The organism is Gottfriedia luciferensis (genome assembly GCF_002156865.1).
Lineage (GTDB): Bacteria > Bacillota > Bacilli > Bacillales > Bacillaceae_G > Gottfriedia > Gottfriedia luciferensis.
Window position 1 is genome coordinate 345,776 of sequence record NZ_NCTA01000001.1, and the last position, 57,671, is coordinate 403,446.

Sequence of the window (57,671 nt, forward strand, 5' to 3'; positions counted from 1 at the left end):
TTATCTAAACTATAAATAGATTTTACTAAATTTGTAACTGTATCAGACGTTGATGTGACTTCATTATTTACGTTTAAACTTACAACAGCGAAAGCATATCTTGGCTGCTCATAAGGAAAATAACCAGCAAACCATTTATTTTGTTCGACAATTTTCCCGTCTACTACTTTTGTTTCCGCTGTTCCACTTTTTCCAGCTAGAGTATATGGTAAACGATCATATCGCTTTCCAGTTCCTTTTGCATCTGTTACTACGCCACGAAGTAACTCTCTTAATTGTTGCATTGAATCAGGTGTTAGATAATCATCGTATAGTGTCTGGTCTGGAAATTTAAACATTTCTGTACCATTTTTATATAACACAGAATCGACAACTTTTACTTGCATTGGACTACCACCTCTTGCAATTGTAGCCATCATATTTGCAACAGCTAATGGACTAACCTTCACATCCTGTTGCCCTATCGATGTATTTAATAATTTATCGCTCAAATAATTACCTACGAAATAGGTTGGTTTCCCTTCATTTTGAAATTGACTAAAACTAGCTTCATGATAAACTGAACCGGTCCAACCTACAGGTCCATCTAACCCTAGCTTTTTGGCATATGTTTCAAACATATCTTTATTTTTTAAAGTTAAACTCTTACCTAATTGCCCGAATGTGTAATTACAACTTTCATAGAAACTTTGTTGAAATGTTAAATTACCTTTTCGCTTTTTGGCATCGTCTTCATATTTACCAACTAAGTTTTTATTACAATTAAACTGTTGGTTTTTCTGAAGTATCCCTTGATCAATAGCTGCAGCTGCTACTACAGTTTTAAATACTGAGCCTGGTGTACTTGCTAGTAATGCATAGTTAGTTGCAGAATTATCATTTTTTGAGAATAGCGTTTGGAAATTCATATTAGGGCGACTAACCATTGCTAAAAGTTTATTTGTCTTCACATCAATTAGGACAGCTGCACCTTTTTGTAGCTTAGCTTGATCTACAGCCTGTTCTACTATTTGCTGTAAATCTTTATCTAATGTCGTTGACAATGAAACCGGATAAAATGGGTTACTAGGTTTCGCGTACTTTACTTCATTTCCAAACATTGGCTTTCCTAGATTATCAACATGAAGCATTAAATTAGAAGTACCATCAGACTTTAAGAAATCCTCAAATTGAGCCTCTAAGCCGATAACCCCAAATTCCTTAGGTTTAAAATCTCGATCACTTTCAAATTGCTTTTCATACTGCTCTTTATTTTCTCTAGCAATTCCTATTAAATGTTCTGCTAATTGTTTGTCGTCTTTATCTTGAGATAACATCGAAATCAATCCAGATACATGTAAATTATTTATTTGATCAATTTTTTCAGAAGTTAATGGTGTTTTTATCCCCTCTAAAGTAAAAGGTTCCTTCTTACCAATAAACTGGTATTTAATCGTTGCAACCGGCACACCTGTAATTGATGATAATTTTTCAATTGGCCAATCAATACTTTTTAAAAAAGGAAACAGTATGACTTTCGGCGTGTATGCAGCACTTAATAACTTACCATTCCGGTCCAGTATTTTTCCGCGACCATTGTCAATCCGAAATTGAAATGTTCTTTGTGCAACACTTCGTTCAATTAAATTAACTTTCTGTGGACCAAAATTTTTCTGATGTAGTACTCCAATATCTAAACATCTGTATAAGATTAAGGAAAATAATAACGAAAATATTGTCAATATGGCTTTTATCCGTCTATGCATATAAAAAAACACCTCATCTACAGTGTAGACGGGGTGTTCTTTTTTCAAACTATTAAATTGTTAAACAAATCAAATTATTTAACAGCAATAATTCTTACTTGCATATCTCCACCTGGAGTACTAACAGTTACTTCTTCTCCAACTGTTTTTCCTAAAAGACTTTTTGCGATCGGTGAGTCATTTGAAATTTTCCCTTCAAATGGATCAGCTTCAGCACTACCTACAATTGTATAAGTCTCTTCATCACCAGCAGGTAATTCTAAGAAAGTTACTGATTTACCTAAAGTTACAGTATCTGATGCTTCGTTACTTTCTGTAATAATTTCAGCATTACGAATCATATTTTCTAAAGTTGTAATACGACCCTCAACAAATGCTTGCTCATCTTTTGCAGCATCGTATTCAGAGTTCTCTGAAAGGTCACCGAAGCTACGAGCAATTTTAATACGCTCTACAACTTCAGCACGCTTAACTGTTTTTAAGTTTTCTAATTCTTGTTCTAATTTTTCTTTCCCAGCTAAAGTCATAGGGAATTTTTTTTCGTTAGCCATTTTGTACACTCCTTTTAGTATCCACCGTTTCTTTATGTAGAATTTCTAAATTACTGTTTATACACAATTTAATTGTACAAACAGTGTATGAGAATAAACAATGAATCATTCAAGTTTTGAAAACGCATTCTTTTATATAGAAAGATGAAGAAGTAACTGCTTCTCCATCTTTCCAATTATATTTATTAAGAATTAATTCTCATATGAACGTATTATAATACACTTACTCTTTCAAGTATAGTCTGAATTTTTGTAGCCATTAAATCAATCGCAACAAAGTTTTGACCACCTTCTGGGATAATAATATCAGCGAACTTCTTAGATGGTTCACAAAATTGATTATGCATTGGACGTACAACATTTACATATTGTTCTACAACAGAATCAACTGTTCTACCACGTTCTTTGATATCTCTTTGTATTCTTCGAAGAATTCGTAAGTCAGCATCCGTATCTACGAAAATTTTAATATCCATTAAATCACGTAATCGCTCATCTTCTAATACTAAAATACCTTCTAAAATAATTACTTCTTTTGGTTCTACAGGGATTGTTTCTGAAGATCTTGTATGAATTGTATAATCATATACAGGTTTTTCGATTGCTTTGTATTGCAATAAATCATTAATATGCTCTATAAACAAATCATTATCAAATGCTAATGGATGATCATAATTCGTTTTTAATCTTTCCTCCATTGGCAAATGAGCTTGATCTCTATAGTAAGAATCTTGTTGAATCAGTAAAATTGAATGACCCTTAAATTGATCATAAATTGCCTTTGTTACAGAAGTTTTACCAGAGCCAGTCCCTCCAGCAATTCCAATTACAATGGGCTTATTCCCCATACTTCAATCCCTCTTTCTTATCAAACTAACTTTTTTCTCATCATGTTATAAGGATATACCTTTTGATCTACTTTAATCTTTACAATCTCTAATGGATGTCTTGCCGCATCTACTTCTGTTCCTTCTTCATTAACAATTACACCAACTGTTTGTTTGAAGTTTTCAATCTCAGGTCCAAAGAACTCAATCTGGTCACCTGGTTTGAAGTAGTTACGCTGTTGAATTGTTGCGATTCCTGTTTGCTCATCATAGTCTAATACAAGACCAGCAAAATCATACGTTGTTTTTTTGCTATGATTTCCATACATTTGCTCTTTCATTCCTGGGAAGCCTTCAAAGAATGAAGAAGCTGTATCACGATTAGCACATTTATCTAACTCTTCTACCCATTCCTCTTTAAATTCAAAGTTATCTGGATCTGCACAATATGCATCAATAATTTTGCGATAAACAGATACTACCGTTGCAACGTAGTGAATTGACTTCATTCGACCTTCAATTTTTAGACTATCTACACCCATTTCAATAAACTTTGGAATTGAACGTAATAAATTTAAATCTTTAGGGCTCATTGCAAATGGAGCATCTTCTTCTTCAAATAATGCATTTTCTAATGCATCTGGATTTTGAGATTCAGTTTGAACTAAATCATAATCCCAACGACATGATTGACAGCATCCACCACGGTTTGAATCACGTGCAGTCATATGATTACTCAAAGTACAACGACCTGAGTAAGCAATGCACATAGCTCCATGTATAAATGTTTCAATTTCTACGTCTACTTTTTCTTTAATCTCTTTAATTTCTTCATAGCTTGTCTCACGTGCTAATACTAGTCGGTGTAAGCCTTCTTCCTTCCAGTATTGAGCAGCACGGTAATTTGAAAGTGATTGTTGTGTACTTAAGTGTACTTCTAATTTTGGAGCAGCTTCTTTACAAGTTTCAATAATATAAGGGTCAGCAACGATAATACCTGTTACGCCAGCTGCTTCAATCCCTTGTAAATACTCAACTAAACCGTCCATGTTTTCATTGTGAGCAAAAATATTAGTTGTTACATAAATTTTCGCGTTAAATTTATTTGCAAATTCTACTCCTTCAGCCATTTCTTCTAAAGAGAAGTTATCTGCATTGGAACGTAAACCGAACTCTCTACCACCAATAAATACAGCATCTGCACCATATCTTACTGCAATTTTTAATTTCTCTAAATTACCAGCTGGTGCTAAAAGTTCAGGTTTTTTCACGATTACACGTTTGCCGTCAACTATTTTATCTAATTGTCCAATTGCCATCATTTTTCCTCCTCTTAAATTCAGGATTGAGGATCAAGGTTCTAGGAAATGAGCTTTTTAATGGCTCCTCCTAATCTCTGTCCTATCTCTCCTGCTCTACCTGCTCTACCTGCTTTTCCTAATCTTCCTGCTCTTCCTGCCCTTAATATACCGTTTCCTTAAAGAAGAATCCTGTATCCAGTGGTCTGTTTACTGGTTGGATTGCTTCGATTTTATCGTAAAGTTCATCTTTGATTTCTTCGTAAGCTTCACGGTCTTCTACACAAAGGTCAATAGCTTGTCTGTATAGTTTTGTTACTTCAATGATATATTCTGAAGATTTTAAGACACCGTCAATTTTGAATGAATCGATTCCTGCGTCAACTAATTCTTCTAATTCATTAATAATACAAATATCATTTGGGCTCATAATATGAGTTCCGTTTTGATCCTCAAAAATTGGATATTTGTTATTACGTTCATGGTCAACTAAGAACATATTTTCTTCATATTTCTTTTGTTGAACGATTTCTAAATTCTTCCCTTGGTATTCAAAATAGTTACCTACAAGAGATCGTTTTGATTGGAACATACAAGTCATTCCATGAACTTGTACTTCGATTTCTACGTTCGAGTTTTCTTTAATTTCATTAACAGCTTCAAAGCTTAGTTCTCTAGCTAGGACTGCACGTTTAGATCCTCGTTTACCCCAGTAATTACAAGTAAACCAGTTTGTAGCTGTTGTTTCTGTGTTCCAATGTAATAGCATATTTGGGGCTACTTTACGTACTGACATAAGAACTGCAGGGTCACCGAAAACAATAGCATCTACATTTGCATCTCTTAAAAATGCAATGTAATCTTCTATTTCATCAAGAATCTCGTTATGATACACACCGTTCATAGCAACATAAACTTTTACATTTTTTTTATGTGCAATTTCTACTGCTTCTTTTACAGCTTCACGATTAAATTCGCCAGCTAAGCGCAATCCAAAACGTTGTTCACCAATCATAATTGCATCTGCACCAGCATCAGCTAATTTATCTATATCATTTAGGTTTGTTGGCGTAACTAATAATTCAGGCTTACTCATTATTAACTCCCCTTTTCTTACTAATAGCAACTCCATCACCAATCGGTATAATTGTCGAATCATACTTAGGGTGATTCATTAACCATTCATTGTAATTTTGAATCTTTTTTATTAATGCTCGCTTGCGACGATCATCAACAATATCTGCACTTTCAGCAACTTGACCTTTAAATAAAACATTATCCGAAATAATTACCCCTCTATCTGATAATAAAGGTTCATATAATTCAAAGAATCGTTTGTATTGGCCTTTTGCTGCATCGATAAAAATAACATCAAATTGACTGTTCTCAGGCAACTTATCTTTTAAAAGTAAGGCATCTCCTTCTAAAAGTAGAATTCGATCACTGTAATCACTACGTTCAATAAACTCTTTCGCTTGACGAATTCTCTCAGCATTTCGCTCCATTGTAACAATCTTCACATTTGGAAACTCTTTTGCCATTCGTATACTGGAATAGCCTATTGCACTTCCAATCTCAAGAATCGAAGTTGGCTGTATTAAATAAAGTAATCCAAGCATAAACTCCATGCCTGCTTTATCCATTATAGGAACATGATGCTCGAGTGCATATGTTTCCATTTCTTCTATAAAAGGTTCTCTATGTTTATAAAAATTCGCCAAATATTGACGAACTAAAACGTCATTCATTGCTTATAAAGCCTCCAATAGAAATACAACCTTGTATAAAAAACAAGGTGTAAGTAAAATTTCCTGTATCTGATATTTTTTAGACCCGTAATATTCTAACATAAAAAAAAGACCCTTGGCTAGTACCAAGAATTGTTACAAGATTTTCACTAATTACAGATTTTCAAAATTCCTCAGTGAACTTTTATACTCAACTGAGGAATTTAATGATTTTTGGAAGGTAGAACACTCGACGTGGTTGCCAATTTTATGAATAACCGATTAGCGCTGCAACGCCTCTTCCTTCGCCTATAAGGCTCGCCAATGGACGAGTTTTTTATACCTTCAAGTATTTCCAACTTCTTATTTTATATGCTTTTCTTTTTCAGTATTGTGCTGTTCTAATGTTTTTGTAAAGATTACTTTACCTGTTTTATCAGCTAAGAAATATAAATAATCTGATTTAGCAGGCTCAAGAGCAGCTATTATACTATCAACACCAGCACTTGCAATTGGTCCAACAGGTAATCCTTTAATATAATAAGTATTATAAGGCGATTTAACTTTTAAATCCTTATATAATACTCGTTCTTTATGTTTTCCTAATGCATAAAGGACTGTAGGATCGGTTTGTAAAGGCATTCCGATTTTAAGTCGATTATAAAATACACTTGAAATCAACTTTCGATCTGTTGTACCTGTAGCTTCTTCTTCTATTAACGAGGCCATCGTTAACGTTTGATGAGGAGTTAGCTTTAAATTACTCATTTCTTCTTTATACTGGTCCAAAACTTTAACAGTCTCATTTAACATTGGTGTAATAATTTGCTCTAAACTTGGTGTAAAATCCCCATACATATAAGTCGAAGGATATAAGTAGCCCTCTAATGGATAGCGAATGCCAGGTTTAAACATTTCATTCGTTAATAATTGAGGAAACTTTTTTTGTAGCCCCTGGATAAATGTTTTATCATTCATCTGTTTTAATACAGTTGCTTCATCTAAATTAAATTCTTTTGCAATAATCGCTGCTATTTCTTTTATTTGAGTTCCTTCAGGGATCATTACGTCCTTAACAGCTACTTGATATTTACCTCCTACTTGTAGGTGGTTTACAATCGTTACAACTCCTTGAGTTTCACTAAAATGATAGTTCCCTGATTTTAGACTAGCGTTATTATGCAACTTCACATAAAGTTTAAAAATTGATGTATTTTTAATTAAGTTTTTCTCTTTAAATATGGATGCTATATCATCAACTGAGCTTCCTACAGGTATCGTTACTAATTTAATTTGTTTGTTTGATGAATTTACGGGCTTTAACATAGATTTGTACGATACAAAAACTGCTCCAACTACTACAGCTAAAGCAATCAAAAGGTAGATAAAAATACGCATCCCTCTGCCTTTTTTATTTGAGTTCTTGAAGCCACTCTTATCAAAATCAGTAAAGTTCAAATTACCAACCTCCTTTTCCACGTAATAGTATACTACAAATATGTGGACAATCGGCAAATTTCTACATAAAAAATGCTAAACACTATTATTTAGCGTTTAGCATCTTATAAAGTCGATCGTCTTATTCGCCTTCTTCTTCGTCAAAGAATGTATTTAATACTTCTTCAACCATTTCCCATTCTTCATCAGATTCGATTGGATATAATTCTCCATCTTCTCCGTCTTCTGCAGGAATAAAGCTAGAAGCATGATAGATTGGATCTCCATCTTCGTCAAACTCTTGTCCTACTGGGCTGTAAATTACATATGATTTACCATAATCATCTGATTCAAAAGTCATGATAATATTGCAAAGAATCTCATTACCTTCTTCATCAATGATTGTAATTTGTCTGTCTTCACCGTGTTCCATTTATTTCACCTCAATTAATTTAATTCTTTTATGTATAAGTATAAAAGTGAATAGTGGATGAGCCAATTGTGGTCATGTACTATTACAGCATGTACCCAAAATTGGCCAAACTCCACTTTTCTTATATCACTTTATACTATCTAAGTAATTTTGTAAAATAACTACTGCCGCCATTTTGTCGATGACTTGTTTTCTTTTCTTACGACTAACATCAGCAGAAATTAATAATCTTTCAGCTGCCATAGTCGAAAGTCTTTCATCCCATAGTATAACCGGAAGATTGAATTCTTCTTCAATCATTTTTGCAAAACGCTTGCAAGCTTCACCGCGTTCGCCGATACTTCCGTTCATATTTTTAGGTAAACCTACTATAATTTTGTCAATTTCATAGCTGTCGATGATTTCTTTTAGTCGGTCTAGTCCAAATTTTTGGCGTTCTTCATTAATTCTAACTGTCTCAATTCCTTGAGCCGTCCAACCAAATGCATCACTTACAGCTACGCCGATTGTTTTTGTTCCTACATCTAGCCCAAGTGCTCTCATTAATTATTCTCCACGATGTTGTTGTAAGTAAGATTTTACTAATTCCTCAATGATTTCATCACGCTCAAGTTTTTTCATCATACTTCTAGCGTCATTATGACGAGGAATGTAAGCAGGATCACCTGATAATAAGTATCCTACTATTTGATTAATTGGATTGTAGCCTTTTTCTTGCAACGCGTCATGAACCTTTAACAATACTTCATTAACTCGTATATCTTGACCTTCATCTTGCAAACTAAACTTCATCGTTTTATCAAATGAATCCATACAAAGCACCCCACTTATCCGTATATTTTTAGCTAATTTCATTCTACCACTTTTATTTCGCTGTTACGAATTAACTAAAAATATTTATATCTGTTATTGTACACGATTTTTGTTTTATTTTGAAATCGTGTTCATCCATTTTTCAACAAAAGCTACAGCTTCATCTAATTTTGAAGGATCTTTACCACCAGCTTGAGCCATATCTGGACGGCCTCCGCCTCCTCCGCCACAAATTGAAGCAGCTTCTTTTATTAGATTTCCTGCATGGTAACCTTGACCTACTAGATCTTTTGTAACACCAGCAATTAAGTTTACTTTCCCTTCATTAGCTGATCCAAGTAAAACAACAACAGATCCAATTTTATTTTTTAGGTCATCAACCATCGTACGAAGGCTGTTCATATCTGCTCCATTTACTTTAGCAGCAATGAATTTTACTCCATTTACTTCTTTTACATTATTACTAATATTTCCTGCTTCAATGTTACTTAATTTTGAAGAAAGTGATTCATTTTCTTTTTGTGCTTGTTTTAAATCTGATTGTAAGATTTCAATTCGAGCAACAACGTCTTTAGGATTAGATTTTAGTAAGCTAGCAGCATCTTTAAGTTGCCCTATTTGTTCTTGCATATATTCATAAGCTGCTTTACCAGTAACTGCTTCAATACGTCTTGTACCTGCTCCAATTCCTGTTTCAGAAATAATTTTAAATGTGCCAATCGATGCAGTGTTATCGACGTGACATCCACCACATAGCTCAAGACTATAATCACCAACTTGAACAACTCTTACTACATCTCCGTATTTTTCACCGAATAATGCCATAGCTCCCATTGCTTTTGCTTCAGCAATCGCTTTTTCTGAGATTTGTACCGGAATACTTTCCCAAATTTTTTCGTTTACTATTTTCTCGATTGTTTCTAACTCATCTGCAGTTACTTGACCGAAATGAGAGAAGTCAAAACGAAGACGTTCTTGGTTTACTAACGAACCTGCTTGGTTTACATGAGTTCCCAAAGTATCTTTTAATGCTTGATGTAATAAGTGTGTAGCAGTATGGTTTTTTACAATACTTGAACGGTTTGCTTTATTAATAGTTGATGTTACTTTATCTCCAACAGATAATGCACCTTCTACAACCTTCACGCGGTGTAAATTTTGTCCGTTTGGAGCTTTCTGAACATCAAGTACTTCAACTTTCAGACCTGAAGCAATTAATAATCCGCGGTCTGCAATTTGGCCCCCACTTTCAGCATAGAAAGGAGTTACATCAAGTATTAAATGAGCTTCTTCACCATTAGCCACATCTTCAACTTTTTCTCCGTCCTTAACTAATGCAAGTACAGTCGATTCTACAGATCCTTCACTATATCCAACGAATGTAGATGCTTCTTTAATTTCACGAAGTGCTTCACTTTGAACTTGCATTGAATCAACATCTTGACGAGCAGAACGAGCACGCTCACGTTGTTTTTCCATTTCAACTTCGAAGCCATCATGGTCAACTGTTAAGCCTTCTTCTTCTGCATATTCTTCTGTTAATTCAATTGGGAATCCATAAGTATCATATAAACGGAAAACGTCTTCACCTTTAATGACTGTGCTTCCCTTTGCTTTTGCATCCTTCATAACAGTTGTAAGAAGTGTTAATCCTTCATGTAATGTTTCGTGGAAACGCTCTTCCTCATTTTTAATTACTTTTTGAATGAAAGGAATTTTCTCTTTTACATTTGGATAATAGCTTTCCATAATTTCTGCTACTACAGGTACTAGTTCAAACATAAACGGACGTTCAACACCTAGCTTTTTAGCAAAACGGACAGCTCGACGGATTAAACGACGTAAAACATATCCACGGCCTTCATTCGAAGGAAGTGCACCATCTGCAACCGCAAATGAAACAGTACGAATATGGTCAGCAATTACTTTAAAAGCTGTGTCCTTATCTAAATCACCATTACGATATTTTTCACCAGAGATTGTTTCAACTACATTAATAATCGGCATAAATAAATCCGTGTCAAAGTTTGTATCTACCTCTTGTAGTACACTTGCCATACGCTCTAAGCCCATTCCAGTATCAATGTTTTTGCTCGGTAGCTCAGGATACTCTTTACGGTCTAAACCTTCTTTTGAGTTGAATTGAGAGAATACAATATTCCAAATTTCTAAATAGCGATCATTTTCTAGATCTTCTTTTAATAATTTAATACCAATGTTTTCAGGATCGTATTTTGTTCCACGATCATAGAAAATTTCTGTACAAGGTCCACATGGTCCTTCACCAATTTCCCAGAAGTTACCTTCTAAAAGAATAATATGTTCAGGATCTAAACCTAATTGAATCCATAAATCATACGTTGCTTTATCTTCAGGATAAACTGTTACATATAGTTTTTCTTTTTCAAAGCCAAACCATTCAGGTGATGTTAATAATTCCCATCCCCATGTTACAGCTTCTTCACGGAAATAATCTCCAATTGAGAAGTTACCTAACATTTCGAAAAACGTATGGTGACGAGCGGTTTTACCAACATTCTCGATATCATTTGTACGGATCGATTTTTGTGAATTTGTTATTCTTGGATTTTCTGGAATCACACGACCATCAAAATATTTTTTTAAAGTCGCAACACCACTATTAATCCATAATAATGTTGGATCATCTATTGGAACTAAAGAAGCACTTGGTTCAATAGAATGACCTTTTTCTTTAAAGAAGTCTAAGTACATTTGGCGAATTTGAGCAGCAGTTAGCTTTTTCATTTATTTAACCTCCATTGATTAATTAATTATTTCATAAAATGTTTTGAAAACAAAAAAATCCCGTCCCTAAAACAGGGACGAGATGTACTCGCGATACCACCCTGATTATGAATAGAAAGCATTTTGCTTAGGCATTAATTGCCTCAAAGTCTATTCATCACCTCAAGAGACCGTAACGTGGTCAGACGTCAGTGATTAGCTGCATTCAGGAGTAGCTTTTCTGTCACCCTTCATTAAAGTTTCTTTCAGCCTAGGAAACTTCTCTCTTTAACAAATGATTAAATGGACTGTGACATACTTTTTCCTTCAAAATTTTGCAAATATTATTGTATGAAAAAATAGTATCATTGTAAAAATTGAAAGTCAAGTTGAGAGATGTTCTTTTCTGTTATTGAAATAACGAATAACTGAGATGATCACAACTAGAACAGGAACTGCTATTAACAATCCGATAAAACCGGCTATTTCACCTGCTACTAAAAGCGAAAACATTATGATAACTGGATGGGTATGAATCGACTTTCCAATGATCAAAGGAGATAGTACATTCCCCTCTATTAATTGCAAAACAATTAAAATAAAACCGACACGAATTAATAAACTTGTTCCTTCTGAAGCTGCTAGAAACAAAGTAGGTAAAGCTCCTATTATTGGTCCAAAATAAGGAATAATATCAGTAATCCCTATAATAACACCTAACACTAGGGCATATTTCATTCGAACGATCCATAAAAAAATTGTTGCTAAAACGAAAAGTAAAAAACAAACGAGTATTTGACCTCGAATATATTTACCAAATGTATTATCCAATTCTTTCGCTAACCCTTTTGTTTCATCCCGCCATTTAAAAGGAATGATTTTCCAAAACATATTCGTTAATACTTTATAGTCTTTTAAAAAGTAAAATACGATAAAAGGAATGATAAAGATTGAAATGATATTATTTACTAGTTTTTTCATCCATTCCCCAGACCGATTAATTAATGATAATACAGATTTCTCAGCTCCATTTATCATTAAGTCAATCCGATTATGCAAAAAAATTGGCATTCTTGAAGTTTTCCGGTCAATTTTAGTTAAAAAATTATCATATAATGCCGTCACCTTAGGGAAAGATTTTAAAATATCTTCCCATTGTTGTTTAAAAATAGGGAATAGCAAATATAACCCTAAAGCAATTCCTCCAAAAAATAATAAATAAATTAATAAAATTGCATACACTCGCTTTAGCCCTTTTTTATGAATGTATTCAATTGCTGGGTGTAATAAATATGCAATAACTAATCCAATTAAAAATGGAACCGTCGATTTTATAACACCGATAATAATATGTAAGTAAACCGGTTTTAAATAATAAAATACGATTCCAACTAATCCAATTAACAAGATTAAACATAAACGATAAATCCACTTTAATTTTAATCCGTCCATAAAAAAACCTCCATACTGGTAATAGTATGGAGATTTCTAACTAAATTATGTGAGGTGTGAAAAATTTTGCAAAATCTTCACGCTTTACAACGTTTAATACACAATTAACACCAGTTTCATTTTCAATAATGGCAAGCTCTTTTGGAAACTCGTTCTCAACCCCTATAGTGAAATAAGGTAATTTTTCCTGTGCACGTATCGATCTAGCGTTTGATGCTTTTGCACCTGCGAATACATAATCCATAGCCAACTCATTAAAAGCTATTTTTAGAATTTCAATTTTAGAAGCTTCATTATAGCCTTTTCCCCAAAAAGGAACGCCAATCCAAGTCCCGATATGACAAATCCTATCTCCTCGATCAAGATGTTTTAAACACGTAATTCCAACTACTTCATCTTGCTCATTCAAAATTATTCGATTAACTACCTTACACTCTATTTCCTGTTGCACAATATAATTAATAAATCCAATCGTATCCTCAATACGATCCACTTTAATACCCAAAACATCTTTTACACCTGGATCAGATGATAACTTAAAAACCTGTTCTGCGTATTTTAAATCATTTTTAACAAGTTTGACTCTTACTCCCATCTTTACCATCTCATTTCCATCTTTTTAAATAATAGTAAAGAGGTTAAACTATAATTTCAACACTTTTTCAAATATTGCAAAACTTAAACCCTTAATAACTAAAAAACACATGCCCTTTGTTCATTTCCACTACATAATGCATGCTTAGGAGCAGGAACAAGGAAATGCAGGATCAAGGGGAAAGTGAAAAGAAAAGATATTAAAAGACTTTAGAGTATTTTAGTGAGTTCCTATATTTAATATATTCCCTATCTGCTTTTCCTGCTTTTCCTGCTTTTCCTGTTTTTCCCTGCCTTTAACATAGGAGTCGAGCATCCTTCCGTTCCAATAAACTTCTTGTTCAATAAAAGTATTCATAAAAAAACGATTTAAATATTCTTTGCTTAGAACAAATGATTAATCAGTTTAAACAACGAATTCCAAAAAGCATTGTCTTTTAAGATTTGAATTCATTTTCTGAAAATTAGTATTTAATAGTTTAAACTTATAAAAAGATGATCTAAGTAATGATTTGAGTTTGACGAAGTTATAAATATTGCTCAAAACATATTATTAGAACATCAAAAAATACTAACTTTATCATCAATAAAGTTCTTTATATTGACGGTATATATTTCAACACTCTGACACGAAGTAACGAAGAAAGCGAGCGTTTAGCGGGCAATCTAAAAGCACATGCCCTTTGGACATGTGCTTTTAAGTACCTTTTAAAGCATTCTTTTTAATGACTTTCTCATACGCTTCATATTTTTTGGAGAAAGCCATTTGTTATCGTACATTAATTTCATTGCAAGTGCACCTGCACCTAAACCTAAACCTAATAAAGAGCTTTTTCTAGCCATTAACAACCCACTCCTACATACTAAGTTTTCGATCCTCTTCGTCAAATAAATCATCTAACGAACTTAACGTACCATCTTCTTCGACTTGGTGAGTGTAAATCATCCCTTTATTAATTGTCAGTTCGATATAACATCCCCAGCAATAATATTGATTCACACCTATTTTCCCTAAGTCTTTGCTATGACAATTTGGACAAACCACAATGCTCGCTCCTTTAACCTAAAAAAGGCAATATTTCTATGCATTGTGACCAAATTTTCATAAAAATATACGTAAGTACAGGAATCGTCTTGCACTATGTATTATTAGTCAATTACATGAAATCATAAGGTGAAAGATTTGGTAATTCATCTGACAACTGAAAAGGTAAGTCATCATTAAATAGTACTTCCTCATTTTCGATTCCTTTTAACTTCATACATAAGGTTGTTTGTCTTTGTCCATCATCTGTACGACCAATACCTTGAATAAAGGCATCTTGTTCACCGCACATAATTAAAAACTTTTTACTTCTTGTCACTGCAGTATAAATTAAATTTCTTCGAAGCATTCGATAATAACTTTTTACAATTGGAAGCACAATAATATCAAATTCACTTCCTTGTGACTTATGGATTGAACAACAATAAGCAAGGGTTAATTGAGAAAAATCGGGTCTAGTGTAGGTTACTTCATTCCCATCGAATGATACGATAATGATGTCTTGTTGCTCTACATTTTCTTTTGCAAAAAATATATTAACAATCTCACCCATATCGCCGTTAAAAACATTATTTTCAGGAACGTTCACTAATTGAAGTACTTTATCACCTGTTCTGAAGGTTGTTTCTCCAAAATTCATTTCACGTTGCTTTTCTTTTTTCGGATTAAAGACTTCCTGCAAACCTTCATTTAATGCATCAATCCCCGCTGGACCACGATACATTGGAGCAAGTACTTGTATATCTCGTACTGGAAAACCCTTTTTATTCGCGTTTTCACATACTTTTTTGACTACTTCAACTACTTGTTGACTTGAGCAACCGATAAATGAACGATCCTTTCTTTGCTCAAATAAGTCCTCTGAAATTGTTCCATCTTTTATATAGTGAGCTAATGTTATGATAGACGAATCTTCGGATTGACGATAAATGTCTTTTAGTCTAACTGTTGGAACAGTACCAGAGTTTAATAAATCCTTTAAAACTTGACCTGGACCTACTGAAGGAAGCTGATCTTCATCTCCTACAAAAATAACTTGGCAACCTTCTGGTATACTCTTTAATAACTGATTTCCTAACCAAACATCGACCATTGAAAACTCATCAATGATAAGTAATTTTCCGTTTAACGGGTTTTCTTCATGATGACTAAACTCACCTTCTCTTGTCCAGCCAAGTAAACGATGAATTGTCACTGCTGGTAACCCTGTAGCTTCACTCATTCGTTTTGCTGCTCTACCTGTTGGTGCAGCCAGCAAATATGGAAATGGATCATCCTTTGGATATGCGTGTTGATCTAAAGACAAATCATGAATTGTTGAAAATAAATTAACGATTCCTTTAATTACAGTTGTTTTCCCTGTTCCCGGTCCACCCGTTAAAACCATCATAGGTGATTCCATCGCCTTTTTAATTGCATCAGCTTGAGAAGGAGCATACTTTACATTCATTTTGGCTTCTAATTCTTCTAGCTCTTTAGAAAATCTATTTTCTGTCATTTCTCCTAAATCAGGCGCATTACTTAACAATTTCTGAATAGCTTTTACAATACCTTTTTCAGCATAATAAAGTGCAGCTAAATAAATCCGGTCATCTTCAACTACTAATTTCCCATCTGCTACTAATCGGTTCATTTCCCGAGAAATGTCGACTGCTTCGACAAGCTCTTTATCCTGTTTCATTAGTAATTGTCTTGTTTCATCAATAAATTGATCTTGAGTAATGTAAACATGGCCATCTTGCATCGACAAATGCTCTAATATATAAATACAACCCGCACGAATTCGATCAGGATGATTCCCTGTAATTCCAATTGCCCGACCAATTTCATCTGCTCTTCCAAAGCCTATTCCAACAACATCCTCAATCAATTTAAATGGATTCGTTCGAATTACATCTAAAGTCGATTCATTGTAGGTTTTATAAATTTTTATCGATAAAGCCGTTCCAATACCATAGCTACTTAAGAAGCTCATTACTTTTTCAAGACCTTGGTGAGATAAGATTGTTTCGTAAATTTCTTTAGCTTTTGATTTTGCAAGTTGTGGAACACCATCTAAGCTATCTGGATTATCCAATATTTTATTGATTGCCGATCCACCTAAATGTTCAACAATTTTTTCAGCTGTTTTCTTACCGATTCCTTTAAATAAATCCGAGGATAAATACTGAATTACACCTTTTTTAGTAGAAGGAAGTTCTTTCTCAAACGATGCAATTTGAAATTGTTTACCATACCTTGGATGTTCTTTTACAATCCCTTTAAAAGTATAAGTCTCATCTTCATTCATTCTTGGAATATTTCCAGTTATGGTCATTTCTTGCTCACAATTCGATAAATTTGTATCGACTACTTTTACTTTGGCAACAGTATAAAAGTTTTCTGCATTATAAAAGATGATTGTTGTAACATGACCTTTAATATAAGGTGTCTCATCGACAAACAATTCCATTTCACTTTGTGTTTGCATTTTTCCACCTCCCGCACTTACTAATCAGTTTCTTACATTCATTCTTCTTCTTTATTTTCAATTACTTTTAAAGCATGCATTGCAAGCATATGATCATCTTGACTTTCAATCGCTTTATGAAAATGTTCTTTAGCAATGTTAACTTGATCATTAAACATTGCAATAATTCCTAAATTGTAATGTGCATCAGCGTGTTGATCATCTAACTCTAATACTTTTTCAAGATTACTTTTAGCTTCATCTAGCATCTCTAATTTAGCTAAACATAAACCGTATTGAAATAATGCATCGATATCCGAGTTATCTAATTCAATTGCACGTTGGAAAAACGGAAGTGCAAATCGATCTTCGCCATTATTTACACAACATAAACCAATCATGAAATGAACATCACTATCATTCATTCCAAGTTTCACACAATGTTGAAAATGTTTTTTTGCTAAATCAAATTTTCCATCTTCAAAATATACTGTTCCAACTGCATAATGTGCAGCTGCTAATTCTGGATCAATTTCTAAAGCCTTTTCAAAAAATCGGCAAGCTCGTTCTACATCTCCCATTGTTAGTAAAAGCTGCCCAAAATTAACATAGGCTAATGAATTCGTTGGATTTTCTTCAATTTCTTTTGTTAAATAATTAGCTGCTTCTTCTAAATTTCCTTCTTGTAGGGCTGCTACCCCAAGTTCAAAATGATTCATTTATTACACCTCTATGTATTTTCTTTAGCTCTTTAAATTTTGCTTTATTAAATTAAGTTTATCAACTCTCCGATAGTTCAGAAATAACCTAGATTTCACAAATAGAGAACGGCCTAAAGTTAAACCATATCATTAACACTATCACACCACAGAATACATTTCAAAGAAACGTTTTTTCAAATTTTCTCTTCATATACCTAATCATTTAATTCAAAAAATAAACCCCAACCATAATGGAAGGGGTAAGTAAGTTTATCTTAAATAAGTTAGTTCTTTACCATCAATAAAAGCACGATCGATTGTGCCTCCACCTAAACAATCAGTGCCATCATAAAATACAACAGCTTGTCCTGGAGTAATTGCACGTATTTTCTCATGACAAAGAATTCTAACAGATTGATCATCTAATATTTGAACAGTTACTTCATTATCTTCAGATCGATAACGGAATTTAGCAGTGCATGTAAATGAGCCTTCTTTTGGTTTCTCTGAAGTCCAGCTAATATCAGAAGCAAGCACTTCGTTACTATAAAGAAGTTCATTATGAAAACCTTGTTCAACTAGTAAAACATTATTTTCTAAATCTTTTCCTACTACGAACCAAGGGTCACCGTTTCCGCCAATTCCAAGACCGTGACGTTGACCAATTGTATAATACATAAGTCCGTCATGTTTCCCTTTAACTTCCCCGTTCATTGTTCTCATTTCACCTGGTTGAGCTGGTAAATAATTACTTAGGAATTCTTTAAAGTTACGTTCACCAATGAAGCAAATACCAGTACTGTCCTTTTTCTTAGCAGTTGCTAGATCCGCTTCTTCTGCAATTTTTCGTATTTCAGGCTTCAAATAGCCTCCAAGTGGAAACATTACTTTAGATAGTTGTTCTTGGCCAAGCTGATTTAAGAAATAAGTTTGGTCCTTATTACTATCAATTCCACGTAACATTTTATATTCACCGTCACGATACTCAACCCCAGCATAATGACCAGTTGCAACATAATCCGCTCCAAGTGTCATTGCATGTTCAAGAAAAGCTTTAAATTTGATTTCTTTATTACACATTACATCTGGATTTGGTGTTCTACCTTTTTTATACTCATCTAAAAAATAAGTAAACACTTTATCCCAATATTGTTTTTCAAAATTCACTGCATAATACGGAATACCGATTTGATTACATACTGCAATTACATCTTCATAATCTTCAGTTGCTGTACATACACCATTTTCATCTGTGTCATCCCAGTTTTTCATAAAAATTCCAATGACATCATATCCTTGTTGCTTTAACAAATATGCTGTTACAGATGAATCTACACCACCTGACATCCCTACTACTACGCGAGTGTCTTTTGGATCTTTTTTATTCATATTGTCACCCTCGCATTTTTGAAAATTTATATTTTAACTAATCGTTTTACGATTGAAGATACACGCTCTCCAAGTACGCGTATTTGTTCGTCAGTATTTCCATAGCCAAAGCTAAAACGCACCGAAGAACGTAATTTAGGAGAATCAATTCCAAACATTTCAACTAATACATGAGATGGGTCAATACTCCCAGCTGTACACGCAGATCCACTTGATGCTGCAATGCCAGATAAATCAAGATTGACTAAAAACGATTCAATTGAAATATCTTCAAATGATAAGTTTAACACATGTGGTGCAAAAAACGTCTCATTTCCATTTTTTTCAAAACGAATGTCATTTTCTCTTAAAACATTCACTAAGATATCTTGAAAACGTAAATAGTTTTTAACACGTTCTTCTCTTTCTATGTGAATTACTTCAACAGCTTTCGCTAGTCCAACAATCCCGGGAACATTTTCTGTACCGGCACGACGTTTTCGTTCTTGTTGTCCACCAAACTGCATTTGTGTAAAAATTGCATTTTCACTTACATAAAGAAAACCTACACCTTTAGGGCCATTTATTTTATGTGATGAAATAGATAAAAAGTTCACACCCAGTTCTTCTACATTTATTGGAATCAATCCATATGCTTGAACCGCATCTGTATGAAATTGAGCTTGATGGTCTCTAAGAAGTTCACCAATTTCTTTGATTGGTTGAATTGTTCCGATTTCATTATTAACCATCATAATCGATACTAAGATTGTATCATCACGGAGTGCAGCCTTTACATCATCTAGATTCACACGTCCTGTCTCATCAACAGGTAAATACGTCACCTCAAAGCCTTCTTTTTCAAGAGCTTGGCATGTATGTAATATAGCATGATGTTCTATACTTGAGGTAATAATGTGCTTACCATATTTTTGATTAGCATAAGCAACCCCTCGAATAGCTAGATTGTCACTCTCTGTACCACCGCTTGTAAAAATTATCTCGTTAACTTTCGCTCCAATACTATTTGCACAAATCATGCGAGCTGTATCAATTTTTTGTCTTGCTTGTCGACCAAAAGAATGAATACTTGATGGATTTCCAAAAGTCTCCTGCATCTCTACTACCATCTTTTCAATTACTTCTGGATGCATCGGAGAAGTAGCTGCATGATCTACATAAATACGTTCCATTTTTATTAAATCCCTTCTTTATGAAGCGTTCAATTCATTGAACACATTAAAATTAAATATAAAACATATAACCATTTAAATCATCAGATTCCAATTTAGCTAAATCTTCAAGACTTGTATGGTCTAAAACTTCATTTATAGCATTTTGAACACGTGTCCAAAGCTCCTTTTGAGCAGGATTCTCATCCTCAAGATTTTCAATTGGGGATAATGATCCTTCTAGAGCAGTAATAACCTCGCCTGCTGAAATCTCATTTGGCTCCTTTGTTAAAATATACCCACCATATGCTCCACGAATACTTTTAACAAGTCCAGCATTACGCAATAATGAAATAATTTGTTCTAAATAATGCTCAGAAAGATTTTGTGCATTTGCAATCGTTTTTAATGAGATTGGTTTATCACAATATCTTTTCGCTAACTCAATCATTACTGTAAGTCCGTATCTTCCTTTAGTTGAAATCTTCATCTATTCACTCCGTTCAATTAACTATATCTCTTAGTTTAGTCAGTTTTACCCTATTTATAAAACTGTTTTAATACAATTATTGTACACTATATATTATATAAATTCATATTTCTGCAAAAAAAATACACTAATCCAATTGGAAAAGTGTATTATCTCTCATTTCAAACTAACTTTTCAACTTTCCAGCTCGAATGAATTGTGCAGTTGCAGCTTTCTCATCGAAGTCCTCAACATTTTTTCTTGATTCTTTTACATTATTTAAAAAACTTATAATTTGAAACTCGATACTTTTAATTTCATACTCAGTATCAGCATTTAATAAATCCTGTAATAAATCGAAATAAATCGCTTTTTCTTCAGGTGTAAGTGCTGGCTTCATTACATGCCTCCTTCATCTTAGCTAAGAATGGGACGGGTTCTAAACAATTTGCTTAGAAATATTATGGAGTGAAGTTACTCTTTCTCTTTCCGTATTAAGTGCTCTACTTAAAAGAAAGCTTTGGGATGAAAGGCCAGCCAATATACAATAGCCAATTACCATACGCATATCTTTCAACATGTTTTCTGGTATAAATAATGAAACAAATAAAGTCGCTGCTGTCGCTCCAAATAAAATATCCGCGAGAAAACCCAAATAAAATCCTTTCTTCCGCTTTACCGGAAGCATAATCGTACCTTTGTTAAACAGGATGTGAAAAATAAATCCGGTCACTCCACCAATGACGACCGCCAGCACATAGAGTTTAACCATGTTCATCCTCCATTCTTAATTTTAGGTACAAAAAAAATTCCTACTTTCGTTTCGAGATAGAATGTTCGAAATGATAACTAGGATTGGACAAGTTCTATATTCAAGTTATGAACAGCTTGTTCTTATTATTATAAAAGTCTATAAATAAATTTTCAAAACAATTTGTAAAATATATCCAATTATGACAAAAAATAAGGTAAGAGTCCTAAATTAATTCTTTCTTACACTAAACTATAATCCTATTATTTAGCTATTTCTACTTATTCTTTGTATGATATATTTGAAGAATAATTTGCAAAAGAGGAGGTTATAAGTTGGCCGTACAAACAAAATTTAAAAAAATAATAAAAAAACTCCACCATCAAGATCTTTATCAAAGGGCAAAAGGAGTAGACCAACTTAGACAAGCTCTTCATTCAAGTGCTACTATTGACTCTTTAATCTATTTATTAGAAGAAGCAGGAAAAAATTTTCCTAGATCAATGGAAGATTGGGATGATGGTAGCTATCATTTAGTTGGATTTTGTTCAGAGTTTCAACATGTCGATCTAATTAATCCCATTGAAAAGAATTTCGACCAATATAGTGAACGAGCAAAGACTCAAGCGCTTTATTTATTGATAAGCCTTAAATCCGAACTTGCGAGAGACGCTTACTTTCGAATTATAAAGAAAAATATTGATCAAATTGGTTTTGGTATTAATGTACAATTTATTTTTGAAGAAACGGAATGGACACCTTTTTTAGTAAAAAACTTATTACCTTACATTGAAAAGGAACAAACTGCAGTATCAATTTTCCATATGATACTACTCTGTTTAAGAAATTCAATTTCACTTCCATTTACGAATGAAGAGAAAGATTTTATTAAAGAGATCTTGAAACAATACTATAAACAAAGAAGAGAATCTTATCTAAATTATGATCGAGATTACAATTTAAAATATGTATACCAAGCTTGGAAAGAGTCATACATCATGGTTCGAGCCGAGATGGGGATTTACCTTCAATTAATGCAGTTTTACTTTGATGATTCAATCTATCGTTATTTAGAAGAAGCACTTCAATTTAATGATCCATATTTAAAAGTTGATGCAGTTATATCGTTAATGGAGCAAGGCGTTCAAATTGATCAGGAGATGCTTGATTATTGCGCTCATAATATCGAATCATCTGTATGGTTTTATACAAAGCTTAGCGAAGTTTCAAAAAAAGATGTTTATCCAATAACTGAAGAACACCAGCGTAGCTTTGTTAAAAACAGACTTTTTCATTACTTAATAGACCATCAAGATTTTGGAATCATTCCTGATGAAATTGAGGTCATAAAACGGTATGATACTTTAAATTATTATGGTGAAGAAGTTGCTTATTATTTAACTAGATTTCGAACTGTTCAAGACGACTGGTTAGAAAAAGATTGGATGGCTGCGCTTGTAGGTGCTTATTTTCCTAACCAAATTCCGAGTCCTAAAATTGTAGATGAAACGATTACCACATTTACGAAATGGGATCAATTAACTGAGGATGAACATAAGAATCACCTTGAAGCAGAAAACAAAAAGAATACTGATAAACTTGATCAGGAAGTTATTTTGGAATCAAAGCCAGGCTGGCATTTCGGTACTTATTTTCTTGGTTTCCTAACTGCCGTACGAACAGTAACTGCTTTCGGAACCAATGACCCAATTTATTTTTTATTACTAAGCTTACTTTGGGTGGTATTCTTATTTAAAGTTTATGCAACAGTAAAACTCCGAAAAGAATTAAAAGTAATTTTAACAGTTCGACATCTAACCTTAATAAAACGAAATGAAATAACGACGATTGAACTTCATAAAATCAATCGAATGACATTAGAGCTTCGCAGATGGGGTAAAAACGAAGGGAAAATGGCAGCTTACCAACGAAAAGTAAACTATATTGTTTTCTATGACAAAGAAAATAACGAGATATTATCCATTCCTTCGACTTCCATTAATTCTGAATTACTATTCTTTGAAATAAAATTATTAACTAGCCATTTAGTTGAGACCCCAACTATTGAAGGATATGAAAATGATATAAGTGCTTAAGAGTCGAGATCAATTCTCGGCTTTTTTTATTCATGCTCAGTTCACATTAACTTGTTACGATTAAAGTCATAAGTAATAACTACTCAAAAAGGTGGATTGTTAAACATGAATAGGAAAAAAAGTTGGTGGATTTTATTTATCATTTCTCTCATTGTCATTATTCCATTTATGGCTCCTTATTTTTTATTTAACCCAGATCATAGCAGAATCGCTATATTTTCTACTACGATTCAATTTCCTGCACTAATTGCACATATCTTTTTTGCATTCATTGCTTTAATTGCTGGTTTTTTACAATTTGGAAAAAGCATAAGGAAAAATAATGATCGGATACATAAATTAACTGGTAGAATCTACTTTTATAGCATTAACATAAGCGCATTATTTGCGATTATCGTTATTTTTTATGTTGATAATTTTTCAAAAGCTATTTCTTTTCTCGTATTAACGATATTATGGCTTTTTACTACTTGGAAAGGTATTGATAGTGCAAGAAAGAAAAATTTTGTAGACCATCGTAAATGGCTGATTAGAAGTTTTGGAATAACTTTAGTTGCGATTACTGGTAGAATAGTTGTGCCGATTTTACTTTTAACTTACTCTTTATTAAATGGATTTCATCTCCCTGGTGGTAGAGAGGGAATGATTGAAGACGTACTTAATGTCAATATTTGGGTAGGATTGATCGTTAATTTTATCATTGTTGAATGGGGAATTTTAAATAAAAAGAGCAAATCTTAATAAAAAGAGAAGATGATTTAAGCATACTTTACTTAAACATCTTCTCTTTTAACTCTGAAAAAGATGATTGATTTCCGTTCCAGGATGCTCGCTTTCCATGGGGCGTGAGCTGAGCCTCCTCGGCAAGCCTGCGGGGTCTCACCCTTCCCGCTACTCCCATAGGAGTCTTCGCACCTTCCACTCCAATCAATTTCTTTAAATATCTTTTAATTTTCCCTATTCTGTTCTTTTTTGAACTGTTGGAGCTTTTCAAAAATGGCCCCGTATCGTTTTTCACTTCCAGCTTCTTTTGGTTTGTAATAAACTTGATTAACAAGTCGATCTGGTAAGTATTGTTGATTTACCCATCCACCAAAATTACCTAGTGGATGATCATGTGGATAGATATAACCAATTCCATGTCCCATATCTTTTGCCCCTGCATAATGGCTATCCTTCAAATGTGAAGGGATATCATCATGTAATCCGCTTCTTACGTCACTTAAAGCTCGATCGATTGATGTAACACTAGAATTAGATTTTGATGATAAGCATAGTTCAATTACCGTATTTGATAGAATAATTCTTGCTTCAGGAAAACCAACTTGTTTTGCAGCTTCACAGGCTAATACAACCTTCCATGGATCACCGGCTAAACCGATATCCTCGTAAGCAATAACTAAGAGCCTACGTATAATACTTGTTAAATCACCGGCTTCAATGAGTCTCGCCAAATAATATAGTGCTGCATTCACATCACTTCCACGAATACTTTTTTGAAATCCTGACAATGTATCATAATGAAAATCTCCATTTTTATCATGATTAAATCCTTTTGAACGTAGAAATTCATCGATAATTTCATCTTGTACTATAATCGTTCCGTCCGATTCCTTTGGTGACCCGTAAACAATCGATTCCAGTATATTTAAAGAGGATCTAGCGTCACCATTCACTCCGTGGGCAATTTTCAATATTTGCTCTTCCGAAATTTGAATTTGTAAATTACCTAAGCCTCTGTCTTCATCTCTTAACGCTTTATCTAGTAATTTAAATATATGCTTCGGTAAAAGTGGGTCTAATTTTAAAATATGATTACAACGACTTCTAATCGCACTATTGACGTCGTGATAAGGATTTTCAGTTGTTGCGCCAATTAAAGTAATAAATCCACTTTCTACATAAGATAATAAATAATCCTGTTGTAGCTTAGACCAACGATGGATTTCATCTGCAAATAAGATGATTTCACCGAACATTTTTGCTTCATGAACGATATCTTCAAGTTCTTTTTTACCTGAAGTAGTCGCATTGACGGTTACAAATCTTTTATCTACGGTACCAGCAATTGCATAGGCAAAAGACGTTTTACCGATACCTGGCTCCCCATGTATTAACATTGAAGGAACTCGCCCATTATGTATTAAACGATACAAAGCAGATTCTTTACCGATTATCTTCTCTTGACCGATCAATTCGTCTATCGTTCTTGGTCTCATACGGTATGCTAGAGGTTCATGACTCATTTTTCACCCTCCTTTATAACAAACTCTTTTTTCTATTGTAAATGAATTGGAAACATTTTTCATCTTCAATAAAAATATTTTGGTGAAGATAAGATTAGATGAAGATAAGTAGGTGAGTAATAAATGAATGCTCAAAAAACAAAGTGGTCACAAGAGGATGAAAATACATTAATCGAACTAGTTGAAAAATACGTAAAAAAAGGAAAATCAAAGCAAGAGGCATTTGAAATGGTAGCCAATATTGTTAATCGTACAAAAGCTGCATGTGCTTCAAGATATCGCATACTAACAAAAAGCCAACACTTTGAGGAAAAAGAAATAAATAAAGTCGCACAGTTTGAAATAAATCTAGATACAATCATTCAATATTTAATAAATTTTGATCATATGTCAGAGCAAAACATCAAATTAAAAGAAAATATTTATAAATTAAAAATAAAAAATGCAGAACTCAACGAAAGATTAACCAATTTAAAAAATACAATTCAACAAAAACAAAAAGTATTAAAAAATTTAGCGATTGACTCGCTTTAGACATAATACCGTAAAACTTTCACATATTTTGTAGACCTGTACTATTGTATAATTGAATAATAAATAGCTTAGCAATAGTAAGGAGCAATAGAAATGAATTGGAAAAAAGGCGGTTTATGGATTATTATTTTCTTTATCGTTAAAGGTACATTCTCTACACTTCTAATTATTACAGGTGCTAAATACTTCAACTTAACATATACTCAAATTTTACTCCTAGTTATCGTACTGTTAGCTGTTTCGATCATCGGTCGAAAATTTTTACGTAAACGTAAACAACAAAAAAAGAACGATTTATCAATGTAAATGAACCCCCAAGAATAAAAAATCTTGGGGGTTCTTTATTAAAGATTACTGGGGCTTTCTTTTATTCATTTTTCTCGATTCCTCATCATTTACTACACCGTCTTTGCCTATTTTACCTTTTTTCTTAACTACATTATTTTTCTTTTTATACATAACATTTAATCGATTTGATAAATTATCCACTTTATGCTGCGTTCGATCTTTTTCCATATTGTTTCCACTACATGCTGTTAATAGCATGAAAGATATTCCGAAAGTACAAAATACTTTTAAGGTTTTATTCACCATCAAACACCTCCTATTGAAGGTAGTTTCTGCATTTATAAATAAAAAAACTGTAGGAAATTAATTCCTACAGTCATACTTTTAGCAAACGATGGCATTCATTTGAGATATGCCTGTTACTTGTTATTCTCTACCAACTCGCTTAATTTCTATATCATTTATTAATTCACGTACAACGTGGCTCGCTGCAATTAAGCCAGCAACTGATGGTACAAACGCATTTGAAGAAGGTGGCATTTTTGCTTTTCGAATTTTTGTATTTTCATCTGGAACGATTTCTTTACGGATATCTTCACGGATTACAATTGGACTTTCATCTGAATAAACAACAGTTACCCCTTTATGAATACCTTCTTTACGAAGTTTCGTACGAATAACCTTAGCAATTGGATCGTGAGTTGTTTTCGAAATATCAGCAATTCTAAATCGCGTTGGATCCATTTTATTTGCAGCACCCATGCTAGAAATAATTGGAATACCACGACGACGACACTCTTTAATTAAGTGAATTTTATATGTAATTGTATCAGAAGCATCAACTACAAAGTCTAATGGAATTTCGAAAAACTTTTCAAACGTCTCTTCAGTATAAAACATTCTATGTGTAATTACTTCACACTCAGGATTAATCTCAAGAATACGTTGTTTCATCATTTCTACTTTTGGTTCTCCAACTGTAGATAATAATGCATGAATTTGTCTATTAACATTTGTGATGTCAATCACATCTTTATCAACTAGTATTAAACGGCCAACTCCAGAACGTGCTAATGCTTCCGCTGAAAATGAGCCAACTCCTCCAATACCTAAAATAGCAACCGTACTGTTTTGTAATCGCTCTAAACCTGCTTTACCAAATGCAAGCTCATTACGAGAAAATTGGTGTAACATTTATTCAACTCCCACTATCTTAATCAGAATACAATGCTTTAAATATACACGATATAAGCTATTTTCATCAAGCTTAATTGAAAAAAACACCATTAAAAAGAAAAAGGAAAGGATTAAGAAATTCATTCTCTCACCCTTCCTCTTTATTTTACTCTTCTACAGTTGTTTTTAACGCTAATTCTTCTAATTGTGCACCAGAAACTGGACTAGGTGCATTTGTTAATAAGCAACTTGCTGATGCTGTTTTAGGGAAAGCAATCGTGTCACGTAAATTAGAGCGACCTGAAAGTAACATGACAATACGGTCTAAGCCTAATGCAATTCCTCCATGTGGTGGAGTTCCATATTCAAATGCTTCCATTAAGAAACCAAATTGTGCTGTAGCTTCTTCCTCAGAGAATCCTAAACATTTGAACATTTTCTCTTGTACATCTCTTTCGTAAATACGTACAGATCCACCACCAAGTTCGTATCCATTTAATACTAAGTCATATGCTTGAGCTTTTACACTACCAGGATCAGTATCTAATTTCGCAATATCTTCACGAACTGGCGATGTAAATGGATGATGAGCTGCAAAATAACGATCTAAATCAGCATCATACTCAAGTAGTGGCCAATCAGTAACCCATAAGAAATTGAATTTAGATTGATCAATTAAGTCTAAGTCTTTTCCTAGTTTTAAACGAAGTGCCCCTAAACTATTTGCAACTACTGTAGCATCAGAAGCTACAAATAAAATTAAGTCCCCTACTTCCGCTTCAACAGCTAATTTTAAAGTAGCAAACTCTTCTTCGCTAAAGAACTTAGCGATTGGTCCTTTGAAGCCATCTTCTTCAAGCTTTAACCAAGCAAGACCCTTTGCTCCGTAACGGCCAGCATACTCTTGAAGACCATCGATGTCTTTACGAGAATAATTCGCTGCTTGACCTTTTACATTTAAACATTTTACTTGGCCACCATTTTCTACTGCAGAAGTGAATACTTTAAATCCACTTTCTTTTGCAAATGAAGATACGTCAATTAACTCTAATCCAAAACGAGTATCTGGTTTATCCGATCCGTAACGGTTCATTGCTTCTTCATAACTCATGCGAGGAAGTGGTGTTACTAAATCTACACCTTTTGTTTCCTTCATCATTTTAACCATCATTCTTTCAGTCATTTCCATAATTTCCTCTTGAGAAAGGAAACTCGTTTCAATGTCTATTTGAGTGAATTCTGGTTGACGGTCAGCACGTAAATCTTCGTCACGGAAACAACGAGCAATTTGGAAATAACGTTCAAAACCTGATACCATTAATAACTGTTTAAAAATTTGTGGTGATTGAGGTAAGGCATAAAACTCACCTGGATGTACACGGCTAGGTACTAAATAGTCACGAGCTCCCTCTGGTGTACTCTTCGTTAAGATTGGTGTTTCAACTTCTAAGAAGTCTTCACCATCTAAGAAATCACGAATTGATTTTGTAATTTTTGAACGTAATTTAAATGTGTCATACATAACTGGACGACGTAAGTCTAAATAACGATATTTTAAACGAAGGTCTTCTGCAACTTCTGTTTTGTTTTCAATCGCAAATGGAGGGTTCTTAGCCTTGTTAATAATTTCAAGCTTTTCAACAGATACTTCAATTGCACCAGTTGCAAGATTTGTATTAACAGTACCTTCTCCACGAGATACTACTTTACCATGTACATGAAGGATAAATTCATTACGTACAGTTTCTGCTAATGTTAATGCTTCACCTGAAGTTTCAGGATTAAACACAATTTGTACAAGTCCTGTACGGTCACGTAAATCAATAAAAATTAATCCACCTAAATCACGTCTTTTTTGTACCCAACCTTTAAGTGTTACACTTTGACCAATATGTGATTCTCTTAATTCTCCACATAGATGCGTTCGCTGTTCCATTTTCAGTTCCCCCAATTATTTATTTAGAGCTTACGTATTTTACAAAAATGTCTAATGCAACTTCTTCTTGTACACCAGTTTCCTGATTTTTTAAATTAATTACACCTCTAGATAATTCATCCTCACCTAGAACTGCAACATATTTTGCTTTATATCGTTCAGCAGCTTTAAATTGCGCTTTAATTTTACGATTTTGATAATCTTTTTCACAAACTAGACCAGCTTTACGTAATTGATATAAAATAGCTGTTGCTTCTTTTTTAACTTCATCTCCAAGTGCAATTAAGAATACATCCATTTCTTGTTGGATCGGAAGTTCAATTCCTTCTGTTTCTAACGCTAATAATAATCGCTCGATACTTAATGCAAAACCAATACCTGGTGTATCTGGACCACCAATTTCTTCAACCAGTCCGTTATAGCGACCACCGCCACTAAGTGTTGAGATTGTACCGAAGCCTTTTCCTTCTAACATGATTTCAAAGACTGTGTGATTATAATAATCTAATCCACGTACTAAATTCGCATCAATTTCAAATGGAATTTTCATAGCAGCTAAATATGCTTGAACAGCTTCAAAATAGTTTACAGATTCTTCGTTTAGATACTCTAAAATTGAAGGTGCAGTTTTCATTGAAGGATGATCATGATCCTTTTTACAATCTAACACGCGTAGAGGATTTGATTCTAAGCGTTTATTACAATCACCACATAACTCATGTGCAACAGGTTTAAAGTGATTTACTAGCGCTTCACGGTGTGCTTTACGGCTTTCTAAATCACCTAAACTATTAAGAACTAACTTTACATTTTTTAAACCAAGTCCTCTGTATAAATCCATCGAAAGTGCCAATACTTCGGCATCAATTGAAGGATCATTACTTCCTAATGCTTCAATACCAAATTGTACGAATTGACGATAGCGACCTGCTTGTGGACGCTCATAGCGGAACATTGGACCAATATAATATAACTTTGTAGGTTGATTACTATTTCCGAACATTTTATGTTCAACATAAGAACGCGCGATTGATGCAGTTCCTTCTGGACGTAAAGTTAATTGACGATCTCCGCGGTCTGTAAATGTATACATTTCTTTTTGAACGATATCCGTTGTATCCCCAACTCCTCGTTGAAATAATTCAGTATGTTCAAACATTGGAGTACGAATTTCATGATAGTTGTTTCGCTTGCATAGGTCTTTTGCAAACTTTTCAATATATTGCCATTTTTCAACCGTACCAGGTAAAATATCCTGTGTACCTCTTGGAATATTAATCGACATTGTAAATCCTCCTAAATAATAAACCTTAATAAATACAAAAAACCCTCGTACCTACTGAAATAAAATCAGTAGGGACGAGAGTTATAAGCCCGTGGTGCCACCCTAATTGAAGAACAATAACTGTTCTCCCACTTTCATCGTTAACGCCGATTACGTTTATCCTTACTAGAAAAATCGTTCAGAATAAAGCCTCAGGAGTGTCTTTCAAATAGTCAACTTGTGGAAATACTCTCAGCCACGGCATTTCCTCTCTCTCCAAGCGATTCTATCTTACTTTTCTCCGTCAATGGAATCTTACTATGTATAAATATGTTATTTAATATCTTACGTTCGGATACAATAATTGTCAAGAACAGTTAATAAATTTTTTACGAACGTTCTAACTGTAAAAAAGACGGCATACGAGATTGACCACTGTGACTGGAGTTCGTGTGCTCTTCCGATCTGATCTCCGCGGTCTGTAAATGTATACATTTCTTTTTGAACGATATCCGTTGTATCCCCAACTCCTCGTTGAAATAATTCAGTATGTTCAAACATTGGAGTACGAATTTCATGATAGTTGTTTCGCTTGCATAGGTCTTTTGCAAACTTTTCAATATATTGCCATTTTTCAACCGTACCAGGTAAAATATCCTGTGTACCTCTTGGAATATTAATCGACATTGTAAATCCTCCTAAATAATAAACCTTAATAAATACAAAAAACCCTCGTACCTACTGAAATAAAATCAGTAGGGACGAGAGTTATAAGCCCGTGGTGCCACCCTAATTGAAGAACAATAACTGTTCTCCCACTTTCATCGTTAACGCCGATTACGTTTATCCTTACTAGAAAAATCGTTCAGAATAAAGCCTCAGGAGTGTCTTTCAAATAGTCAACTTGTGGAAATACTCTCAGCCACGGCATTTCCTCTCTCTCCAAGCGATTCTATCTTACTTTTCTCCGTCAATGGAATCTTACTATGTATAAATATGTTATTTAATATCTTACGTTCGGATACAATAATTGTCAAGAACAGTTAATAAATTTTTTACGAACGTTCTAACTGTCTCTTTAAATCACGTACTTCTCTTAAAGTAAGTCCAAATTCACTTGCAACTTCTAAAGAATTAGTCTCTTGGCCTCTCGTTTGAAATTCGTGAAAATCCATATTTAAGACACCTTTTCTACCTGATCCTAGACTATTGCGATTGTTTATTCTCATGATGCAGTCTCCTTCCAAGTATGTTGTTATATAGGATGTCCAAATACATTAAGAGGTAAACAACAAACTTAAAAAAAGTTACTTGATGAGAACTAAAAAATTGTAAAAAATCAATATTGATGATTTCCGTTCCAGGATGCTCGCTTTCCATGGGGCGTGAGGCTTTAGCCTCCTCGGCAAGCCTGCGGGGTCTCACCCTTCCCGCTACTCCCATAGGAGTCTCCCACCTTCCACTCCAATCAACGTCTTTAAATAGTGTATTCTTCAAATTCGTTAAAATCTTTTTCAAAATTTGTTTTATAAAATAAATAATTACATTAACAGACATGAATATGAGCTTAATCAAAAAAGACTAGTGATACAGGGCGTAGCCTGAAAGAGTTCGTTCAATCTAAGAAAAGTACCCTAAAACTAGACTTTGATCCCGGATTGGAAATCAATATTCTTTTTATTAACAGAGTCAAACAAAAAAAAAAAAACCATGGTCTCCCATGGCTCACTAAAATAATTTTAATGTTGATTGAAAACTTTCTACGGAACCATCAATAAAATGCATTATCCCATAATACACAATGATTATACAGATTACGAATATGATTGCTTTAAAGAAACTTTTGAGGATTGTAAACAAAATTACACCAGCAATGAGGATTAAAATGATTGTAATGATGTCCATCTAGTTACCTCCCCTGCTTCTTTGTAAGAATCCGTATACTCATTATATTCGTTAGAAGAAGTCATTATTTTAAAAAATTACTCATATAAAGAAAACTCTCCTATGGGCTGAGACAGTGGCTTATTTTCAACATTTTATACTTTCTTACTGTACAAAAAAATATACCCCCTTTTATTAAAAAGGAGGTAGTAATTAATTTATCATTTATTTACTTTCAATCATGATCGTAATTGGACCCCAGTTGGTAAAAGTCACATCCATATCTGCTCCAAAAATACCAGTTTGTACTTCGTATCCTTGTTCACGTAAATATGAATTAAATTGCTCATATAATCCGTTTGCCATTTCTGGTTTTGCTGCATCTGTGAAACTTGGGCGTCTTCCTTTTCTTGTGTCACCATATAAAGTGAACTGTGAAACGGATAGAATCTGACCACCGACTTCATTTAATGATAAGTTCATTTTCCCATTTTCATCTTCAAAAATTCTTAGATTAACAGCTTTATCTGCGCAATATTTAACATCTTCTAATGTGTCCTCATGGGTAATTCCAACTAGCAATAATAATCCTTTAGGTATTTGACCTACTACTTGTCCATCAACGACGACCTTTGCTTCTTTTGTACGCTGTAATAATACTTTCATGATGGCACCTCCTATTAGTGGAAAATTCGTCTCACAGAATAGATATCTGGAATTTGTTTAACCTTATCCACTACTTTTTGCAGGTGATTTATATTACGAATCGACAAACTCATTGTTATAGTTGCCATTTTATTTCGATCATTTTTCCCTGTTACTGAAGAAATATTTGTTTTTGTTTCATTTACAACAGAAAGCACTTCATTTAATAGACCACGACGATCGTAGCCAAAGATTTCGATATCAACATTATAATCACGTTCAAATGTTGGGCTTTCTTCCCATTCAACTTCGATAAAACGGTCTTCTTCACTATCGTTTAACATGTTAATGCAATCGCTTCTATGAACTGAAACTCCTCTTCCTTTTGTGATGTAACCAACAATATCATCACCAGGTACCGGGGTACAACATTTTGATAAACGAATTAATAAATTATCTACACCTTTTACTGAAATACCTGCATCTTTACGTCGAGAAGGAGCTTTTTTAAGGTCCGTAGATAGTTCTTTTAAACGTTCTTCTAACTCAACTTCAGTTCGTTTACGGAATTTATCTGTTAAACGGTGAGCAATCTGTGTGGCAGTAATGCCGTTATATCCAACAGCTGCATACATATCTTCTGCATTAGAGAAATTAAACTTCTCAGCAACACGTTTTAAATTTTCAGACGTTAAAACTTCTTTTAAATCACATTCTAAAGCTTTAATCTCTTTTTCAACTAATTCCTTACCTTTTTCAACATTCTCTTCTCTTCTCTGCTTTTTGAAGTATTGACGAATTTTATTTTTAGCATGTGAAGATTGAGCTACCTTTAACCAGTCTTGGCTAGGACCATATGAATGTTTTGAAGTCATGATCTCAACGATATCACCTGTTTTAAGTTTATAATCAAGTGGTACCATTTTCCCATTAACTTTTGAACCAATTGTTTTATTCCCGATTTCAGAGTGAATTCGGTATGCAAAATCGATTGGAACAGATCCAAGTGGTAATTCAAACACATCACCTTTAGGTGTAAATACGAAAACCATATCTGAGAATAAATCCATTTTGACTGATTCCATGAATTCTTCTGCGTTAGTAGAATTATCTTGCCATTCTATAATTTCACGGAACCAACTTAATTTATTTTCAAGAGTTTTCTGTGACGGTAGATTTGCATCATCTTCTTTATATGCCCAATGCGCTGCAACCCCGTACTCAGCAATTTGATGCATTTCCTTCGTTCGAATTTGCACTTCAAGCGGCTCACCTTTTGGACCAATTACAGTTGTATGAAGAGATTGATATAAATTTGCTTTTGGCATCGCTATATAATCTTTAAAACGACCTGGCATTGGTTTCCAACACGTATGAATTACACCTAAAACAGCATAACAATCTTTAATGCTATTAACAATTACACGAACAGCTAGTAAGTCATAAATTTCGTTAAATTGTTTATTTTGTTTAGCCATTTTATGATAAATACTATATATATGCTTAGGACGTCCAGAAATTTCTGTTTTAATTTCGACGTCTTCAAGTTGAGTCGAGATTTCGTTAATAACCTCTTCTAAATATTGTTCGCGTTCTGCTCTTTTTCGCTTCATTAAGTTTACTATACGATAGTATTGTTGAGGGTTTAAATAGCGTAACGCTGTATCTTCAAGCTCCCATTTAACTTTACTAATCCCTAATCGATGAGCTAAAGGTGCAAATATTTCTAGTGTTTCATTTGCAATTCGCATACGCTTTTCTTGAGGTAAATGTTTTAACGTTCTCATATTATGAAGGCGATCGGCTAATTTGATTAATATTACTCTCAAGTCCTGTGCCATCGCTACGAACATTTTACGATGGTTTTCAGCTTGCTGTTCTTCCTTCGATTTAAACTTAATTTTACCTAACTTTGTAACACCATCTACAAGCATTGAAACTTCTTTGCCGAATTGGTTTTCTAAGTCTTCTTTCGATACATCAGTATCCTCTACAACATCATGAAGAAAACCTGCACTAATGGTTGTTGCATCCATCTCTAAGCCAACAAGTATACCTGCTACTTGAACAGGATGAATTATATATGGTTCACCTGACTTACGAAACTGCTCACTATGTGCGTCACGAGCATATTCATAAGCACGTTTAATAAACGCCACATCATCATCTTTTAAATAATGGGACGCTTGCTCTAAAACTTGTTCTGCTGTCAAAACTTGCTCAGTAGCCATTTAATCACCTTAAATCATTATTTCTTTTATTATCGTGAATATTTCGTTTTTTGTAAAGCATGAGTCGTCAAAATTCATTTTTTTTTGCAGTTTTTGATAGAAAAAGAGCACTCTGATTACTCAGAGTACCCGATTATCTAACATTATATTATGTTAAAAATTAATAAGTCATTAGTGTAAATATATCATAGCCTTCTAATTTTTTACGACCTTCTAAGTAAGAAAGCTCGATTAGGAAAGCAATACCTACTACAATTCCACCAAGTTCTTCAACAAGTTTAATTGTTGCTTCAATCGTACCACCAGTTGCTAATAAGTCATCAGTGATTAGTATACGTTGACCTGGTTTAATTGCATCCTTATGCATTGTTAATGTATTAGTACCATATTCTAAATCATAGTTGTAGCTAATTACTTCACGAGGTAATTTACCTGGTTTACGTACTGGTGCAAAACCGATTTCTAAAGCGTAAGAAATTGGGCAACCAACAATGAATCCACGGGCCTCAGGTCCAACAACTAAATCAACATCTTTTTCTTTCGCATAAGCGACAATTTGATCTGTTGCTTCTTTATATGCTTTACCATCATTCATTAATGATGAAATATCTTTAAACTGAACGCCTTCTTTTGGCCAGTCTGGTACAATCGTTATATAATCTTTCAAATTCATTAAATAAGTGCCTCCCCATTTTCGTAAAAATGACTTTTCATATTTTGAAAAAATGTAGTTAATTCATCACATTTTGAGTACAGAAACAAACGTTCTAGTTCAATACTAGCTAATTTTTTTGCATACGTATTCGATAAAGAGAGATCTTTCTTCTCAGTTTGTGGTAACAAACGAATTTTTCCATCCTCTATTGTAACAAATTCTAGATCAAAAAACACCTTTGTCATAAAATCTACTTGTTCTTTTTTCCATCCCATCTTACGACATAATGCCATTTCATACAAGTTCATGTCAAATGGATTGGTGTTTGCTAAAATTGAATAATATTTTTTAAAGCTTTCTCTACTCGGAATTGGTGAAAAGAAATGTAATTCATCTTGATTAAATACTAAGTAGATTCGTTCTGATAATCCGTTACGAAAAACATGTTTTAAATCATTTTCTGTTCCAGGTAAATCAAGCAAGATTACATAATTATTTTGGATATCAATATCTAAATTTAGAACATCTTCATATGAATTAAACTTAGAAACTGGATATTTTGTTTTTAAGTTTTGATAATCATTTGATGCTTGATGTAAAAATATAAATTTCTCTTCACTAGAAGGTAAAGTTAAACGATGTGGCTCTTGACCTCTTAGATCAAATAATTGCCAATGATTCACTTTAATATCTTGGATCATTAATTGTGGTTTTCGTTTCCCATTCCATTCATTAATTGATGCCATTCCTAAGCATGATACTTTAGATCCACTAGCAATTTCATTTGCAATATGTCCAAATCCAAATCCTACTGCATCCAGTAATGTAACATCCTCTTTTAGTTGAGCTTTTAAATGGGTACCTTCGTTTCCGATTTGTTTTATGTTAAGAGCATCTACCTCTTGTATTTCTAAAACAGGTTTTGGATTATGCATCCCAAACGGTGCTAGCATATTTAATTCATTTATAAATGAGATCGAAACGTCACTTGCTTGGCACTGTAAGTCTACCTCTTTTAACGGTATAAAGTCTTCATCCGTCATAATTTGATCAGCATACTCATTTAATCGATGTCTTAATTGCTCAACATCTTCAATTGCCAAAGTCATCCCTGCTGCAAGTGTGTGACCACCAAAATGAGGTAAAATATCTTTACACTTTGTTAAATTCTCAAATAGTGAAAATCCTTCAATACTTCTAGCAGACCCTTTAGCAATCCCTTTTTCCCGATCAATACTTAACACAATAACAGGTTTATAAAAACGATCAACTAATTTTGAAGCAACAATCCCAACTACTCCTGCATTCCATCCTTCTTTTGCTACGATAATTACTTTATTGGAACAAGACGAATCAAGCTCGTTTACTTGTTTTATCGCCTCATCTGTCATTGTCGATACTAACTCTTGGCGTTCTCTATTTAATAATTCAATTTGTTCTGCTCTAGACTTTGCAAGATCTCGATTAGTTTCCAAAACAAGATCAACTGCCGGCTTCGCATCACCAAGTCGACCAACAGCATTAATTCTAGGTCCAATTGCAAAACCAATCGTTTCTTCATTTATTGAATCTGGCGCTGTACCGCTAATTTCTAATAATGCTCTTATACCTTCACGATTCGTTTGTTTTAATTGTCTTACGCCTTTTTTTACAATTAAACGGTTTTCATCAACTAATGGTACTAAATCTGCTACTGTACCGATTGCAACTAGTTCCATATATTCTTCAGGTTCATGACCTAATAATGCAGAAGCAAATTTAAAGACAACTCCTACACCTGCTAGCTCTTTAAAAGGATAGCTTGGACTAAGTTTTGGATGAATAATAGCCAATGCATTTGGCAATTCTTCAGGCGGTTCATGATGGTCTGTAATAATAATATCCATACCTAATTCATTTGCATAGTTAACTTCTTCAGCTGCAGAAATTCCTGTATCTACTGTAATAACTAATGAATATCCTTGTTCTTTTGCCCATTTAAATGCATTCTTATTTGGTCCATAACCTTCAGTAAAACGATTCGGTATATAAAAGTCCACTTTTGCTTCTAATTCAATTAATGTCAAATATAATACAGAGGTACTACTAACTCCATCTGCATCATAATCTCCAAAGATTAATATTTTTTCATTTTCTTCTATCGCTTGAAATACTCTGTCAATTGCAATGTCCATACCCTCTAATAAAAACGGGTCATGAAAACTCATTTGTTCTTCATATAAAAACTTACTTGCTGCTTCAACTGTAGTAAGCCCACGAGTAACAAGTAGTTTTGCTAATAGAGGGGATATCTGTAATTCATTACTTAGTAACTGTTCATTTTGTTCATTCGATAATTTCGTTTTCCAGCGTGCTTTTGACTTTAACAAAACTCTTCACCCCTAACTGTACTATTATACTAAAGTAAACTTATTGGATGAAAGAGTTATTTTTATCATTATATGGATTAATATGGACAAATACATTTTCGACATCCTTTTGCTCCATCAACTTTGCTTTTACATTTTTACCGATTCTATGTCCTTCTTCAACCGTAATATAAGGATCAACGGAAACTTTAATATCAATAATGACATAATACCCGTGTTCTCTAGCATAAAGCGTATTAATTTCTTTTACACCTTCAATAGATCTAACGATTTCCTTATAAGGTTCAATTTCTTCTTCATGTAAGACATGATCCAATGTTGTATGGATTGATTCCGCGCCAATATCCCACGCCATTTTTAAAATCATAATCGCAACAACGAGGCCCGCAGCAGGATCTGCATACAAAAGGATAGGCATATTAAACTTAGTTCCTAGAAGTGCAATCCCGATCCCAATCATTGCTGCTCCTGAGGAGTATACGTCTGAGCGATGTTCATACGCATTTGCAATGATCGCATCACTATTTAGTCTTTTACCTAATGCATATTTGTATCGAAACATCCATTCTTTTAAAAATATCGAAATAAATGCTGCTACTAATGCAATTAGTTCGGGTGCATGGACAGGTTTAAAAAATGAACTAATCGAGGATTTTCCAATTTCAATCCCAACAATAAACAAAAGAACAGCCACAATAATTGCTGCAATCGATTCAGCCTTCCCGTGACCGTAAGGATGGTCTTCATCTGGTGGTAACTTAGCGGCTCTTAAACCAAATAACACTGCCACTGAACCTACTACATCTGAAGCAGAATGCACTGCATCGGCTATTAATGCCTTACTGTTACCTATGTATCCTATAATCAGTTTTACGACCGCAAGAAGTAAATTTCCATATATCCCAATATAAGCCCCTTTCTTGGCTTCTTTATAACGCTCTTCTTGATTCATATGCTTTACCTACTTCCTATTTTCTAACTCAACTAAAATATACACCAGGCCGAACGCTTCCGTAGAAACAATCCTCTTTTCCTCCTACAAAAGGATCGTATTTTTAGCCCAAAACATTCTTATAACACATTTTATTAGTATCTTCAATTTGGAATTAATCTAAAACTAAAAAATATAAGCAAATGCTTATACTTTTTTCAGAGAGTTGAAAAATAGATTGGTTAATAGCTTTTCCTTTCACTTTCCCCTTGATCCTGCATTTCCTTGTTCCTGCTCTTACGCATGCAAACTGTAGTGGAAATCAACAGGTCGCATCTATTAATGATTGAAAAAATTTTTTAAAAGTGTTGAAATACCTATCGGTAAATATGAAAAAAGGTCATTAATTGAACATTAGAAAAATGATTTATAACCTTTGGGTTGTGATATAAAAAGTTTTATTACTCATTACCGGAACTCCTCCTTTAATAAATTCTAAATATTGACACTAAATTATTCGCATGATTTTGCTTTTCATTATAAAATGAAAAATGAGTTATCTGCATATTCCATCTTTTTACTACAAAATCATACTTATTTTATAAGTTAAATTTTACACAATAGTAACATCTATTTCTATTATTTCTCTTAAATATACATATATTTTCTGATCTATTAACCCATTTAGTCATTATGAGCATTCTGTAGCTCTATTACTAGACCTACAGATGATCTATTTTAATAAATATTTATATAGGAGGACTAATTATGAAATCTACGGGAATTGTCCGAAAGGTAGACGAGCTTGGCCGTGTAGTAATCCCAATTGAACTTCGAAGAACACTTAACATCACAGAAAGAGACACACTTGAAATATTTGTTCAAGATGATCGAATTATCCTAAAAAAATATGAACCAAATATGACTTGTATGATGACTGGAGAGATATCTAAAAATAATCTTGAAGTTGCTGATGGTAAAATTGTTTTAAGTAAAAAAGGAGCAGAACTTTTAAAATTTGAAATTGAACAATTTATAACTGATAATAATTAAATTGAAGAGGCTGCCTAATTTAGTTGCATTCTCTTAGTAAATTAATCAGTAAAAATGAAAGAGAATTTCATATAAATCAGACAGCCTTACTTCATTTTTTACACTAGTTTAAATTTCATGATATTCCGCATAAACATCTCTTTTATTTAGAGAACGGTCTTTTGCGACAAGTTTTATTGCTTCTTTACTTGTTTCATTTTTTTCATTTATATACCAATCGACATGTTGATTAATAGTGAGTGCTTCCCACCAACATTCTTCTTGGTTTTTTGCTTCTTCTTCAGAAGCACCTTCTAAAACAATGACAAATTCTCCTCGTACCTCTTCGTTCGTTGCCCAGTCTATTGCATCGCTAACTGTTCCACGTAAAAACTCTTCGAACTTTTTTGTTAACTCTCTACATAATACAATTTTTCTATCACCTAATACTTCTAAAATAACTTGTAATGTTTCTTTTAATCGGTGTGGTGATTCGTATAAAAGTACGGTGTTACGTTGTCCTTTTAATGGCTCAAGTTGTTTTTTCTTATCCTTTTTTTGACGCGATAGAAACCCTATGTATAAAAAAGAATCAGTTGGCAGCCCAGAAGATATTAGAGATGTTAGAGCTGCATTCGCACCGGGTAAAGGAATGACTGAAATTCCTTCTTCTAAACAAAGTTGTACGAGTTCATATCCAGGATCATTAATACAAGGCATACCCGCATCACTTACTAAGCCTACTTTTAATCCTTTTTTCAAATCCTCTACAATTTTTAACCCAGCCTTTTCCTTATTATGTTCATGATAGCTTACTAAAGGAGTAGTTATTTCAAAATGGTTGCAGAGCTTTTTAGAATTACGAGTATCTTCTGCTGCAATATAATCTACTTCTTTTAGTATTCTTACCGCTCTAAATGTCATATCTTCTAAATTACCAATAGGTGTTGGTATTAAATAAAGACAGCCTAGTTCTTCATTTAAAAAGCTCTTTTGGCTTTTTATCATTGATCGTTCCTTCTCTCATATAACGTTCTTTATTTTGTCTTGATAATTGCTTAAATGCATATTCTGCTTGCAAAGCTTCTTTCTTAGTTTGGTACTCTTCGTGATAGATACACTTTACAGGAGTTCTTCCTCTTGTATATTTTGCACCTTTTCCATCATTATGTTGTTTTAATCTTCGTTCGATATCTGATGTATAGCCCGCGTAATAAGTTGCATCGGAGCATTCTAATACATATAAATAGTGTTTACTTTTTTCCATATAGAATTTCCTGTAATTCAGTTGTATACTCGTTATTTTCTTCGTATACGTAAATTGGCGGAAGTATTTTCAAGTCTGCTTTTCCACCTTTTATCCCCTCGATTAAGAGTGTATTAGCTTCTTTCCCCATTTTCGGGTAAACAAATTGAATTCGTTTTGGTTCAATACCATGCTTCCTCATTGTCGTAACGATATCCAAAAGTCTACCTGGGCGATGTACCATTGCCAGTTTTCCACCATGCTTTAAAAGTTGCTTACTCGCATTGATTACTTCTTCTAAATTTGTTTTTATCTCGTGTCTTGCTATTGCATAATGCTCATTTACGTTTTGTTCTGAAGTCGGAATATCTTGAAAATATGGTGGATTACAAGTAACAACATCTACAAATTCCCTTCCTATTTTAGAAGGAGCATTTTTTAAATCGTCATGAATCATCGATATTTTTTGGTCTAGTTTGTTATATTCAATACTTCTTTTTGCCATATCGTATAATCGCTCTTGTATTTCTACACCAACTATATTTGCATTGGATCTACGATGAAGCATCAATGGTATCACTCCATTGCCTGAGCATAAATCAACAATCGTACCTTTTTGAATCGGTACATATGTAAAATTTGATAAAAGGACTGCATCTAAAGAAAATGAAAAAACAGATGGGCTTTGAATAATCCTCATATCATCAGTTAATAAGTAATCTAAGCGTTCGTCACCTTTAAGCATAATTAATTCCTTTCAACTTTCTCACCATTTATTATCTTTTTATCTTAACCTAATCGTTCGGTTATTAAGTAAAACAAAACATAAAAAGAAGCTATTCCGATTGAAAATACGTCTAATTACCCTATAAAAACAATTGTTGTTTTCTAAAAAGGTAATCGTTCGCTTCTTCTGGAATAGCCTAACATTACTTTTTATCAAAGAAGGATAAACAAAACAGACAGTCCTCGTCATGACGGACACTTCCATAATGAAGATTACAAATATGGAAGCCTTCTTGGTAAAGTCTTGCTAGATTATCATAGCCTTCTCCAAGATCCTTATCTTTTTGAACCTTTTTCTTCTTTGAGTCTTTTATTTGTTCTTTTTCTTCTATACGTTTATCAAGACCTAGTCGCTGACGTAAATGATCATTCTCAATTTTCGTATAGTGGTTTTCTTCTAGAAGCTCAGCAATATACTGTTTTAAGTCACTAAGCTGTGTTGATAAATCTTGAATTTGTTCTTCCATATTGGATAGAGATAAGAATATATTCTTCTTGTCCAATCTTACCACCTCTTAATCTGTGGTTTGTATTGAAACGACTCCCTCATGAATTAAATCATCAAGGGTATACTCCACAACGCGTTCTTTTTTGATCAATTCTACTTGAATAACTCGTTCTAAGATGTTTAATCCTACTACTCTTCCAGGACCTTCTGCAGTCTCAATAATATCCTCTAAGTCTGGTAGCTGTTCTTTTGCTGCCTCATATTCATCATTTTCATATTTTAAGCAGCACATTAATCGGCCACATAGTCCTGAAATTTTCGCAGGATTAAGTGAAAGGTTTTGATCTTTAGCCATTTTAATTGATACAGGCTCAAAATCACCTAAAAACGTTGAACAACACAACATTCTACCACATGGTCCTATTCCACCGAGCATTTTAGCTTCGTCACGCACTCCTATTTGTCTTAACTCAATACGAGTACGGAATACCGCTGCTAAATCCTTTACTAACTCTCTAAAATCTATTCTGCCATCTGCTGTAAAATAAAAGATGACTTTGTTTCGATCAAACGTATATTCGACATCAACTAATTTCATATCTAGCTCATGTTGCATAACTTTACTAGAACAAACTTCGTAAGCTTCTTTAGCTGATTGCTTATTTTCTTCAACAATCGTACGATCATGCTCATCTGCTAATCGCATGACTTTTTTTAATGGAAGGACTACGTCATTTTCTCCGACCTTTTTGTTTGATACAACTACTTTTCCAAATTCAATCCCTCTCACCGTTTCAACGATGACAAAAGTATCTTTGGGGATTGCTAATCCATTTGGGTCGAAATAATAGATTTTACCAGCTTTTTTAAAACGTACTCCGACTACTTCGTACACAACCTACAATCCCTCCTGTAGCTCTATTATCATTTGCTCTAAAACCAATAACATATTTGCGTTTGATGTTAATCGTTTTTTTGCATCAAGTATTATTTCTAAACAAGTTGTTATTTTTTCTAAAGAAAAACGATTTAACGCTTGCCTCATTAATGATTCTTCATTTTTAAAAACAACATTAAGATCTTGTTCAGCATATATATATAACATATCTTTAAAGGCTAATACAAGCATATCAAGCATCATCTGTAACTGTTCCTTCTTATCAAATTGACGAGAAACATTTTGTTGAATGACTAGAAGACTATCTTTTTTTGTAGTTACTAATGCTTCATATAATTCTATCACTAAATCTCTAGCTTGTGCAAACCATTCTTCTTCAACTATCTGTACTGCAAGTGACTCACTATTTGTGATTCTTGCTAATAAAGGGATTAGATGTGGTTGTATATTAATACGATTTAAATGTTCCTCAAAAAATTTTGTCGGTAATGGGTTAAAATGAATTGACTGACATCGTGACTGAATCGTAGGCAAAATTTGCTGAACTTGTTCTGTTAACAAAAATGCTGTTGTAATTGAGACAGGTTCTTCTAAAAACTTTAATAATGAATTTGCTGCATTTGTTGTCATTCGATCTGCATGGTCTATAATATAAATTTTTCGATTTGATTCAACAGCAGTTTTTGAGAATTCTTCTTGTAATTGCTGTATTTGTTGTTTCTTTATAGAAGCTTCCTCAGGTTCGATTAAGTAAACATTTGGATGATTACCTGAATCAACACGTTTGCAATTACGACAAGTTCCACAAGGTGTTGCTTCTTTTACATTCTCACATAGTAATACTTTTGTATAGTACAATGCAAGCTCTCTTTTACCAGTTCCTCTTGGGCCCTCAAATAAATAAGCATGAGCCACCCTGTCTTTTACTATTGCATTTTTTAACATTTTTGACGCAACTGGCTGACGCTCGGTTAGTTCCTCCCAAGATGTTTTCATGTTTACACCTACTCATGTATATAAATTTATTAATAACCCTTTAATTTCTCCGATTGTATTTAATAGGTGAATGCTTTCACTTTCATTCTTCATTAGATCATCCGTTAACTCGATTAATTTTTCATCAATTAACTTAACTAACTGCAATGAAGACATAGAACCTCCAGCACCCCAACTTATTTCCTCAGATACTTCCATCCCAAAATCAACAGTTTCCTTTAAAAACCGTTTTACTAATTGCTTAAATTTAGCTAAGTCTCTTAAATTTTTTCCTTTAGCTAATCTTTCTCCTTGAGCCTCTATTTCCCCTATTAAGCGATTTAATTGCTCAATTTGTAGCTTTGATGCATTCGATCTCACTAAAGTTTGGAAATTAACTGAATTGGTTTGAGTTTGACGTATATCTTTTCGTTCACTATTTAATTTGGCTACTAAGTTTTGATCGATTTTCACTTAAGAACCTCCGTTAAGTACCAATCTTATATTATTTCTATTATACCAGTTCACCAATTTAATTGGTCATGTATTCATTTATTGGTAAGAATTAAATTTCACCAATCTTTTCTAAAATAACTTGTAATGTATCATTATAAACATCTTCAATCGAATTAGACGCATCTACTCGTTTAAAACGTTCTGGTTCTCTCTTCATGATTTCTGCATATCCACTTTGAACTTTTATATGAAAATCCAACTCCTCTAAATCCAATCGATTAACTTCTCTCTCTTCAGATTTGTGAACCCTCTCTAGTCCAACTTTTGGGTCTAAATCAAAGTAAATTGTTAGATTAGGCATTAATCCGTTTATCGCAAATTGGTTAATCTGATAAATTTCATCTATACCAATACCTCTACCAACGCCTTGATATGCAAGTGAACTATCGACAAATCGATCGCAAAGAACAATTTTTCCTTCCTCTAAGGCAGGGATTACTTTTTCTGCCAAATGTTGTCTTCTTGCTGCAGCATACAATAATGCCTCCGTACGTTCATCCATCTCTATATTTTCAGTATTTAGAATGATATTTCTTATGCTTTCTGCGATACGAATACCACCTGGTTCACGTGTAGAGATAAAATTTACACCTCTTTTACGAAGCTCCTCTGCAATCATATTGATGATGGTTGTTTTTCCTGCGCCCTCTGGTCCTTCAAATGTAATAAATAATGAGTTCAACCTATTTCCTCCTAAATTAATACTTCAATTTGTATATTTTTATTTTCAATTAAGTTTTGAATTGTCATTCCGTATTGATGAATATCCATAATATAGTTAACATGATCTTTCGTTATCATTTCACCTTTTAATAAAATGGGAACGCCCGGTGGGTACGGAACAATATTTTCTGCTGAAATTTCTCCTACAGAATCCACTAAATTTTTTATCAATTTCTTCTTCTTCTTTAAATCTGCATAGCTATTTAAAACTGTGCTTGTAAAATTTGGAACAGTAAGTTTAGGATATTTATTTTTAATAGGCACCATATTTTTCGTTGCTCTTTTTAATCTTGTAATATGTTCGCTATAATCCACTTTTTCATCCAAAGGTAAGATAAAAAGAACATGTCCCCAATCTGAAAGTTCTACATAGATGCCTTCTTTTTCAAATAGCTCTTGTAATTGTTTCCCGGTGTGTCCTTTTGTACTTTTCACAATTAACTTTAATAGGTCTTGCTTATAATGTGTATGACTTGTCGTAACAACTTTTAAGCAAGATGTTTCTTCAATTTGTTTAATAAATTGATCAATGTTTTTTATTAGCATTGTAACGTTTTCTAAAGAAAATGCTTCAACAAAGCTTCTTGCATAATCTAACGATGCCATTATTGGATAGGAAGGACTACTGCTTTGTAGCATTCTTAGCATTTCTCTTATTTTTTCACTCGAAACAAGCTTTGATTTTATATGTAAGTAAGAACCCATCGTCATTGCCGGCAAAGTTTTATGTGCAGACTGGATGACTAAATCTGCTCCCATGGAAAGTGCGTCATCAGGAAAAGCGTTACTAATAATAAAATGTGCACCGTGAGCTTCATCAATTATTGTAGGGATTCCCATATTGTGAGCAAAATTAATTATATTCGTTAAATTTTGAGACATTCCATAATAGTTAGGGTTAGTTAGGATCATTGCTTTAGCATTCGGATAGTTCTTTATTATGTTCATTGATTGGTTAATATTGATTCCTAGTGGTTGTCCCAATTCTTCATCAATATCAAGTGGTAAAAATATAGGTTTTGCTCCTGCTAGTAATAGCCCATGGAATATTGATTTGTGACAATTCCGTTGAACAAATACTGCATCGTTCTCGCCACATAAAGCTAAAATAGAAGCTAAGTTGCCGACAGTCGAACCGTTTACTAGAAAGAAACTCTCATCTGCCTTATATACATTTGCTAAAAGTTTTTGAGCTTCTTCAATTGACTCTGAAGGATAATGTAAATCATCTAACCCATTTAATTCAGTTACGTCGTATTTCAATATATTTGGTAATTCTAACTCATTTATAAAGTTATGGCTTCCATTTTTATGCCCTGGAACATGAAATGAGATTGTATCCTTGTTAACAAATTGTTTCAGTGCATCTAACAATGGCATGTTATTCATCTTAACGCTTCCTTTAATTTAAACTAATTGTTTGTCTATATAAGTTTACTTAAATTTATCAAGTTTTTTAATATCGAAAATAGAAAGACCGATTACATTACAAGTTCTCTCCATTACTTAAAGGCTTAGTCATGTACAATGACCAAACAGTAATTAATTATGGTAGAGGTACCTCGTATATGGTAATCGGTCCTTCATTTTGTACTTTTATTTTAACTTACTACAACTTATAAAACTACTTGTTAATTTACGATTTCTTCCTTAATTGTATTTATACTTTTTAGCTTTTCTACAAATGATTGATACAATGGTGCATCCGTTTCTGTTGCTACGATTTTCTTTTCGCATTCGTCACAAATAAATGCTTGGATAATATGAATACCTTGTTCTTTATTCTCTTCACAAACTACACACTTTGTTGATACATTCACTATTATTCCTCCTCGTAATAGTCTTTCCGGCACACTATTGATTAAACAATTTCGTTTATTAATTAGTTTTGCAAATTTAAAACTTTTTATACAATTTAGAGCCTATTTTTCTGTAATATATGAAAATAGTTCTAATTTTGTGCTTTATTTAGAATTTTTTTTAGAAAACGATACTACTTCCCTGTATATTAACTAATCCCGCCCTTAATAACTGATAAATTGTAGTCTTCATTAGATATTTTGATCACTATTCTTTAGTGTTGTAGCCCTAATAATGGCAAATCAAATTCAACTAGATTAATAGATTGAACTTCTTCCAAATTATATTTCAAAGGAGTTGGATTTGACCTCTGAATATTACACTTCTTAATTAACAGTTTAGAACAATATATTAATAAGTTCGTACTAATCGATATACAAAAAAACATCAGCCTATAAGCTGATGTTTTTGTTTACCAGGCGACGTTCTACTCTCACAGGGGGAAACCCCCAACTACCATCGACGCTGAAGAGCTTAACTGCCGTGTTCGGTATGGGAACGGGTGTGACCTCTTCGCAATAATCACCTGATTGATTGAGTTGTACTTCGTACCCTCAAAACTAGATAATGTCATTATCAAACTTGTTAGTTAAGTCCTCGACCGATTAGTATCAGTCAGCTCCACGTGTCACCACGCTTCCACCTCTGACCTATCAACCTGATCGTCTCTCAGGGGTCTTACTAGCTTAACGCTATGGGAAATCTCATCTTGAGGGGGGCTTCATGCTTAGATGCTTTCAGCACTTATCCCTTCCACACATAGCTACCCAGCCATGCTCTTGGCAGAACAACTGGTACACCAGCGGTGTGTCCATCCCGGTCCTCTCGTACTAAGGACAGCTCCTCTCAAATTTCCTGCGCCCACGACGGATAGGGACCGAACTGTCTCACGACGTTCTGAACCCAGCTCGCGTACCGCTTTAATGGGCGAACAGCCCAACCCTTGGGACCGACTACAGCCCCAGGATGCGATGAGCCGACATCGAGGTGCCAAACCTCCCCGTCGATGTGGACTCTTGGGGGAGATAAGCCTGTTATCCCCGGGGTAGCTTTTATCCGTTGAGCGATGGCCCTTCCATGCGGAACCACCGGATCACTAAGCCCGACTTTCGTCCCTGCTCGACTTGTAGGTCTCGCAGTCAAGCTCCCTTATGCCTTTACACTCTTCGAATGATTTCCAACCATTCTGAGGGAACCTTTGGGCGCCTCCGTTACTCTTTAGGAGGCGACCGCCCCAGTCAAACTGCCCACCTGACACTGTCTCCGAGCCGGATCACGGCTCTAGGTTAGAATTTCAATACAGCCAGGGTAGTATCCCACCGACGCCTCCACCGAAGCTGGCGCTCCGGCTTCTCAGGCTCCTACCTATCCTGTACAAGCTGTACCAAAATTCAATATCAAGCTGCAGTAAAGCTCCACGGGGTCTTTCCGTCCTGTCGCGGGTAACCTGCATCTTCACAGGTACTATAATTTCACCGAGTCTATGGTTGAGACAGTGCCCAAATCGTTACGCCTTTCGTGCGGGTCGGAACTTACCCGACAAGGAATTTCGCTACCTTAGGACCGTTATAGTTACGGCCGCCGTTTACTGGGGCTTCAATTCAGAGCTTCTCCCGTAAGGGATAACCCCTCCTCTTAACCTTCCAGCACCGGGCAGGCGTCAGCCCCTATACTTCGCCTTGCGGCTTCGCAGAGACCTGTGTTTTTGCTAAACAGTCGCTTGGGCCTTTTCACTGCGGCTCTCCCGGGCATACACCCAAAAGAGCACCCCTTCTCCCGAAGTTACGGGGTCATTTTGCCGAGTTCCTTAACCATAGTTCTCTCGCTCACCTTAGGATTCTCTCCTCGCCTACCTGTGTCGGTTTGCGGTACAGGCACCTATTTCCTCGCTAGAAGCTTTTCTTGGCAGCGTAGAATCAGGAACTTCGGTACTATATTTCCCTCGCCATCACAACTCAGCCTTATGATGTGCGGATTTGCCTACACATCAGCCTAATTGCTTGGACGCGCATATCCAGCAGCGCGCTTACCCTATCTTTCTGCGTCCCTCCATCGCTCAAACGGAAATGAGGTGGTACAGGAATATCAACCTGTTGTCCATCGCCTACGCCTGTCGGCCTCGGCTTAGGTCCTGACTAACCCTGGGAGGACGAGCCTTCCCCAGGAAACCTTAGGCATACGGTGGACGGGATTCTCACCCGTCTTTCGCTACTCATACCGGCATTCTCACTTCTAAGCGCTCCACCAGTCCTTACGATCTAGCTTCAACGCCCTTAGAACGCTCCCCTACCACTGATACCATACGGTATCAATCCGCAGCTTCGGTGATACGTTTAGCCCCGTTACATTTTCGGCGCAGAGTCACTCGACCAGTGAGCTATTACGCACTCTTTAAATGGTGGCTGCTTCTAAGCCAACATCCTGGTTGTCTAAGCAACTCCACATCCTTTTCCACTTAACGTATACTTTGGGACCTTAGCTGGCGGTCTGGGCTGTTTCCCTCTTGACCACGGATCTTATCACTCGTAGTCTGACTCCTATGGATAAGTCATTGGCATTCGGAGTTTGACTGAATTCGGTAACCCGTTGGGGGCCCCTAGTCCAATCAGTGCTCTACCTCCAAGACTCTAACACATAAGGCTAGCCCTAAAGCTATTTCGGGGAGAACCAGCTATCTCCGAGTTCGATTGGAATTTCTCCGCTACCCACACCTCATCCCCGCACTTTTCAACGTGCGTGGGTTCGGACCTCCATTCAGTGTTACCTGAACTTCATCCTGGACATGGGTAGATCACTCGGTTTCGGGTCTACGACCACGTACTATATCGCCCTATTCAGACTCGCTTTCGCTGCGGCTCCGTCTCTTCAACTTAACCTTGCACGGGATCGTAACTCGCCGGTTCATTCTACAAAAGGCACGCCATCACTCGTTAACGAGCTCTGACTATTTGTAAGCACACGGTTTCAGGTTCTCTTTCACTCCCCTTCCGGGGTGCTTTTCACCTTTCCCTCACGGTACTGGTTCACTATCGGTCACTAGGTAGTATTTAGCCTTGGGAGATGGTCCTCCCAGATTCCGACGGAATTTCACGTGTTCCGCCGTACTCAGGATCCACTCAAGAGGGAACGAGGTTTCAACTACAGGGTTTTTACCTTCTTCGACGGACCTTTCCAGGTCGCTTCATTTACCCCGTTCCTTTGTAACTCCGTATAGAGTGTCCTACAACCCCAAGAGGCAAGCCTCTTGGTTTGGGCTATCTTCCGTTTCGCTCGCCGCTACTCAGGAAATCGCTTTTGCTTTCTGTTCCTCCAGGTACTTAGATGTTTCAGTTCCCTGGGTCTGTCCTCAGTACCCTATGTATTCAGGTAAAGATACTACTCCATTACGAGTAGTGGGTTCCCCCATTCGGAAATCTCCGGATCAAAGCTTACTTACAGCTCCCCGAAGCATATCGGTGTTAGTCCCGTCCTTCATCGACTCCTAGTGCCAAGGCATCCACCGTGCGCCCTTTCTAACTTAACTAATTTTAAAACTAATTGAATTAAACTTACGCAGTTTAATGAATGACATTATCTAGTTTTCAAGGTACAAATTGAGAGTGAACTCTCAAAACTAAACAAAACAATGAAGAAACATTTTCATACATGAACCATCGGTTCATGATGTCTCCATAGAAAGGAGGTGATCCAGCCGCACCTTCCGATACGGCTACCTTGTTACGACTTCACCCCAATCATCTGTCCCACCTTAGGCGGCTGGCCCCTAAAAGGTTACCCCACCGACTTCGGGTGTTACAAACTCTCGTGGTGTGACGGGCGGTGTGTACAAGGCCCGGGAACGTATTCACCGCGGCATGCTGATCCGCGATTACTAGTGATTCCGGCTTCATGTAGGCGAGTTGCAGCCTACAATCCGAACTGAGAATAGTTTTATGGGATTAGCTCCACCTCGCGGTCTTGCAACCCTTTGTACTATCCATTGTAGCACGTGTGTAGCCCAGGTCATAAGGGGCATGATGATTTGACGTCATCCCCACCTTCCTCCGCTTACTTACAGCTCCCCGAAGCATATCGGTGTTAGTCCCGTCCTTCATCGACTCCTAGTGCCAAGGCATCCACGGGACTTAACCCAACATCTCACGACACGAGCTGACGACAACCATGCACCACCTGTCACTCTGTCCCCGAAGGGAAAGCCCTATCTCTAGGGTTGTCAGAGGATGTCAAGACCTGGTAAGGTTCTTCGCGTTGCTTCGAATTAAACCACATGCTCCACCACTTGTGCGGGCCCCCGTCAATTCCTTTGAGTTTCAGTCTTGCGACCGTACTCCCCAGGCGGAGTGCTTAATGCGTTAACTTCAGCACTAAAGGGCGGAAACCCTCTAACACTTAGCACTCATCGTTTACAGCGTGGACTACCAGGGTATCTAATCCTGTTTGCTCCCCACGCTTTCGCGCCTCAGCGTCAGTTACAGACCAGAAAGTCGCCTTCGCCACTGGTGTTCCTCCAAATCTCTACGCATTTCACCGCTACACTTGGAATTCCACTTTCCTCTTCTGCACTCAAGTTTCCCAGTTTCCAATGACCCTCCCCGGTTGAGCCGGGGGCTTTCACATCAGACTTAAGAAACCGCCTGCGCGCGCTTTACGCCCAATAATTCCGGACAACGCTTGCCACCTACGTATTACCGCGGCTGCTGGCACGTAGTTAGCCGTGGCTTTCTGGTTAGGTACCGTCAAGGTGCCAGCTTATTCAACTAGCACTTGTTCTTCCCTAACAACAGAGCTTTACGACCCGAAGGCCTTCATCGCTCACGCGGCGTTGCTCCGTCAGACTTTCGTCCATTGCGGAAGATTCCCTACTGCTGCCTCCCGTAGGAGTCTGGGCCGTGTCTCAGTCCCAGTGTGGCCGATCACCCTCTCAGGTCGGCTACGCATCGTCGCCTTGGTGAGCCGTTACCTCACCAACTAGCTAATGCGCCGCGGGCCCATCTATAAGTGATAGCCGAAGCCATCTTTCAACAAAGGAACAGGAGTTCCTTTGTGTCATCCGGTATTAGCTCCGGTTTCCCGAAGTTATCCCAGTCTTATAGGTAGGTTGCCCACGTGTTACTCACCCGTCCGCCGCTAACTAATTGGAGCAAGCTCCAATTAGTCCGCTCGACTTGCATGTATTAGGCACGCCGCCAGCGTTCGTCCTGAGCCAGGATCAAACTCTCCATAAAAGTTAAGTTTAAATCTTGTATTGCTCAAAAAACTAATAATTGACGTTTACTTCATGTTTTGTTTAGTTTTCAAAGTTCACTTTGTCGCTCTGAGGCGACTTAAACATCTTAACATTTTTCATCAGATGATGTCAACGTTTTTTTAAATGTTTTTTTCGTCATCAACTTGTTTTAATGTGACAACGTTTAATAATATAACACCTACAAGATTAAAAAACAATACCTAAAATTAAATTCTTTTTATTCAGATAATCTATTTTAAATTCTCTCAATAAATTAATCATAACCTCAAAGATTTTAAATCATACATAAAGACTATAAAACCTCAAGAAAACAAAAAAGCTGGCTAAAAGATTTCTTTCAGCCAGCTTTTTATTTCATTATTTATGTCTCATTAACGGGAATAATAGTACATCACGGATTGAAGGAGAGTTAGTTAATAACATAACTAGTCGATCAATACCAATTCCTAATCCACCTGTTGGAGGCATACCGTGTTCTAATGCTTCAATATAATCATCATCCATCATATGGGCTTCATCATTTCCAAGCTCACGCTCTTTAAGTTGCGCTTCGAAACGTTGTTTTTGATCAATTGGATCATTTAGCTCTGTAAATGCATTTGCATGTTCACGCGCTACAATAAATAACTCAAAGCGATCAGTAAATCGTGGATCCTCAGCATTTTTCTTCGCTAATGGAGAAATTTCAACTGGGTGACCATAAATAAATGTAGGTTGAATTAATGTTTCTTCTACTTTTTGTTCGAAGAATTCGTTAATAATATGACCTACAGTCATATTATTGTTAATTTCTACATTATGCTCTTTAGCAAATTCTCTTGCTTGTTCAACTGACATTTCTGGCCAGAAATCTACGCCACACGCTTCTTTAATTGCATCTACCATATGAAGTCTAGTCCATTTTGGCTCTAAGTTTACAGTATAATCGCCGTAAGGAATAGTTGTAGTTCCTAAAACTTCTTTCGCAATATGTGCGATAAGGTTTTCAGTAAGTTCCATAATGTCTGCATAGTCAGCATAAGCTTCATATAACTCAATCATTGTGAACTCAGGGTTATGACGAGTTGAAATTCCTTCATTACGGAATACACGACCAATTTCATAAACCTTTTCTAAACCACCAACGATTAATCGTTTTAAGTGTAACTCAATAGCAATTCGCATATACAATTCCATATCAAGCGCATTGTGGTGTGTAATAAACGGTCTAGCAGATGCACCACCTGCGATTGCATGTAACATAGGTGTTTCTACTTCTAAGTATCCTTGACTATCTAAATAACGTCTCATAGATTGAATGATCTTACTACGAGTTATAAATGTTTGGCGGCTATCCATATTCATTAAATCTAAATATCTTTGACGATAACGTTGCTCAACATCTTGTAGACCATGGAATTTATCTGGAAGTGGTAATAATGCTTTTGAAAGGAATGTATACTCTTTTACTTTAATTGATAATTCCCCCACATTTGTTTTAAACACTTCACCAGTAACACCAACAATATCACCTAGATCAGTAAGATCAAAGATTTCATATTGCTCTTCGCCTACTGCATCTTTACGTACGTAAATTTGAACTTGTCCATTTAAATCTTGAACATGAGCAAATCCAGCTTTACCTTTACCACGTTTTGTCATCACACGGCCAGCAAATGAAACAACAATTGATTTTTCTTCTAATTCTTCTTTAGAAAACTGATCGTATTGTGCTAATAATTCGTTTGAAGAATGTGTGCGCACAAATTTCTTACCGAATGGATCGATACCTTTTCCTTCAAGTGTTTTTAGCTTTTCCCTACGTATAAGGGCTTGATCGTTTAATTCTTCGTGACTCATTTTCTCAACTCCACGTTATTATTCATTAAGTATTTAAATACAATATGATTTTAATAGAAAAACTGCCAGTATTCCGTTCTGGCAGTTTTGTTTACTATAACTTATTATATTTTGTCAAGGGAAACCTGTCAAACTTACAAAACGCTTGCAGCTTCCATTTTAGCTTCTACCTCGTCAACATACGTAGTTAAAAGTTCAACCATTTGAGAACGAGTGCTAGCTTCGTTGATTTGATCGCGTATGATTGCAGTTCCTTTTAGACCTTTTAAATACCATGCAGCATGTTTTCTCATTTCCATCACAGCTACATGTTCATTTTTCAGGTTAATTAATCGATCTAAATGCAATAAACACACATCAATTTTTTCACGAGGTGTTGGTTCTGGCATTAAGACACCAGATTCCAAATACTTAACCGTTCGATAAATCATCCACGGATTCCCAAGTGCTGCACGCCCAATCATAACGCCATCGCATCCAGTTTCATCTAACATACGCTTAGCATCTTGTGGAGTCTCTACATCACCATTACCAATTACAGGGATTGAAACCTGATTTTTAACTTCTTTTATCCAGCTCCAATCAGATTTTCCTTCATACATCTGATAACGAGTACGACCATGAATAGCAACTGCTTTACCACCAGCTGCTTCAACAGCTTTAGCATTTTCAACTACATAAATATGATCGTCATCCCAACCAAGGCGCATTTTAACTGTAACAGGCTTACTTACGTTCTTTGCAACTGCATAGACCATTTCATGAATTTTATTCGGGTCTAAAAGCCATTTCGCGCCTGCGTCCACTTTTGTAATCTTAGGAACAGGACAACCCATATTAATATCAATAATATCTGCATTCGTATTTTCGTCTACGTACTTAGCAGCTTCAACTAGTGAAGATTTTTCACCACCAAAAATTTGTAAGCTTAATGGTTTTTCACGCTCATCCATGTAAAGCATATCCAATGTTCTTTTATTATTATGAAGAATAGCTTTGTCACTTACCATTTCTGCACATACTAAACCTGCACCGAATTCTTTTACAGTTAATCGAAAAGCCGAGTTACAAACTCCAGCCATCGGCGCTAATACGACGGGATTTTTCATCTCGATGTCACCAATTTTTAGCACATCCCATACTCCTTCCATCGCTTTAAATCTATATTGATAATTCCTCTACACTTACTTTTAACTGTTTTGCACAATCATGCAAAAATTGCTCAGATGGCATACGATTACCGCGTTCTACTTCACCTAAAACCGAAACAGAAACACCTAGATTTTTCGCAAAACCTTCTTGGGTATAACCTTTTAATTTTCTAAAAGCCCTAATCCGTCTCCCCCACTTTTCTGCTTCCATATACGAACTCCTTTATCCTCTAACAGTTTATTTTCAACCTTAATTGATTGGTTAATTTCTTTTAAAGGGATTAAAACAAAGCTTCTTTCAAACATTCTAGGGTGCGGTATTCTTAGGTGCTCAACTTCTATATTTTCTTGATTGTAGAGTAAAATGTCAAGGTCAATCGTTCTTGGCCCCCAACGTAATTCCCTTTTTCTACCAAGACTTAGTTCGATCCCTTGTGTGACTTCAAGTAATTGTAGTGGAGTTAAATTGGTAGAAATTTTTATAACTAAATTTAAAAATGGATCTTGATCTACGTATCCAACAGGGTCTGTTTCATATATAGAAGAAATTTGTTCTACTTGAATTTCCGAATGATTTGCTAATTCATTAATTGCTTTAGTTAGAAATCCTTCTCGATCCCCAATATTCGTTCCTAAACTGATATACGATTCATTCATCATACGCGACCTCTTGTAATTTCAACCGCTACGAAGTCATAATGTCCAGGAATTGGTGGATCAGGTTTTATAACTTTTACCGTACATTGTTGTATTAACTCATATGTATTTAGTATTTGTTTAGCAATCTCTTCAGCTACTGATTCAACCAAATCAAAAGGCTTTCCTTGAACTACTTCTTCGCAGGTTTTAAATAAATCTGCGTAACTAACTGAATACGCCAAATCATCTGTTTCTCCTGCTTTTTTTGTATCTAATTCGACAATTAAATCAACATTAAATCGCTGACCAAGTTTCTTTTCTTCTTTAAAGACACCGTGGTATCCATAAAATTTCATTCCAGTTACATAAATTTTATCCATTTTATACTCCAATCTTTAACATCGCGTCCATCATTTTAGTCATTCTTGAAATTGCCAAAACATCGTGTACTCGAACAATTTCACAGCCTTTCGTAATA

55 protein-coding genes, 3 rRNA genes, 1 pseudogene and 2 other annotated features (2 of these 61 running past the window's edge) are annotated in these 57,671 nt (G+C 35.0%); of the genes and pseudogenes, 5 read left to right on the top strand and 54 right to left on the bottom strand.

Translation table 11 applies throughout. The features are described 5' to 3' along the window. The 22 genes from B7R67_RS01725 to B7R67_RS01830 form a co-directional block, all read right to left on the bottom strand. Positions 1-1,745 carry the 5' portion of a peptidoglycan D,D-transpeptidase FtsI family protein gene (locus B7R67_RS01725; protein WP_088066974.1) on the bottom strand. 16 nt of this gene lie to the left of the window's left edge, so 1,745 of the gene's 1,761 nt are visible here — the first part of the coding sequence; the start codon lies at positions 1,743-1,745; its stop codon lies beyond the left edge, outside the window. 74 nt (positions 1,746-1,819) lie between these two features. Beyond that, positions 1,820-2,296, bottom strand: coding sequence for a transcription elongation factor GreA (gene greA, locus B7R67_RS01730; protein ID WP_088066976.1), 477 nt, complete (start codon positions 2,294-2,296; stop codon positions 1,820-1,822). Between the two features lie 212 nt (positions 2,297-2,508). Then, positions 2,509-3,144, bottom strand: a complete 636-nt coding sequence (udk, locus tag B7R67_RS01735) for a uridine kinase (RefSeq protein WP_088066978.1) — start codon at positions 3,142-3,144, stop codon at positions 2,509-2,511. A 20-nt stretch (positions 3,145-3,164) separates the two neighbouring features. Continuing rightward, on the bottom strand, positions 3,165-4,442 hold the full coding sequence (locus B7R67_RS01740; RefSeq protein ID WP_088066980.1) for a peptidase U32 family protein: 1,278 nt from the start codon (positions 4,440-4,442) through the stop codon (positions 3,165-3,167). A 142-nt stretch (positions 4,443-4,584) separates the two neighbouring features. Further along, positions 4,585-5,517, bottom strand: a complete 933-nt coding sequence (locus tag B7R67_RS01745) for a peptidase U32 family protein (protein WP_088066982.1) — start codon at positions 5,515-5,517, stop codon at positions 4,585-4,587. Beyond that, on the bottom strand, positions 5,510-6,169 hold the full coding sequence (locus tag B7R67_RS01750) for an O-methyltransferase (protein ID WP_088066984.1): 660 nt from the start codon (positions 6,167-6,169) through the stop codon (positions 5,510-5,512). The genes B7R67_RS01745 and B7R67_RS01750 overlap by 8 nt, the downstream gene beginning before the upstream one ends. A 342-nt stretch (positions 6,170-6,511) precedes the next feature. After that, positions 6,512-7,606 (bottom strand): endolytic transglycosylase MltG, encoded by a 1,095-nt coding sequence (mltG, locus tag B7R67_RS01755; RefSeq protein WP_235822059.1) that lies wholly within the window; start codon positions 7,604-7,606, stop codon positions 6,512-6,514. Positions 7,607-7,727: 121 nt separating this feature from the next. Next, the gene (locus B7R67_RS01760; RefSeq protein ID WP_056472710.1) at positions 7,728-8,018 is read right to left on the bottom strand and encodes a DUF1292 domain-containing protein; all 291 of its coding nucleotides are present in this window, start codon (positions 8,016-8,018) and stop codon (positions 7,728-7,730) included. Positions 8,019-8,144: 126 nt separating this feature from the next. Beyond that, a complete protein-coding gene (gene ruvX, locus B7R67_RS01765; RefSeq protein WP_088066986.1) occupies positions 8,145-8,561 on the bottom strand; it encodes a Holliday junction resolvase RuvX in 417 nt (138 codons plus the stop codon). 3 nt (positions 8,562-8,564) lie between these two features. Continuing rightward, positions 8,565-8,831 (bottom strand): IreB family regulatory phosphoprotein, encoded by a 267-nt coding sequence (locus B7R67_RS01770; RefSeq protein WP_056472706.1) that lies wholly within the window; start codon positions 8,829-8,831, stop codon positions 8,565-8,567. Between the two features lie 114 nt (positions 8,832-8,945). Further along, positions 8,946-11,597 (bottom strand): alanine--tRNA ligase, encoded by a 2,652-nt coding sequence (gene alaS / locus B7R67_RS01775; RefSeq protein WP_088066988.1) that lies wholly within the window; start codon positions 11,595-11,597, stop codon positions 8,946-8,948. 363 nt (positions 11,598-11,960) lie between these two features. After that, complete coding sequence (locus B7R67_RS01780) at positions 11,961-13,028, bottom strand: AI-2E family transporter (protein WP_088066990.1); 1,068 nt, start codon at positions 13,026-13,028, stop codon at positions 11,961-11,963. A gap of 40 nt (positions 13,029-13,068) precedes the next feature. Further along, positions 13,069-13,632, bottom strand: a complete 564-nt coding sequence (locus B7R67_RS01785; RefSeq protein ID WP_407920362.1) for a GNAT family N-acetyltransferase — start codon at positions 13,630-13,632, stop codon at positions 13,069-13,071. A gap of 698 nt (positions 13,633-14,330) precedes the next feature. Beyond that, positions 14,331-14,465, bottom strand: coding sequence for a DUF3918 family protein (locus B7R67_RS01790; RefSeq protein ID WP_158095000.1), 135 nt, complete (start codon positions 14,463-14,465; stop codon positions 14,331-14,333). A 13-nt stretch (positions 14,466-14,478) separates the two neighbouring features. Beyond that, entirely contained in the window at positions 14,479-14,670 is a 192-nt protein-coding gene (locus B7R67_RS01795) for a hypothetical protein (protein WP_088066995.1), read from the bottom strand. 109 nt (positions 14,671-14,779) lie between these two features. Further along, positions 14,780-17,137 (bottom strand): SF1B family DNA helicase RecD2, encoded by a 2,358-nt coding sequence (recD2, locus tag B7R67_RS01800; RefSeq protein WP_088066997.1) that lies wholly within the window; start codon positions 17,135-17,137, stop codon positions 14,780-14,782. A 38-nt stretch (positions 17,138-17,175) separates the two neighbouring features. After that, entirely contained in the window at positions 17,176-17,835 is a 660-nt protein-coding gene (locus B7R67_RS01805; RefSeq protein WP_088066999.1) for a tetratricopeptide repeat protein, read from the bottom strand. Positions 17,836-18,087: 252 nt separating this feature from the next. Next, complete coding sequence (mnmA, locus tag B7R67_RS01810) at positions 18,088-19,206, bottom strand: tRNA 2-thiouridine(34) synthase MnmA (protein ID WP_088067003.1); 1,119 nt, start codon at positions 19,204-19,206, stop codon at positions 18,088-18,090. Positions 19,207-19,232: 26 nt separating this feature from the next. Continuing rightward, positions 19,233-20,378 carry a cysteine desulfurase family protein gene (locus tag B7R67_RS01815; protein WP_088067005.1) on the bottom strand — a complete coding sequence of 382 codons (1,146 nt, stop codon included), beginning with the start codon at positions 20,376-20,378 and terminating at the stop codon, positions 19,233-19,235. A gap of 52 nt (positions 20,379-20,430) precedes the next feature. Next, entirely contained in the window at positions 20,431-20,847 is a 417-nt protein-coding gene (cymR, locus tag B7R67_RS01820; RefSeq protein WP_088067007.1) for a cysteine metabolism transcriptional regulator CymR, read from the bottom strand. Between the two features lie 166 nt (positions 20,848-21,013). Then, positions 21,014-21,226 carry a hypothetical protein gene (locus B7R67_RS01825; protein ID WP_088067009.1) on the bottom strand — a complete coding sequence of 71 codons (213 nt, stop codon included), beginning with the start codon at positions 21,224-21,226 and terminating at the stop codon, positions 21,014-21,016. Positions 21,227-21,265: 39 nt separating this feature from the next. Next, positions 21,266-21,598 (bottom strand): DUF4257 domain-containing protein, encoded by a 333-nt coding sequence (locus tag B7R67_RS01830; RefSeq protein ID WP_158095001.1) that lies wholly within the window; start codon positions 21,596-21,598, stop codon positions 21,266-21,268. A 314-nt stretch (positions 21,599-21,912) separates the two neighbouring features. On the opposite strand from B7R67_RS01830, the gene B7R67_RS01835 reads away from it, so the two are divergent. Next, positions 21,913-23,673: a hypothetical protein gene (locus B7R67_RS01835; RefSeq protein ID WP_088067013.1), complete on the top strand. Its 1,761-nt coding sequence runs from the start codon at positions 21,913-21,915 to the stop codon at positions 23,671-23,673. Between the two features lie 105 nt (positions 23,674-23,778). Continuing rightward, positions 23,779-24,414, top strand: a complete 636-nt coding sequence (locus B7R67_RS01840; RefSeq protein ID WP_088067016.1) for a DUF2306 domain-containing protein — start codon at positions 23,779-23,781, stop codon at positions 24,412-24,414. 206 nt (positions 24,415-24,620) lie between these two features. On the opposite strand, the gene B7R67_RS01850 is transcribed toward B7R67_RS01840, so the two are convergent. Continuing rightward, positions 24,621-25,919 carry a replication-associated recombination protein A gene (locus B7R67_RS01850; RefSeq protein WP_088067020.1) on the bottom strand — a complete coding sequence of 433 codons (1,299 nt, stop codon included), beginning with the start codon at positions 25,917-25,919 and terminating at the stop codon, positions 24,621-24,623. A gap of 123 nt (positions 25,920-26,042) precedes the next feature. Between B7R67_RS01850 and B7R67_RS01855 the strand changes: the two genes are divergently transcribed. Both B7R67_RS01855 and B7R67_RS01860 read left to right on the top strand, forming a co-directional pair. Continuing rightward, entirely contained in the window at positions 26,043-26,453 is a 411-nt protein-coding gene (locus tag B7R67_RS01855) for a Myb-like DNA-binding domain-containing protein (protein ID WP_088067022.1), read from the top strand. A gap of 93 nt (positions 26,454-26,546) precedes the next feature. Next, on the top strand, positions 26,547-26,759 hold the full coding sequence (locus B7R67_RS01860; RefSeq protein ID WP_088067024.1) for a hypothetical protein: 213 nt from the start codon (positions 26,547-26,549) through the stop codon (positions 26,757-26,759). 45 nt (positions 26,760-26,804) lie between these two features. Here B7R67_RS01860 and B7R67_RS01865 read toward each other — a convergent pair whose 3' ends face one another. The 12 genes and pseudogenes from B7R67_RS01865 to B7R67_RS01920 all read right to left on the bottom strand — a co-directional run bounded on the left by B7R67_RS01865 (position 26,805) and on the right by B7R67_RS01920 (position 39,853). Continuing rightward, positions 26,805-27,047: a hypothetical protein gene (locus tag B7R67_RS01865; protein ID WP_088067025.1), complete on the bottom strand. Its 243-nt coding sequence runs from the start codon at positions 27,045-27,047 to the stop codon at positions 26,805-26,807. 120 nt (positions 27,048-27,167) lie between these two features. Then, positions 27,168-27,935: a tRNA threonylcarbamoyladenosine dehydratase gene (locus B7R67_RS01870; protein WP_088067027.1), complete on the bottom strand. Its 768-nt coding sequence runs from the start codon at positions 27,933-27,935 to the stop codon at positions 27,168-27,170. A gap of 148 nt (positions 27,936-28,083) precedes the next feature. Next, on the bottom strand, positions 28,084-29,853 hold the full coding sequence (gene aspS, locus B7R67_RS01875; protein ID WP_088067029.1) for an aspartate--tRNA ligase: 1,770 nt from the start codon (positions 29,851-29,853) through the stop codon (positions 28,084-28,086). 19 nt (positions 29,854-29,872) lie between these two features. Next, positions 29,873-31,138, bottom strand: a complete 1,266-nt coding sequence (hisS, locus tag B7R67_RS01880) for a histidine--tRNA ligase (RefSeq protein WP_088067031.1) — start codon at positions 31,136-31,138, stop codon at positions 29,873-29,875. A 67-nt stretch (positions 31,139-31,205) separates the two neighbouring features. Continuing rightward, positions 31,206-31,434 (bottom strand) — a binding site (T-box leader). A 154-nt stretch (positions 31,435-31,588) separates the two neighbouring features. Next, positions 31,589-31,804, bottom strand: a pseudogene (locus B7R67_RS01885) (ATP phosphoribosyltransferase regulatory subunit); the annotation flags it as partial. 67 nt (positions 31,805-31,871) lie between these two features. Then, positions 31,872-32,100 (bottom strand) — a binding site (T-box leader). A gap of 72 nt (positions 32,101-32,172) precedes the next feature. After that, positions 32,173-32,346: a hypothetical protein gene (locus B7R67_RS21990; RefSeq protein WP_088067033.1), complete on the bottom strand. Its 174-nt coding sequence runs from the start codon at positions 32,344-32,346 to the stop codon at positions 32,173-32,175. 499 nt (positions 32,347-32,845) lie between these two features. Then, positions 32,846-33,022, bottom strand: coding sequence for a hypothetical protein (locus B7R67_RS21995; RefSeq protein ID WP_158095002.1), 177 nt, complete (start codon positions 33,020-33,022; stop codon positions 32,846-32,848). A 204-nt stretch (positions 33,023-33,226) separates the two neighbouring features. Continuing rightward, the gene (gene dtd / locus B7R67_RS01900) at positions 33,227-33,667 is read right to left on the bottom strand and encodes a D-aminoacyl-tRNA deacylase (RefSeq protein WP_088067036.1); all 441 of its coding nucleotides are present in this window, start codon (positions 33,665-33,667) and stop codon (positions 33,227-33,229) included. Positions 33,668-33,681: 14 nt separating this feature from the next. Further along, a complete protein-coding gene (locus B7R67_RS01905) occupies positions 33,682-35,877 on the bottom strand; it encodes a RelA/SpoT family protein (protein ID WP_088067039.1) in 2,196 nt (731 codons plus the stop codon). A 160-nt stretch (positions 35,878-36,037) separates the two neighbouring features. Next, the gene (locus B7R67_RS01910; RefSeq protein WP_069035154.1) at positions 36,038-36,550 is read right to left on the bottom strand and encodes an adenine phosphoribosyltransferase; all 513 of its coding nucleotides are present in this window, start codon (positions 36,548-36,550) and stop codon (positions 36,038-36,040) included. Further along, entirely contained in the window at positions 36,550-38,901 is a 2,352-nt protein-coding gene (gene recJ, locus B7R67_RS01915) for a single-stranded-DNA-specific exonuclease RecJ (protein ID WP_088067041.1), read from the bottom strand. The genes B7R67_RS01910 and recJ overlap by 1 nt, the downstream gene beginning before the upstream one ends. 40 nt (positions 38,902-38,941) lie before the next feature. Continuing rightward, entirely contained in the window at positions 38,942-39,853 is a 912-nt protein-coding gene (locus tag B7R67_RS01920; RefSeq protein WP_088067043.1) for a cation diffusion facilitator family transporter, read from the bottom strand. Between the two features lie 747 nt (positions 39,854-40,600). Between B7R67_RS01920 and B7R67_RS01925 the strand changes: the two genes are divergently transcribed. Then, positions 40,601-40,885, top strand: coding sequence for an AbrB/MazE/SpoVT family DNA-binding domain-containing protein (locus tag B7R67_RS01925; protein ID WP_088067044.1), 285 nt, complete (start codon positions 40,601-40,603; stop codon positions 40,883-40,885). 108 nt (positions 40,886-40,993) lie between these two features. Here B7R67_RS01925 and rsmI read toward each other — a convergent pair whose 3' ends face one another. The 19 genes from rsmI to folP all read right to left on the bottom strand — a co-directional run. After that, complete coding sequence (rsmI, locus tag B7R67_RS01930; RefSeq protein WP_088067172.1) at positions 40,994-41,869, bottom strand: 16S rRNA (cytidine(1402)-2'-O)-methyltransferase; 876 nt, start codon at positions 41,867-41,869, stop codon at positions 40,994-40,996. Then, the gene (locus tag B7R67_RS01935) at positions 41,841-42,131 is read right to left on the bottom strand and encodes a GIY-YIG nuclease family protein (RefSeq protein ID WP_088067045.1); all 291 of its coding nucleotides are present in this window, start codon (positions 42,129-42,131) and stop codon (positions 41,841-41,843) included. Before B7R67_RS01935 ends, rsmI begins: the two co-directional genes overlap by 29 nt. Further along, positions 42,118-42,858 (bottom strand): tRNA1(Val) (adenine(37)-N6)-methyltransferase, encoded by a 741-nt coding sequence (locus B7R67_RS01940; protein ID WP_088067046.1) that lies wholly within the window; start codon positions 42,856-42,858, stop codon positions 42,118-42,120. Before B7R67_RS01940 ends, B7R67_RS01935 begins: the two co-directional genes overlap by 14 nt. A gap of 181 nt (positions 42,859-43,039) precedes the next feature. Then, positions 43,040-43,399, bottom strand: a complete 360-nt coding sequence (yabA, locus tag B7R67_RS01945; protein WP_142289503.1) for a DNA replication initiation control protein YabA — start codon at positions 43,397-43,399, stop codon at positions 43,040-43,042. A gap of 12 nt (positions 43,400-43,411) precedes the next feature. Then, entirely contained in the window at positions 43,412-44,239 is an 828-nt protein-coding gene (locus B7R67_RS01950; protein WP_088067048.1) for a PSP1 domain-containing protein, read from the bottom strand. Positions 44,240-44,242: 3 nt separating this feature from the next. Beyond that, a complete protein-coding gene (gene holB / locus B7R67_RS01955) occupies positions 44,243-45,238 on the bottom strand; it encodes a DNA polymerase III subunit delta' (RefSeq protein ID WP_088067050.1) in 996 nt (331 codons plus the stop codon). Between the two features lie 12 nt (positions 45,239-45,250). Beyond that, positions 45,251-45,691, bottom strand: coding sequence for a YaaR family protein (locus B7R67_RS01960; protein WP_088067052.1), 441 nt, complete (start codon positions 45,689-45,691; stop codon positions 45,251-45,253). Positions 45,692-45,782: 91 nt separating this feature from the next. Continuing rightward, positions 45,783-46,415, bottom strand: a complete 633-nt coding sequence (tmk, locus tag B7R67_RS01965) for a dTMP kinase (RefSeq protein WP_088067054.1) — start codon at positions 46,413-46,415, stop codon at positions 45,783-45,785. 11 nt (positions 46,416-46,426) lie between these two features. Next, positions 46,427-47,845 (bottom strand): aminotransferase class I/II-fold pyridoxal phosphate-dependent enzyme, encoded by a 1,419-nt coding sequence (locus B7R67_RS01970; RefSeq protein ID WP_088067056.1) that lies wholly within the window; start codon positions 47,843-47,845, stop codon positions 46,427-46,429. 242 nt (positions 47,846-48,087) lie between these two features. Then, a complete protein-coding gene (locus B7R67_RS01975) occupies positions 48,088-48,276 on the bottom strand; it encodes a sigma factor G inhibitor Gin (RefSeq protein WP_235822060.1) in 189 nt (62 codons plus the stop codon). A 454-nt stretch (positions 48,277-48,730) separates the two neighbouring features. After that, positions 48,731-48,846, bottom strand: a 5S ribosomal RNA gene (rrf, locus tag B7R67_RS01980). Between the two features lie 55 nt (positions 48,847-48,901). Continuing rightward, a 23S ribosomal RNA gene (locus B7R67_RS01985) occupies positions 48,902-51,839 on the bottom strand. Positions 51,840-51,991: 152 nt separating this feature from the next. Continuing rightward, positions 51,992-53,541 (bottom strand): 16S ribosomal RNA (locus tag B7R67_RS01990). The 16S, 23S and 5S rRNA genes sit together here, the layout of an rRNA operon. 380 nt (positions 53,542-53,921) lie before the next feature. After that, positions 53,922-55,403, bottom strand: coding sequence for a lysine--tRNA ligase (gene lysS / locus B7R67_RS01995; protein ID WP_088067058.1), 1,482 nt, complete (start codon positions 55,401-55,403; stop codon positions 53,922-53,924). Between the two features lie 134 nt (positions 55,404-55,537). Further along, on the bottom strand, positions 55,538-56,536 hold the full coding sequence (dusB, locus tag B7R67_RS02000; protein ID WP_088067060.1) for a tRNA dihydrouridine synthase DusB: 999 nt from the start codon (positions 56,534-56,536) through the stop codon (positions 55,538-55,540). Between the two features lie 28 nt (positions 56,537-56,564). Then, positions 56,565-56,765, bottom strand: coding sequence for a helix-turn-helix domain-containing protein (locus tag B7R67_RS02005; RefSeq protein ID WP_088067061.1), 201 nt, complete (start codon positions 56,763-56,765; stop codon positions 56,565-56,567). After that, the gene (folK, locus tag B7R67_RS02010) at positions 56,717-57,214 is read right to left on the bottom strand and encodes a 2-amino-4-hydroxy-6-hydroxymethyldihydropteridine diphosphokinase (RefSeq protein WP_088067063.1); all 498 of its coding nucleotides are present in this window, start codon (positions 57,212-57,214) and stop codon (positions 56,717-56,719) included. The genes B7R67_RS02005 and folK overlap by 49 nt, the downstream gene beginning before the upstream one ends. Next, the gene (folB, locus tag B7R67_RS02015) at positions 57,211-57,573 is read right to left on the bottom strand and encodes a dihydroneopterin aldolase (protein WP_088067065.1); all 363 of its coding nucleotides are present in this window, start codon (positions 57,571-57,573) and stop codon (positions 57,211-57,213) included. Before folB ends, folK begins: the two co-directional genes overlap by 4 nt. 1 nt (position 57,574) lies before the next feature. Continuing rightward, positions 57,575-57,671, bottom strand: partial view of a dihydropteroate synthase gene (gene folP, locus B7R67_RS02020; RefSeq protein WP_088067067.1) — the end only. The gene runs 737 nt beyond the window's last position; 97 of the gene's 834 nt are visible here — the last part of the coding sequence; the start codon falls outside the window, past its right edge — the gene reads right to left on this strand; the stop codon is at positions 57,575-57,577.

Bases quoted from the DNA above. Each gene is read 5' to 3' on its own strand.
- greA (WP_088066976.1), bottom strand. From the start codon at position 2,296: ATGGCTAACGAAAAAAAATTCCCTATGACTTTAGCTGGGAAAGAAAAA.
- folK (WP_088067063.1), bottom strand. From the start codon at position 57,214: ATGATGAATGAATCGTATATCAGTTTAGGAACGAATATTGGGGATCGA.
- ruvX (WP_088066986.1), bottom strand. From the start codon at position 8,561: ATGAGAGCACTTGGGCTAGATGTAGGAACAAAAACAATCGGCGTAGCT.
- B7R67_RS01910 (WP_069035154.1), bottom strand. From the start codon at position 36,550: ATGAATTTGAAAGATTATATAACGATTGTACCAGACTGGCCAAAAGAA.
- folB (WP_088067065.1), bottom strand. From the start codon at position 57,573: ATGGATAAAATTTATGTAACTGGAATGAAATTTTATGGATACCACGGT.
- B7R67_RS01850 (WP_088067020.1), bottom strand. From the start codon at position 25,919: ATGAGTCATGAACCTCTAGCATACCGTATGAGACCAAGAACGATAGAC.
- B7R67_RS01855 (WP_088067022.1), top strand. From the start codon at position 26,043: ATGAATGCTCAAAAAACAAAGTGGTCACAAGAGGATGAAAATACATTA.
- B7R67_RS01815 (WP_088067005.1), bottom strand. From the start codon at position 20,378: ATGGAACGTATTTATGTAGATCATGCAGCTACTTCTCCGATGCATCCA.
- B7R67_RS01760 (WP_056472710.1), bottom strand. From the start codon at position 8,018: ATGGAACACGGTGAAGACAGACAAATTACAATCATTGATGAAGAAGGT.
- B7R67_RS01830 (WP_158095001.1), bottom strand. From the start codon at position 21,598: ATGGTTAAACTCTATGTGCTGGCGGTCGTCATTGGTGGAGTGACCGGA.
- B7R67_RS01865 (WP_088067025.1), bottom strand. From the start codon at position 27,047: ATGGTGAATAAAACCTTAAAAGTATTTTGTACTTTCGGAATATCTTTC.
- aspS (WP_088067029.1), bottom strand. From the start codon at position 29,853: ATGGAACAGCGAACGCATCTATGTGGAGAATTAAGAGAATCACATATT.
- B7R67_RS01840 (WP_088067016.1), top strand. From the start codon at position 23,779: ATGAATAGGAAAAAAAGTTGGTGGATTTTATTTATCATTTCTCTCATT.
- cymR (WP_088067007.1), bottom strand. From the start codon at position 20,847: ATGAAGATTTCAACTAAAGGAAGATACGGACTTACAGTAATGATTGAG.
- B7R67_RS01860 (WP_088067024.1), top strand. From the start codon at position 26,547: ATGAATTGGAAAAAAGGCGGTTTATGGATTATTATTTTCTTTATCGTT.
- B7R67_RS01870 (WP_088067027.1), bottom strand. From the start codon at position 27,935: ATGTTACACCAATTTTCTCGTAATGAGCTTGCATTTGGTAAAGCAGGT.
- B7R67_RS01805 (WP_088066999.1), bottom strand. From the start codon at position 17,835: ATGAATCATTTTGAACTTGGGGTAGCAGCCCTACAAGAAGGAAATTTA.
- recD2 (WP_088066997.1), bottom strand. From the start codon at position 17,137: ATGCAAACACAAAGTGAAATGGAATTGTTTGTCGATGAGACACCTTAT.
- B7R67_RS21995 (WP_158095002.1), bottom strand. From the start codon at position 33,022: ATGGACATCATTACAATCATTTTAATCCTCATTGCTGGTGTAATTTTG.
- alaS (WP_088066988.1), bottom strand. From the start codon at position 11,597: ATGAAAAAGCTAACTGCTGCTCAAATTCGCCAAATGTACTTAGACTTC.
- B7R67_RS01785 (WP_407920362.1), bottom strand. From the start codon at position 13,632: ATGGTAAAGATGGGAGTAAGAGTCAAACTTGTTAAAAATGATTTAAAA.
- B7R67_RS01740 (WP_088066980.1), bottom strand. From the start codon at position 4,442: ATGGCAATTGGACAATTAGATAAAATAGTTGACGGCAAACGTGTAATC.
- B7R67_RS01970 (WP_088067056.1), bottom strand. From the start codon at position 47,845: ATGAATAACATGCCATTGTTAGATGCACTGAAACAATTTGTTAACAAG.
- B7R67_RS01825 (WP_088067009.1), bottom strand. From the start codon at position 21,226: ATGAAGCCAGCACTTACACCTGAAGAAAAAGCGATTTATTTCGATTTA.
- B7R67_RS01790 (WP_158095000.1), bottom strand. From the start codon at position 14,465: ATGGCTAGAAAAAGCTCTTTATTAGGTTTAGGTTTAGGTGCAGGTGCA.
- B7R67_RS01745 (WP_088066982.1), bottom strand. From the start codon at position 5,517: ATGAGTAAGCCTGAATTATTAGTTACGCCAACAAACCTAAATGATATA.
- B7R67_RS01935 (WP_088067045.1), bottom strand. From the start codon at position 42,131: ATGGAAAAAAGTAAACACTATTTATATGTATTAGAATGCTCCGATGCA.
- B7R67_RS01925 (WP_088067044.1), top strand. From the start codon at position 40,601: ATGAAATCTACGGGAATTGTCCGAAAGGTAGACGAGCTTGGCCGTGTA.
- B7R67_RS21990 (WP_088067033.1), bottom strand. From the start codon at position 32,346: ATGAGAATAAACAATCGCAATAGTCTAGGATCAGGTAGAAAAGGTGTC.
- B7R67_RS01770 (WP_056472706.1), bottom strand. From the start codon at position 8,831: ATGGATTCATTTGATAAAACGATGAAGTTTAGTTTGCAAGATGAAGGT.
- B7R67_RS01920 (WP_088067043.1), bottom strand. From the start codon at position 39,853: ATGAATCAAGAAGAGCGTTATAAAGAAGCCAAGAAAGGGGCTTATATT.
- udk (WP_088066978.1), bottom strand. From the start codon at position 3,144: ATGGGGAATAAGCCCATTGTAATTGGAATTGCTGGAGGGACTGGCTCT.
- mnmA (WP_088067003.1), bottom strand. From the start codon at position 19,206: ATGAATAAAAAAGATCCAAAAGACACTCGCGTAGTAGTAGGGATGTCA.
- holB (WP_088067050.1), bottom strand. From the start codon at position 45,238: ATGAAAACATCTTGGGAGGAACTAACCGAGCGTCAGCCAGTTGCGTCA.
- hisS (WP_088067031.1), bottom strand. From the start codon at position 31,138: ATGTCGATTAATATTCCAAGAGGTACACAGGATATTTTACCTGGTACG.
- B7R67_RS01905 (WP_088067039.1), bottom strand. From the start codon at position 35,877: ATGGCTACTGAGCAAGTTTTGACAGCAGAACAAGTTTTAGAGCAAGCG.
- B7R67_RS01750 (WP_088066984.1), bottom strand. From the start codon at position 6,169: ATGAATGACGTTTTAGTTCGTCAATATTTGGCGAATTTTTATAAACAT.
- B7R67_RS02005 (WP_088067061.1), bottom strand. From the start codon at position 56,765: ATGGAAGCAGAAAAGTGGGGGAGACGGATTAGGGCTTTTAGAAAATTA.
- dtd (WP_088067036.1), bottom strand. From the start codon at position 33,667: ATGAAAGTATTATTACAGCGTACAAAAGAAGCAAAGGTCGTCGTTGAT.
- B7R67_RS01780 (WP_088066990.1), bottom strand. From the start codon at position 13,028: ATGGACGGATTAAAATTAAAGTGGATTTATCGTTTATGTTTAATCTTG.
- lysS (WP_088067058.1), bottom strand. From the start codon at position 55,403: ATGAGTCACGAAGAATTAAACGATCAAGCCCTTATACGTAGGGAAAAG.